The organism is Pandoraea oxalativorans (genome assembly GCF_000972785.3).
Lineage (GTDB): Bacteria > Pseudomonadota > Gammaproteobacteria > Burkholderiales > Burkholderiaceae > Pandoraea > Pandoraea oxalativorans.
The window spans coordinates 230,687-286,697 of sequence record NZ_CP011253.3 but is presented as its reverse complement, the minus strand read 5'-3'; the positions used below and the strand labels follow the sequence as shown (position 1 = coordinate 286,697).

The 56,011-nt window shown below is 64.3% G+C and carries 57 protein-coding genes and 1 riboswitch (2 of these 58 cut by a window edge); of the genes, 14 read left to right on the top strand and 43 right to left on the bottom strand.

Annotated features, from left to right (window positions below):
* The 4 genes from ureC to ureG all read left to right on the top strand — a co-directional run.
* On the top strand, positions 1 to 744 hold the end of the coding sequence (ureC, locus tag MB84_RS01270) for an urease subunit alpha (RefSeq protein WP_046290444.1). It extends 957 nt beyond the left edge of the window; 744 of the gene's 1,701 nt are visible here — the last part of the coding sequence; its start codon lies beyond the left edge, outside the window; its stop codon occupies positions 742 to 744.
* Positions 745 to 813: 69 nt separating this feature from the next.
* The gene (gene ureE, locus MB84_RS01265) at positions 814 to 1,596 is read left to right on the top strand and encodes an urease accessory protein UreE (RefSeq protein WP_046293289.1); all 783 of its coding nucleotides are present in this window, start codon (positions 814 to 816) and stop codon (positions 1,594 to 1,596) included.
* A complete protein-coding gene (locus MB84_RS01260; protein WP_046290443.1) occupies positions 1,565 to 2,290 on the top strand; it encodes an urease accessory protein UreF in 726 nt (241 codons plus the stop codon). Before ureE ends, MB84_RS01260 begins: the two co-directional genes overlap by 32 nt.
* Positions 2,291 to 2,364: 74 nt before the next feature.
* On the top strand, positions 2,365 to 3,003 hold the full coding sequence (gene ureG / locus MB84_RS01255; RefSeq protein WP_046290442.1) for an urease accessory protein UreG: 639 nt from the start codon (positions 2,365 to 2,367) through the stop codon (positions 3,001 to 3,003).
* A gap of 26 nt (positions 3,004 to 3,029) precedes the next feature.
* Here the strand turns inward: ureG and MB84_RS31665 are convergent, their stop codons facing one another.
* The 14 genes from MB84_RS31665 to MB84_RS01185 all read right to left on the bottom strand — a co-directional run bounded on the left by MB84_RS31665 (position 3,030) and on the right by MB84_RS01185 (position 15,826).
* Positions 3,030 to 3,320: a type II toxin-antitoxin system RelE/ParE family toxin gene (locus MB84_RS31665; protein WP_046290441.1), complete on the bottom strand. Its 291-nt coding sequence runs from the start codon at positions 3,318 to 3,320 to the stop codon at positions 3,030 to 3,032.
* A 14-nt stretch (positions 3,321 to 3,334) separates the two neighbouring features.
* Positions 3,335 to 3,526: a hypothetical protein gene (locus MB84_RS01245; RefSeq protein ID WP_046290440.1), complete on the bottom strand. Its 192-nt coding sequence runs from the start codon at positions 3,524 to 3,526 to the stop codon at positions 3,335 to 3,337.
* Positions 3,527 to 3,673: 147 nt separating this feature from the next.
* Positions 3,674 to 4,753 carry a TraB/GumN family protein gene (locus MB84_RS01240; RefSeq protein ID WP_065225827.1) on the bottom strand — a complete coding sequence of 360 codons (1,080 nt, stop codon included), beginning with the start codon at positions 4,751 to 4,753 and terminating at the stop codon, positions 3,674 to 3,676.
* Positions 4,672 to 5,700: a peptide ABC transporter ATP-binding protein gene (locus MB84_RS01235; RefSeq protein WP_211279332.1), complete on the bottom strand. Its 1,029-nt coding sequence runs from the start codon at positions 5,698 to 5,700 to the stop codon at positions 4,672 to 4,674. The genes MB84_RS01240 and MB84_RS01235 overlap by 82 nt, the downstream gene beginning before the upstream one ends.
* Positions 5,697 to 6,710, bottom strand: a complete 1,014-nt coding sequence (locus MB84_RS01230) for an ABC transporter ATP-binding protein (protein WP_046290438.1) — start codon at positions 6,708 to 6,710, stop codon at positions 5,697 to 5,699. The genes MB84_RS01235 and MB84_RS01230 overlap by 4 nt, the downstream gene beginning before the upstream one ends.
* Entirely contained in the window at positions 6,707 to 7,627 is a 921-nt protein-coding gene (locus tag MB84_RS01225) for an ABC transporter permease subunit (protein WP_046290437.1), read from the bottom strand. Before MB84_RS01225 ends, MB84_RS01230 begins: the two co-directional genes overlap by 4 nt.
* 12 nt (positions 7,628 to 7,639) lie before the next feature.
* Positions 7,640 to 8,644, bottom strand: coding sequence for an ABC transporter permease subunit (locus MB84_RS01220; RefSeq protein ID WP_046290436.1), 1,005 nt, complete (start codon positions 8,642 to 8,644; stop codon positions 7,640 to 7,642).
* 178 nt (positions 8,645 to 8,822) lie between these two features.
* Entirely contained in the window at positions 8,823 to 10,463 is a 1,641-nt protein-coding gene (locus MB84_RS01215) for an ABC transporter substrate-binding protein (RefSeq protein ID WP_046290435.1), read from the bottom strand.
* A gap of 242 nt (positions 10,464 to 10,705) precedes the next feature.
* The gene (gene metF / locus MB84_RS01210) at positions 10,706 to 11,536 is read right to left on the bottom strand and encodes a methylenetetrahydrofolate reductase [NAD(P)H] (protein ID WP_046293287.1); all 831 of its coding nucleotides are present in this window, start codon (positions 11,534 to 11,536) and stop codon (positions 10,706 to 10,708) included.
* Between the two features lie 26 nt (positions 11,537 to 11,562).
* A complete protein-coding gene (locus MB84_RS01205; RefSeq protein WP_046290434.1) occupies positions 11,563 to 12,378 on the bottom strand; it encodes a TlyA family RNA methyltransferase in 816 nt (271 codons plus the stop codon).
* A 47-nt stretch (positions 12,379 to 12,425) separates the two neighbouring features.
* The gene (locus tag MB84_RS01200; RefSeq protein ID WP_039394882.1) at positions 12,426 to 12,782 is read right to left on the bottom strand and encodes a phage holin family protein; all 357 of its coding nucleotides are present in this window, start codon (positions 12,780 to 12,782) and stop codon (positions 12,426 to 12,428) included.
* A 202-nt stretch (positions 12,783 to 12,984) separates the two neighbouring features.
* Positions 12,985 to 14,400, bottom strand: coding sequence for an adenosylhomocysteinase (ahcY, locus tag MB84_RS01195; RefSeq protein ID WP_046290433.1), 1,416 nt, complete (start codon positions 14,398 to 14,400; stop codon positions 12,985 to 12,987).
* Between the two features lie 31 nt (positions 14,401 to 14,431).
* Positions 14,432 to 14,557: riboswitch (S-adenosyl-L-homocysteine riboswitch) on the bottom strand.
* A gap of 65 nt (positions 14,558 to 14,622) precedes the next feature.
* A complete protein-coding gene (locus MB84_RS01190) occupies positions 14,623 to 15,306 on the bottom strand; it encodes an LrgB family protein (RefSeq protein ID WP_046290432.1) in 684 nt (227 codons plus the stop codon).
* Between the two features lie 64 nt (positions 15,307 to 15,370).
* Entirely contained in the window at positions 15,371 to 15,826 is a 456-nt protein-coding gene (locus tag MB84_RS01185) for a CidA/LrgA family protein (RefSeq protein WP_046290431.1), read from the bottom strand.
* A 198-nt stretch (positions 15,827 to 16,024) separates the two neighbouring features.
* Between MB84_RS01185 and MB84_RS01180 the strand changes: the two genes are divergently transcribed.
* From MB84_RS01180 to MB84_RS01170, 3 genes are all read left to right on the top strand, one after another.
* A complete protein-coding gene (locus MB84_RS01180; protein WP_046290430.1) occupies positions 16,025 to 16,969 on the top strand; it encodes a LysR family transcriptional regulator in 945 nt (314 codons plus the stop codon).
* A 168-nt stretch (positions 16,970 to 17,137) separates the two neighbouring features.
* On the top strand, positions 17,138 to 17,911 hold the full coding sequence (locus MB84_RS01175; RefSeq protein ID WP_046290429.1) for an exodeoxyribonuclease III: 774 nt from the start codon (positions 17,138 to 17,140) through the stop codon (positions 17,909 to 17,911).
* A 23-nt stretch (positions 17,912 to 17,934) separates the two neighbouring features.
* Positions 17,935 to 18,687 (top strand): hypothetical protein, encoded by a 753-nt coding sequence (locus tag MB84_RS01170; protein WP_046290428.1) that lies wholly within the window; start codon positions 17,935 to 17,937, stop codon positions 18,685 to 18,687.
* Positions 18,688 to 18,768: 81 nt separating this feature from the next.
* On the opposite strand, the gene MB84_RS01165 is transcribed toward MB84_RS01170, so the two are convergent.
* The 20 genes from MB84_RS01165 to MB84_RS01070 all read right to left on the bottom strand — a co-directional run bounded on the left by MB84_RS01165 (position 18,769) and on the right by MB84_RS01070 (position 38,555).
* A complete protein-coding gene (locus MB84_RS01165; RefSeq protein WP_046290427.1) occupies positions 18,769 to 20,061 on the bottom strand; it encodes an AmpG family muropeptide MFS transporter in 1,293 nt (430 codons plus the stop codon).
* A 106-nt stretch (positions 20,062 to 20,167) separates the two neighbouring features.
* Positions 20,168 to 20,842, bottom strand: a complete 675-nt coding sequence (metW, locus tag MB84_RS01160) for a methionine biosynthesis protein MetW (RefSeq protein WP_245725458.1) — start codon at positions 20,840 to 20,842, stop codon at positions 20,168 to 20,170.
* Positions 20,839 to 22,035 (bottom strand): homoserine O-succinyltransferase MetX, encoded by a 1,197-nt coding sequence (gene metX / locus MB84_RS01155; protein WP_046290426.1) that lies wholly within the window; start codon positions 22,033 to 22,035, stop codon positions 20,839 to 20,841. The genes metW and metX overlap by 4 nt, the downstream gene beginning before the upstream one ends.
* Before the next feature lie 320 nt (positions 22,036 to 22,355).
* Entirely contained in the window at positions 22,356 to 23,018 is a 663-nt protein-coding gene (gene slmA, locus MB84_RS01150) for a nucleoid occlusion factor SlmA (RefSeq protein WP_052652843.1), read from the bottom strand.
* Positions 23,019 to 23,103: 85 nt separating this feature from the next.
* A complete protein-coding gene (locus MB84_RS01145) occupies positions 23,104 to 23,883 on the bottom strand; it encodes an HAD-IA family hydrolase (RefSeq protein WP_084009549.1) in 780 nt (259 codons plus the stop codon).
* Positions 23,884 to 24,028: 145 nt separating this feature from the next.
* Positions 24,029 to 25,414, bottom strand: a complete 1,386-nt coding sequence (locus tag MB84_RS01140) for an MFS transporter (protein ID WP_052652841.1) — start codon at positions 25,412 to 25,414, stop codon at positions 24,029 to 24,031.
* Between the two features lie 308 nt (positions 25,415 to 25,722).
* Positions 25,723 to 26,802, bottom strand: coding sequence for a porin (locus MB84_RS01135; RefSeq protein WP_425415881.1), 1,080 nt, complete (start codon positions 26,800 to 26,802; stop codon positions 25,723 to 25,725).
* 225 nt (positions 26,803 to 27,027) lie between these two features.
* The gene (locus MB84_RS01130; RefSeq protein ID WP_046290425.1) at positions 27,028 to 27,522 is read right to left on the bottom strand and encodes a nuclear transport factor 2 family protein; all 495 of its coding nucleotides are present in this window, start codon (positions 27,520 to 27,522) and stop codon (positions 27,028 to 27,030) included.
* Complete coding sequence (locus MB84_RS01125; protein WP_046290424.1) at positions 27,519 to 28,259, bottom strand: alpha/beta fold hydrolase; 741 nt, start codon at positions 28,257 to 28,259, stop codon at positions 27,519 to 27,521. The genes MB84_RS01130 and MB84_RS01125 overlap by 4 nt, the downstream gene beginning before the upstream one ends.
* Positions 28,256 to 29,338 (bottom strand): 4-oxalomesaconate tautomerase, encoded by a 1,083-nt coding sequence (locus MB84_RS01120; RefSeq protein ID WP_046293281.1) that lies wholly within the window; start codon positions 29,336 to 29,338, stop codon positions 28,256 to 28,258. Before MB84_RS01120 ends, MB84_RS01125 begins: the two co-directional genes overlap by 4 nt.
* 55 nt (positions 29,339 to 29,393) lie before the next feature.
* A complete protein-coding gene (locus tag MB84_RS01115; protein ID WP_211279331.1) occupies positions 29,394 to 30,098 on the bottom strand; it encodes a 4-carboxy-4-hydroxy-2-oxoadipate aldolase/oxaloacetate decarboxylase in 705 nt (234 codons plus the stop codon).
* Complete coding sequence (locus MB84_RS01110) at positions 30,095 to 30,850, bottom strand: PIG-L deacetylase family protein (protein WP_046290423.1); 756 nt, start codon at positions 30,848 to 30,850, stop codon at positions 30,095 to 30,097. Before MB84_RS01110 ends, MB84_RS01115 begins: the two co-directional genes overlap by 4 nt.
* A gap of 43 nt (positions 30,851 to 30,893) precedes the next feature.
* Positions 30,894 to 31,631 carry an ABC transporter ATP-binding protein gene (locus MB84_RS01105; protein ID WP_046290422.1) on the bottom strand — a complete coding sequence of 246 codons (738 nt, stop codon included), beginning with the start codon at positions 31,629 to 31,631 and terminating at the stop codon, positions 30,894 to 30,896.
* Entirely contained in the window at positions 31,624 to 32,376 is a 753-nt protein-coding gene (locus tag MB84_RS01100) for an ABC transporter ATP-binding protein (protein WP_046290421.1), read from the bottom strand. The genes MB84_RS01105 and MB84_RS01100 overlap by 8 nt, the downstream gene beginning before the upstream one ends.
* Positions 32,373 to 33,470, bottom strand: coding sequence for a branched-chain amino acid ABC transporter permease (locus tag MB84_RS01095; RefSeq protein ID WP_046290420.1), 1,098 nt, complete (start codon positions 33,468 to 33,470; stop codon positions 32,373 to 32,375). Before MB84_RS01095 ends, MB84_RS01100 begins: the two co-directional genes overlap by 4 nt.
* Positions 33,471 to 33,483: 13 nt before the next feature.
* Positions 33,484 to 34,356: a branched-chain amino acid ABC transporter permease gene (locus tag MB84_RS01090; RefSeq protein ID WP_046290419.1), complete on the bottom strand. Its 873-nt coding sequence runs from the start codon at positions 34,354 to 34,356 to the stop codon at positions 33,484 to 33,486.
* 54 nt (positions 34,357 to 34,410) lie between these two features.
* Positions 34,411 to 35,610 carry an ABC transporter substrate-binding protein gene (locus tag MB84_RS01085; protein WP_046290418.1) on the bottom strand — a complete coding sequence of 400 codons (1,200 nt, stop codon included), beginning with the start codon at positions 35,608 to 35,610 and terminating at the stop codon, positions 34,411 to 34,413.
* 392 nt (positions 35,611 to 36,002) lie between these two features.
* On the bottom strand, positions 36,003 to 37,343 hold the full coding sequence (locus MB84_RS01080; protein WP_052652839.1) for a LysR family transcriptional regulator: 1,341 nt from the start codon (positions 37,341 to 37,343) through the stop codon (positions 36,003 to 36,005).
* 1 nt (position 37,344) lies between these two features.
* Positions 37,345 to 37,704, bottom strand: coding sequence for a protocatechuate 3,4-dioxygenase (locus MB84_RS01075; RefSeq protein WP_046290417.1), 360 nt, complete (start codon positions 37,702 to 37,704; stop codon positions 37,345 to 37,347).
* Positions 37,701 to 38,555: a gallate dioxygenase gene (locus MB84_RS01070; RefSeq protein ID WP_046290416.1), complete on the bottom strand. Its 855-nt coding sequence runs from the start codon at positions 38,553 to 38,555 to the stop codon at positions 37,701 to 37,703. Before MB84_RS01070 ends, MB84_RS01075 begins: the two co-directional genes overlap by 4 nt.
* A gap of 214 nt (positions 38,556 to 38,769) precedes the next feature.
* On the opposite strand from MB84_RS01070, the gene MB84_RS01065 reads away from it, so the two are divergent.
* The 3 genes from MB84_RS01065 (at position 38,770) to MB84_RS01055 (ending at position 41,546) form a co-directional block, all read left to right on the top strand.
* The gene (locus tag MB84_RS01065; RefSeq protein WP_046290415.1) at positions 38,770 to 39,438 is read left to right on the top strand and encodes a GntR family transcriptional regulator; all 669 of its coding nucleotides are present in this window, start codon (positions 38,770 to 38,772) and stop codon (positions 39,436 to 39,438) included.
* Positions 39,439 to 39,537: 99 nt separating this feature from the next.
* A complete protein-coding gene (locus tag MB84_RS01060) occupies positions 39,538 to 40,599 on the top strand; it encodes an aromatic ring-hydroxylating dioxygenase subunit alpha (RefSeq protein WP_046290414.1) in 1,062 nt (353 codons plus the stop codon).
* Entirely contained in the window at positions 40,596 to 41,546 is a 951-nt protein-coding gene (locus tag MB84_RS01055) for a PDR/VanB family oxidoreductase (RefSeq protein ID WP_046290413.1), read from the top strand. Before MB84_RS01060 ends, MB84_RS01055 begins: the two co-directional genes overlap by 4 nt.
* 82 nt (positions 41,547 to 41,628) lie before the next feature.
* On the opposite strand, the gene MB84_RS01050 is transcribed toward MB84_RS01055, so the two are convergent.
* The 3 genes from MB84_RS01050 to mdlC form a co-directional block, all read right to left on the bottom strand.
* Positions 41,629 to 42,996 (bottom strand): MFS transporter, encoded by a 1,368-nt coding sequence (locus MB84_RS01050; RefSeq protein ID WP_046290412.1) that lies wholly within the window; start codon positions 42,994 to 42,996, stop codon positions 41,629 to 41,631.
* A 60-nt stretch (positions 42,997 to 43,056) separates the two neighbouring features.
* Complete coding sequence (locus MB84_RS01045) at positions 43,057 to 44,526, bottom strand: aldehyde dehydrogenase (RefSeq protein WP_046290411.1); 1,470 nt, start codon at positions 44,524 to 44,526, stop codon at positions 43,057 to 43,059.
* 70 nt (positions 44,527 to 44,596) lie between these two features.
* On the bottom strand, positions 44,597 to 46,225 hold the full coding sequence (gene mdlC, locus MB84_RS01040; RefSeq protein WP_046290410.1) for a benzoylformate decarboxylase: 1,629 nt from the start codon (positions 46,223 to 46,225) through the stop codon (positions 44,597 to 44,599).
* A 255-nt stretch (positions 46,226 to 46,480) separates the two neighbouring features.
* Between mdlC and MB84_RS01035 the strand changes: the two genes are divergently transcribed.
* Positions 46,481 to 47,386 carry a LysR family transcriptional regulator gene (locus MB84_RS01035; protein WP_046290409.1) on the top strand — a complete coding sequence of 302 codons (906 nt, stop codon included), beginning with the start codon at positions 46,481 to 46,483 and terminating at the stop codon, positions 47,384 to 47,386.
* A 52-nt stretch (positions 47,387 to 47,438) separates the two neighbouring features.
* Here the strand turns inward: MB84_RS01035 and MB84_RS01030 are convergent, their stop codons facing one another.
* Both MB84_RS01030 and argB read right to left on the bottom strand, forming a co-directional pair.
* A complete protein-coding gene (locus MB84_RS01030; RefSeq protein ID WP_046290408.1) occupies positions 47,439 to 48,137 on the bottom strand; it encodes a Dph6-related ATP pyrophosphatase in 699 nt (232 codons plus the stop codon).
* Positions 48,138 to 48,316: 179 nt separating this feature from the next.
* Positions 48,317 to 49,222 carry an acetylglutamate kinase gene (gene argB, locus MB84_RS01025; RefSeq protein ID WP_046290407.1) on the bottom strand — a complete coding sequence of 302 codons (906 nt, stop codon included), beginning with the start codon at positions 49,220 to 49,222 and terminating at the stop codon, positions 48,317 to 48,319.
* Positions 49,223 to 49,678: 456 nt separating this feature from the next.
* On the opposite strand from argB, the gene MB84_RS01020 reads away from it, so the two are divergent.
* The gene (locus MB84_RS01020) at positions 49,679 to 49,960 is read left to right on the top strand and encodes a cysteine-rich CWC family protein (protein WP_052652837.1); all 282 of its coding nucleotides are present in this window, start codon (positions 49,679 to 49,681) and stop codon (positions 49,958 to 49,960) included.
* Between the two features lie 15 nt (positions 49,961 to 49,975).
* Here MB84_RS01020 and MB84_RS01015 read toward each other — a convergent pair whose 3' ends face one another.
* Complete coding sequence (locus MB84_RS01015) at positions 49,976 to 50,476, bottom strand: copper chaperone PCu(A)C (RefSeq protein ID WP_046290406.1); 501 nt, start codon at positions 50,474 to 50,476, stop codon at positions 49,976 to 49,978.
* Between the two features lie 268 nt (positions 50,477 to 50,744).
* On the opposite strand from MB84_RS01015, the gene MB84_RS01010 reads away from it, so the two are divergent.
* Positions 50,745 to 52,013 carry an ATP-binding protein gene (locus MB84_RS01010; RefSeq protein ID WP_046290405.1) on the top strand — a complete coding sequence of 423 codons (1,269 nt, stop codon included), beginning with the start codon at positions 50,745 to 50,747 and terminating at the stop codon, positions 52,011 to 52,013.
* A complete protein-coding gene (locus MB84_RS01005) occupies positions 52,010 to 52,552 on the top strand; it encodes a response regulator transcription factor (protein WP_046290404.1) in 543 nt (180 codons plus the stop codon). The genes MB84_RS01010 and MB84_RS01005 overlap by 4 nt, the downstream gene beginning before the upstream one ends.
* 67 nt (positions 52,553 to 52,619) lie before the next feature.
* Here MB84_RS01005 and hslU read toward each other — a convergent pair whose 3' ends face one another.
* The 3 genes from hslU to MB84_RS00990 form a co-directional block, all read right to left on the bottom strand.
* Positions 52,620 to 53,978, bottom strand: a complete 1,359-nt coding sequence (gene hslU, locus MB84_RS01000; RefSeq protein WP_046290403.1) for an ATP-dependent protease ATPase subunit HslU — start codon at positions 53,976 to 53,978, stop codon at positions 52,620 to 52,622.
* Positions 53,979 to 54,109: 131 nt separating this feature from the next.
* Complete coding sequence (hslV, locus tag MB84_RS00995; protein ID WP_046290402.1) at positions 54,110 to 54,661, bottom strand: ATP-dependent protease subunit HslV; 552 nt, start codon at positions 54,659 to 54,661, stop codon at positions 54,110 to 54,112.
* Positions 54,662 to 55,000: 339 nt separating this feature from the next.
* Positions 55,001 to 56,011: the end of a TonB-dependent receptor gene (locus MB84_RS00990; RefSeq protein ID WP_084009979.1), read on the bottom strand. Its footprint extends 1,170 nt past the window's final position; only the last 1,011 of its 2,181 coding nucleotides appear in the window; the start codon falls outside the window, past its right edge; its stop codon occupies positions 55,001 to 55,003.

The following is a 56,011-nucleotide window of genomic DNA, read 5'->3' as shown; positions in this document are numbered from 1 at the left end:
CACCTCGATCCGGCGATTGCAGAGGACATTGCGTTTGCCGAGTCGCGCATTCGTCGCGAGACGATTGCGGCCGAAGACATCCTCCACGATCTCGGCGCGCTGTCGATGATCTCGTCGGATTCGCAGGCCATGGGGCGCGTCGGGGAAGTGGTGATGCGCACCTGGCAGACGGCGCACAAGATGAAGGTGCAGCGTGGCGCGCTGGGTACGGACCCGTCGGCGTCGGACAACTTTCGCGTGAAGCGGTACGTGGCGAAGTACACCATCAACCCGGCGATCACGCACGGCATGGCGCACGAAATCGGGTCCATCGAAGTCGGGAAGTGGGCCGATCTGGTGTTGTGGGAACCGGCGTTCTTCGGCGTGAAGCCGTCGCTGATTCTCAAGGGCGGCATGATCACGACGGCGCTGATGGGTGACCCGAACGCGTCGATTCCGACGCCGCAGCCGGTGCATTACCGCGAGATGTTCGGCGCACGGGCGGGGGCACTGGCGCGGACGTCGCTGACGTTCGTCTCGCAAGCAGCGTACGATGGCGACGTGGCCGGTCGCTTCGGGCTGGCCAAACGCATCGTGCCGGTGCGCAATATCCGGCAGGTGACCAAGGCCAACATGATCAATAACGACTGGTTGCCGAACATCAGCGTCGACCCCGAGACCTATCAGGTCATCGCAGACGGGCAAGTGCTGACGTGCGAGCCCGCCACCGTGTTGCCCATGGCCCAACGCTACTTTCTTTTCTGACCTCGCCGAGCCATGTCGCAAGATTCCGAACTCTCCGCATCCGGGAACCCTCCGTCGTCGACCACGACTTTGCGTCGTGTCGAAAAGCGCTTCGAAGCGGGACGCATCGCCGCCCCGCTCGCGCGCCGCGCCCCGGCGCTCGTGCTGCCGTTCGACGCACGCAGCAAGAGCCGTCTTCGCGCGACGCTGGAGACCGGTGAAGAGGTCGCACTGTTTTTGCCGCGCGGCACGGTACTACGCGGAGGCGATGTGCTCGTCGCAGACGACGGGCAGTTCATCCGCGTGGAAGCGGCGGCGCAGACGGTGCTGCTCGTGAGCGCGCCGAGCGCCCTCGCGCTCACGCGCGCGGCGTATCACCTCGGCAATCGTCACACCCCCGTGGAAGTGGGCGACGGATACCTCAAGCTCGAATACGACCCGGTCCTGCGCGACATGCTGCTGCGACTCGATGTCGACGTCGCCGAAGCGTTGATGCCCTTCGAGCCGGAAGCCGGTGCTTACGGTGGCGGTCACAAGCACGGTCACGATGCGACTTACGCCGAAGACTTCGAACTCGCACAGCGCGTGTTTCACGAGCATCACGGTCATGATCATGATCACGGTCATGACCACGGGCATGTTCATGGTCCGGGCTGCGGTCACGATCACTCGCATGCGCATAGCCACGACCACGACCACGACCACGACCACGACCACGGACACGGACACGGACACCATGATCACGGCCATGTGCACGGCCCCGGCTGCGGCCACGATCACTCGCATAGTCACGATCAAGCTGTCCCCACCGGTAACGAACCCGCTTCAATGAGCCCGACCGATGACGGCAAGCCTGCCCAGTCCTCTCACTGAGCCTGTCGCGGCGGCGTCGCTGCAATCGCTCGCGGCGCTGCTTCATCTCGCCTCGCCTGCGCTGCCCATCGGTGCCTTCAGCTATTCCCAGGGCCTCGAAGCAGCCGTCGAGCACGGCATCATCCACGACGCCCCCAGCGCCGAGCGCTGGATCGCCAGTCAGCTCGACGGCGTCTTCACCACCGGCGAAATGGCACTGCTGGCGCGTCAATGGCGTCACTGGCAAGCGCGGGATATCTCGGCGTTACGCCACATCAACGACTGGTTGCTCGCCACGCGTGAGACGGCAGAGCTGCGCGCCGAGACCGAACAGATGGGCTGGTCGCTCACCCAACTCGCGGTATCGCTCGAATGGGGCGATGCCGAGCAACGCGAGCAACTGTCGTCGCTCAAACCGATTGCGCTGCCGACGGCCTTCGCCTTCGCCGCGCTGACGCACGGCGCCCCGCTGCCCGACACGCTCGTCGCTTACGCGTTCAGTTGGCTGGAGAATCAGGTCGCCGGGGCGCTCAAGGCGGTGCCACTCGGGCAGTTGGCGGCACAGCGCGTCATCGTCTCGCTGCGCCCGCGGGTGGTCGACGCCGCCAATCGAGCCGCGTCGCTCCCGGACGATCAGATCAACACGTTTTCCCCGGCGCTCGCCATTCTGGCATCGCGCCACGAAACACAGTATTCACGGCTGTTCCGTTCGTAGGACGCGAGTTTTCGCGTCACCTAATTCGTCATTTCCTGCGTCATTTTTCACTCACCGCCACCATGACATTCGCCATGACGACATCCGCTAACGCCCGTCGCACCAAGAAAAATCCGCCGCTGCGTGTGGGCATCGGAGGCCCGGTCGGCTCCGGCAAGACCACATTGACCGAGATGCTCTGCAAAGCGATGCGCGATCGCTACGATCTCGTCGTCATCACCAACGACATCTACACGAAGGAAGATCAGCGTCTGCTCACCGTCGCTGGCGCGCTGGAACCTGAGCGGATTCTCGGCGTGGAGACCGGTGGCTGTCCGCACACCGCGATTCGCGAGGATGCATCAATCAATCTCGAAGCCGTGGAGCGCATGCTGGATCGTTTTCCGGATGCGGACGTGGTGTTCATCGAGTCCGGCGGCGACAACCTTGCGGCAACGTTCAGCCCCGAGTTATCGGACCTGACGATTTACGTGATCGACGTGGCTGGCGGCGAGAAAATCCCCCGCAAAGGCGGCCCGGGCATCACGAAGTCGGACTTGCTGGTGATCAACAAGACCGACCTTGCACCGTACGTCGGCGCGTCGCTCGACATCATGCGCTCCGACACCCAGAAGATGCGCGGCATGCGTCCGTTCGTGATGGGGAACATGAAAGAAGGCAAAGGCCTTCAGGAAATCATCAGCTTCATCGAAGCGCGAGGGATGCTGGCGTGAGGTGAGGCGCGGGCCGCCGGGTGTTGCTACGACATGGGGATGTCCTGCCGTCTGACATGATGTACGGCGAGGACCTCTACGTACTCCTCCTCAACTTTGTATATAACTCGGTAGTTTTTGTGGACCGTTAGATGGCGGGTTCCCGGAATATCGCCTTGCGGGCCGAATTCCGGGAAAATCTCCAACCGGTCGACAGACTTCCTGAACAACTGATTCAGCCGCCGCACCGCATTTCCGTCCCGCTCGGCGATATCTCTCAATATCCGCTTTCGTTCGCCTGCCGCTTCGACGGTCCACTGGATCCGTCGATAGTTCATTACGCAGACTCACTTCATCCGAATAGGGCTTCACACTCGGCTTCTACAATTTCGGCGGAAAGTACACGGCCAGCTGCGACATCGGCCAGGCCTCGCAACACTTTCTCGTGGATGATCCGCGCTTCGTCGGTGCCGGAAAAGGCCGTTTGGTTGGAAGGAAACGGCTGCACCGTCGGACGGTGTGGGAATTGTTCAACAATCTGCATCGTGATTCCTGACCAGGATTTGGGCGGGGGGCCACTCACGCGAGTGTTGCCAAATTAATCGTCAGGAAGGGGGCGAGTCAATCGGGTCGGGAGATTTCTCGGGCGATTCCCATGCGGATCGCCCATGCTTCTTATGTGCCGACCGAATTACCGCTGGGCGACCGAAAACCCGTGTTCGCGAAGCAGTTGGAGAATCCCGTGCGGGCCGCCCAGATGCAACGTGCCGACCGCAACGAACACCGGCTTGCCCGGGTCCGCCAGGAACAGCATCCGTGCCAGAAAGCGACGGTTGCGCGAGTAGAGAATGCGCTCGTCGATCGCGTCGGCCAACGTCGCATTGCGTCGCACTTGCAGCGCCTTGCTCTGCGACCAGTCGAATACCAGTTCGGCATCGCCCGCGCGCCACAAGCGGTGCAACTCCTCCACCTGCGCCGTCGCCTTCTTAGGTGTGAGCACCAGCTCCTGCGCCAGCAGCTCGTTTTGCTGCGCCGCCGTCAGGCCGGTGAAGGCGTCCGTCTGCTCGGCAAGCGACTCGAGGCCGACGATGCGGCCACGATAGATGTTCTCCAACTGGTTTTCCGTGCCGTACTCGGTCTGGAGGTCGGCGCCCATCGAATCCAGCGTCTCGACGAGCAGCGCCGCCAGCCACGGGCGCATGTGGCGAATCTCGGCGAGCATCGCCGGGTTGCCCTTGAGACGGTCGCGCAACTGACGCCAGAGCGGCGCCGGAATCAGCCTCGGCAGGCACGCGCGCGAACACATGCCGTATTTCTGAACGTCGTCCTGCGACATCGTCAGGTCGTCGGGCGACAGCTCGAACGCCACCACCTTCGACACGCGCAGCGCATCGACCACCACTTTGCGGAACGGATAGTCGTCGGGTTTGCCCACATGCAACGTGCCCATCACGTAGATGGTCATGTCACCCTTGCGCGCTTCGTAGAACGGGAGATTGGCGCCCGGCGGCGGTTCCCCCGGCTCAGGCACCACCAACGGGAACGTTCGCGGCGCCACCGCGCGCGGAACGGCGGTCGTCGCCGCGTCCAGCGTGACGGCCAGCGTCATCAGCAAGCAACCCAGCAGCCAGCCGGTCAATGCAACGCCCCGGCGCACATGCGTCGCGCGTGGTGGTCCACCCAATCTCGTTATCCCTCTATCTCTTCGACCCGATGGCACGCTACCCGGCGTCCTTCGAGCTCTCGCAATTGCGGCACTTTCTGACGGCATCGGTCGACCGCATACGGACAGCGCGGCGCAAACGCACACCCAGGCGGCGGGCGCAGCGGCGACGGCAACTCGCCGATCAGCGGAATTTTCACCCGCCGCTCGGACGCCTTGATCGCCGGGGTCGCCGACATCAACGCCTTCGTGTACGGATGCAGCGGTTTGCCGAACACGGCGGCCTTGGGACCGTGTTCGACCGCGCGGCCGAGGTACATCACCATGACGTCGTCGGCCACATGCTCGACCACCGCGAGATTATGCGACACGAATACGTAACTCGTCGCGTATCGGTCCTGCAAATCCATGAAAAGATTCAGGATCTGTGCCTGAATTGAGACATCCAGGGCCGAAACAGGCTCGTCGGCGACCACAATCGCCGGCGACAGGATCATCGCCCGGGCAATCGCCACCCGCTGACGCTGGCCGCCCGAGAACATGTGCGGATAACGCGCCACATGCTCCGGGCGCAGTCCCACGGTGCGCATCATCGCGGCGATCTTCTCGCCCCGCTCGGCGCGGCTAAGCGACGTGTTGATGGCCAGCGGCTCGTCGAGCGCCTGTCCCACCGTCTTGCGCGGATTGAGCGACGCGTACGGGTTCTGGAACACCATCTGGATGCGCGTGCGCAACGGCGCCAGCTCGCCAGCCGACGCCGCCGTGGTCTCGGTCGCGTCGACGAAGAGCCTGCCGGACGTAGGTGTTTCGATCAACGTCAGCACCCGCGCCAGCGTCGATTTGCCGCACCCCGACTCGCCGACCACGGCGAGCGTACGTCCCGCTTTCAGCTCGAACGACACGCCGTTCAGCGCCTTGACGCTCGCCTGCCCGCGCAGCAACCCGCGGTTGACGGTGTAAAAACGCGTCAGATCCTGCGCGGCCAGCACCACGCGGTTGTCCGGCGCACTCGCCTGCGGACTGGCCGGAGGCGTCGCAAATACCGTTTCGCTCATTGCGCCCCTCCCGTCGACTGTCCAATCGCCACATCGCCCATGCCATGCGGCAACGGCTTGAAACACCGCACCATCGGCGAACCCACCGCGCCCGGCCCGACATAGGGCGTCAGCGCGGGCTGCACTTCGCAGCAATGATCGTCGGCATAGGGACAGCGCGGCGACAGCAGACAGCCCGCCGGCCGGTCGTCGCGCCCCGGCACCACGCCCGGCAGCGTGCGCAAGCGACGCCCCCCCCGGTTATGTTCCGGAATCGCGGATAGCAGCGCCTCCGTGTAAGGGTGATGCGGCGCGTCGAATAGCGCCGGCACCTGCTGGACTTCGATGACCTGCCCCGCATACATGACGGCCACCTTGTGCGCGACTTCCGCCACGACCGCGAGATCGTGGGAAATCAGCACGAGCGACATGCCGTAGTCCTTCTGCAGTTGCAGCAACAAGGCCATGATCTGCGCCTGGATCGTGACGTCCAGCGCAGTCGTCGGCTCGTCGGCAATCAGCAGTTTGGGACGGCACGCAATCGCCATCGCGATCATGACGCGCTGGTTCATCCCGCCCGAAAGCTGGTGCGGATAGGCACCGAGCCGGTTGGCAGCGTCGGGAATCTCGACCTGCTCCAGCAGTTCGACGATCCGCTCACGCAGCGCCCGTCCGCGCAATCCCATGTGGCGGCGCAGCACCTCGCCGATCTGATAGCCGATGGTGAAGCTCGGATTCAGGCTGGTGAGCGCGTCCTGGAAGATCATCGAGACGTCGCGCCCGACGATATTGCGGCGCTCGCGTCTGGACGCATGGAGCAAGTCGCGACCGTCGAAACGCACTTCGTCGGCGGTGACGTGACCGGGGGCGTCGATAAGGCCCATGAGCGCGAGCATCGTCACGCTCTTGCCGGACCCGGATTCGCCGACCACGCCGAGGATTTCGCCCTGGCCGACGTCGAGGTCGATGGCGTCGACAGCGCGTGCGCCGTCGAAGTCGACCGATAGATTTCGAATGGAGAGCAGGCTCATGCGATGCGTTTCAGTTTGGGGTCGAGGGCATCGCGCAGGCCGTCGCCGACCAGATTGATGGCAAGGACCGAGATGACGATCGCAAGTCCCGGCAGCGTCACAATCCACCAGGCACTTTCCATATAGTCGCGTGCGGACGCGAGCATCGAGCCCCACTCCGCGAGCGGGGGTTGCACGCCAAGGCCGAGAAAGCCGAGTGCCGCTGCATCGAGAATGGCCACCGAGAAGCTCAGCGTCGCCTGCACGATGAGCGGTGCCGCGCAGTTCGGCAGCACGGTGGAGAACATCAGCCGCAGCGTGCCCGCCCCCGCCATGCGCGAGGCGACGACGTATTCGCGCTGCAATTCGCCGATGGCCGCCGCGCGCGTCAGGCGCACGTACGCGGGCAACGTCACGATCGCAATCGCGATGGTCGTGTTGGCCAGGCCCGGGCCGATCACGGCCACCACAGCCACCGCCAGCAGCAGCGAGGGCAGCGCCATCATCATGTCCATCAGACGCATGATCGGCGTGTCGAGCCAGCGCGGGAAAAACGCCGCCAGCAGCCCGAGCAGAATGCCCGGAATCAGCGACAGCACCACCGACGACAGACCGATCCAGAACGACAACCGCGCGCCGAAGATCAGCCGCGAAAGAATGTCGCGTCCGGCTTCGTCGGTACCGAGCAGGAAGCGCGCATTGCCGCCCTCGAACCACGCCGGCGGAATCTTCACGAAGTCGCGGTATTGCTCGATGGGACTGTGCGGGGCGATGAGCGGCGCGAGCAGCGCGGCCGCAAACATCAGCAACAGGATGATGGCCGCGACGGTTGCGCCGCGGTTGGCGGTAAAGCTGCGCAGGAACTCCCGGATCAGGCGCGCGCGCGGCGTGGCCGTGACGGCGTCGGGAGGCGGCAGCGTAGCAGGCGTGTCACTCATTGTTGACCTCCTTCAGTGCCGGATGCGCGGGTTGACGACGCCGTAAAGCACGTCGACCAGCAGGTTGACCAGAATCACGCCCGTCGCGATGAGCAGAATGCCGCCTTGCACCACCGGATAGTCGCGTCGGAGAATCGCATCGATCAGCCATTTGCCGATGCCGGGCCACGAGAAGACGTTCTCGGTCAGCACTGCCCCCGCGAGCAGCGTGCCGACTTGCAGACCGATCACCGTGATGACGGGAATCAGCGCATTGCGCAGCGCGTGCACGACGATTACGCGCCACGGCGACAACCCCTTCGCGCGCGCCGTGCGGATGTAGTCCTCACGCAGCACTTCGAGCATCGCAGAGCGCGTCATGCGGGCAATCACCGCGAGCGGCACGGTGCCGAGCACGATGGTGGGCAGAATCAGGTGGCTAACCGCCGACGCAAACGCGCCTTCGTCTCCCGAGAGCAAGGTGTCGATGAGCATGAAGCCGGTCACGCCCGGCACGTCGTATTCCACGCCGATGCGCCCCGACACGGGTGTCCATTGCAGATCGACGGAGAACAGCATGATGAGCAGCAGCCCCCACCAGAAGATCGGCATGGAGTAGCCGGTCAGCGCAGCGCCCATGGTGGTGTGGTCGAGCATCTTCCCCCGCCGCAGCGAAGCGGCGACGCCTGCTGGCAAACCGACGACGAGCGCGAAAATCATTGCGCAGAGGGCGAGTTCCAGCGTGGCAGGGAAGCGGGCGAAGAACTCGTGCAGCACGCCTTCGTTGGTAACGATGGAGCGGCCGAGGTCGCCTTGTGCGGCATGTTTCAGATAGACGAAATACTGCGTGGTGAGCGGCTGGTCGAGTCCGAGCCGCTTCATCGCTTCGGCGTGCATGACGGGGTCGAGATTGCGCTCGCCTACCAGCACTTCGATCGGATCGCCGGGAATGAGGTGAATGAGCGCGAACGCGAGGACGGTGATGCCGATGAACGTCGGGATCACCATGCCTAGTCGTCTCAGGACGAATCTCAGCATAGGAATGTTCCGTGGGGGCGTCGCGCGCCGCCAGTCCCCGGCGCAGGGACAAGTGGCGCCATGCCGCGTTAGTGAATCTGTCAGTCGTGGACGATTTTCCGTCCGGGTGCTGCGAACTGGCCCGGGCGCGGCGGCCGGGCCAGTCGGCTTTCTTCTTATCGCTAAAACGTTATCTGGCTTAGTCGAGCGACACGCCCGCGAAGCTGTTACGGCTGAACGGGCTGAGCTTGAAGCCCTTCACGTTCGTGGCCATCGGCTTGTACTGCGTCGAGTGCGCGATAGGCGAGAACGGCAGTTGCTGCGCGAAGATGTCCTGCGCCTGCGTGTAGAGCCTGGTGCGCTCCTTGACGTCGGTCGTCTGACGCGCCTGCTTGATGAGATCGTCGAACGGCTTGTAGCACCACTTCGAGAAGTTGTTGCCGTTCATGGAGTCGCAGCCGAGCAGCACGCCGAGCCAGTTGTCCGGATCGCCGTTGTCGCCGGTCCAGCCAATCAGCATGGCGTCGTGTTCACCCGCCTTGGCGCGCTTGATGTACTCACCCCATTCGTACGTGACGATGTTCGCCTTCACGCCGATCTTGGCCCAGTCGGCCTGAATCATCTCGGCCATCAGCTTGCCGTTCGGGTTGTACGGACGTTGCACCGGCATAGCCCACAGCGTGATCTCGATACCCTTCACGCCCGCCTTGTCGAGCAGTGCCCTGGCCTTCTCGGGATCGTAGCTGGCCGACTTGATGTTCTTGTCGTAGGACCATTGCGTCGGCGGCATCGGCGCGCCGTTCGACAACTGTCCTGCCGAACCGTACACGGACTGGAGGATCGCCGGCTTGTTGATGGCCATGTCGAGCGCCTGACGCACTTCCACGCGATCGAGCGGCGCCTTCTTGACGTTGTACGCCACGTAGCCGAGGTTGAAGCCCACCTGATCCGGCATCTTGATCTTCGACGCCTTGCCCTGTGCCTGAATGTCGGCCTTGAGCGCATCGACGTCCGCCGGGCGCGGATACGTCACCACCTGGCATTCGTTGCGCTTGAGCTTCTGGATACGCACGTTGGCGTCCGTCGTGATGGCGAACACCAGCTTGCCCACCTTCGGCGGCAGGTTCGTATTCCAATACTCCTTGTTGCCGTCCATACGCAGCGTGGCGTCCTTCGTGTAGCTGCGGAAGATGAACGGGCCGGTGCCGACCGGCTTGAGTGCGATATCGCGCGGGTTATTCGCTGCCAACAGCTTGTCTGCGTATTCCTTCGAGAGGATCGACGCGAACGACATGGCCAGATTCTGGATGAACGGCGCATCGACCTTCTTGAGCACGAAGCGCACGGTGTACGGATCGACGACCTCGATGCGCTCGATGTCGGCCTGCAGGCCCATGTCCACGTAGTACGGGAATTCCGCCGGATAGGCCTTGCGGAACGGCATCTCGCGATCGCCCATGCGCTCGAACGTGAACTTCACGTCTTCGGCGTTGAAGTCGCGCGTGGGCTTGAAGTATTCGGTGGTGTGGAACTTCACACCCTTGCGCAGGTGGAAGGTGTAGATCTTGTTGTCCGGCGAAATGTCCCACTTCTCGGCCAGCGACGGCATCGTGCCCGTCTCGCCCGGCACGAAGGCGACGAGGCGGTTGTAAATGGCGTCGGCGGGATCGAAGTCGGTGCCGGTGGTCAGTTGCCCCGGATCGAAACCGGCAGGGCTGCCCTCGGAGCAGTAGACGAGGGTCTTGTTCGGGAGCTCGACGGCTGCCGCGGGCGGGATCACTGCCGCTCCGGCGAGCACGGTTGCAGCCAACAGCAAACGCAGGGTGTGAGTCTGTTTCATAGGCTCCTCGTATTTTGAGTTGACGCCCGGCGACGATCGGCCGCCGAGCCCACGAGGGATATTACTTAACCTTCACCTACGTAACAACAAGCCAAATCCCTACTAAACCGCCCATTTGCGGCGTTTTTGATTAGGAAATCACCCAATATTGATTAGGATTGACTTCCCGAGCGGTCATCGGGCAGAAAAGATTGCGCGCGCCTTAGTCCATTCCTGCCCGTGCCCCCCCGTGCCGTTCGTCCTTACAGGCCGAGGCGCTGCCACATGGCCTTGGTCGCTGCCGCCGCATTGAGCGTGTAGAAGTGCAGGCCCGGCGCGCCTTCCTTGAGCAAACGCTCACACAGTGCCGACACCACGTCGAGTCCGAAGGAGCGGATGGCTTCGCGGTCGTCGCCGAAGCCTTCCAGACGCTTGGCGATCCAGCGCGGCACTTCGGCGCCGCACATTTCCGAGAACCGCATCATCTGCGAGTAGTTCGTGATCGGCATGATGCCCGGCACGATCGGCACGTCCACGCCGAGGCGGGCGACGTCGTCGACAAAGCGGAAGTAGGCGTCCGCATTGAAGAAGTACTGGGTGATGGCCGCGTTCGCGCCCGCCTTCACCTTGTTGGCGAAGTGTTCGAGATCGTGACGCGGCGATTTCGCCTGCGGATGGTATTCGGGGTAAGCCGCGACTTCGATGTGGAACCAGTCGCCCGTCTCGGCGCGAATGAACTCGACCAGTTCGCACGCGTAGCGAAACTCGCCGATCTCGCCCATGCCCGACGGCAGGTCGCCACGCAGCGCCACGATGTGACGGATGCCGTGATCGCGGTAGGTCGTGAGAATGTCGCGGATATTCTCTCGGGTCGAGCCGACGCACGACAAGTGCGGTGCGGCGTCCACGCCTTCGCGCTGGATTTCGATGACGGTGTCGAGCGTGCCCTGCTGCGTCGATCCGCCCGCGCCGAACGTCACGGAGACGAACTTCGGGCCAAGCGGGAACAGTTGCGCACGCGTCGCGCGCAGCTTCTCCGCGCCGTCGGCAGTCTTGGGCGGGAAGAATTCGAAACTGAAGGAAGGTTGCGTCATGATCGTCTTGTTATCGGGGGAGCTGTTCATGTTGCACATCTGGCGTGCACGAAGAACTCCCGGTTGCCGTCGCCGCCGGCGATGGGACTGTCGAGCCATGCGGCCACCGTCAGTCCGAGCGCTTCACAGGCGGTGCGGATTTTTGTCTCCACTTGCGCATACTGCGCGGTGTCTTTCACGAGGCCACCGCGTGCGATGTGCTCCCGTCCCACTTCGAATTGCGGCTTCACCAACATCAGCAGGTCGCCACCCGGCGCAAGCAACGGCGCCACAGCGGGCAACACCAGCGTGAGCGAGATGAACGACACGTCGCCCACGATCAGATCGAAACCTGCCTCGGGGACAGCATTCGGTCCGCCATCCGTTATGACTACCGTCAAACGCTCATCGAGCATCTCACGCGACAAGTGCCGCGCATTGATCCCTTCGAGCGACGCGAGCCGAGGCTCGCCCATCAAACGCGGATGCAGTTGTCCGCGCCCTACGTCGACGCCGACGATCTGCGCCGCGCCCGCCTGCAACAGGCAGTCCGCAAAGCCACCGGTCGACAGGCCGACGTCGAGCACCACGCGGCCCGTCACGTCGAGTCCTGTCGTGGTCAACGCGCCAGCCAGCTTGAGGCCGCCGCGCGACACGTAGCGGTCCTCGTCCGGCAATCCGTCGGCCGCCGCACGCACTTCCAGTTCCTCGTCGCTCGCCACCGGCTGGCTGGCTTTCTTGAGCGCCGTCTCGGTGCCGGTGTAATACACGCGTCCGGCATCGATCAGACGTTGAGCGACAGTGCGCGACGCCGCCAGCCCTCGGGAGACGAGGGCCTGATCGGCACGAAGAGCTTGCGACATGACTACCTATTTCCTGCAAAGAACCGTCGACGGCGAGCCGTAAACGCTTACACGTTGGACACGCGGTCGCCGAACACCAACGCCGAGAGAATCCACGAAATCAGGCTGTACAGCAGCGAGCCGAAGAGCGCCGCCCAGAAGCCGGAGACTTCGAAGCCCTTGACGACATGCGACGCGAGCCAGAACAACAATGCGTTGATGACGAAGATGAACAGGCCCAGCGTCACCACCGTGACCGGCAGGGTGAGCACGACGAGCAGCGGACGCAGGAACGCGTTGATCAGGCCAAGCACGACCGCGACGATCAGCGCCGTGCCGATGCCCTTGAGCTGAACGCCCGACACGATGTACGGCAAAACCAGAAGCGCGATGGCATTGATGAGCCAAATCAGCAGCAGACGCATGGCAAGCTCCGTAAAACTTGCCGACGCGGGGCAGTCATGCCCGCACCGGCGGTGGGAAATTCGAGTCCAGCAAGCCCCGACGGACACAACGGCAACTGACGCCATCGCACCGCCGTGGCTTCACCACGCGTTACCGCGCCGGGTCGGTACGTCGCATTCCTCCATGCGACGTGCCGACGCGCGGCGCGGCGACGTCAACCGATCAATAACGGTAGTGCGACGGCTTGAACGGACCGTTCTTGTCGACGCTGATGTACTTCGCCTGATCGTCGCTCAGCACGGTCAGTTCGGCACCGATGCGGCCCAGGTGCAGGCGCGCGACCTTCTCGTCCAGATGCTTCGGCAGCACGTACACGCTGTTCTTGTACTTGGCGCCATGCACGAACAATTCGATCTGGGCGAGCGTCTGGTTCGTGAACGAGTTGCTCATCACGAACGACGGGTGGCCCGTGGCGCAACCCAGGTTCACGAGGCGACCTTCGGCCAGCAGGATGATGCGCTTGCCGTCCGGGAAGATGATGTGATCGACTTGCGGCTTGATGTTTTCCCACTCGTACTTGCGGGTCGACGCCACGTTGATTTCCGAGTCGAAGTGACCGATGTTGCAGACGATGGCCTGATGCTTCATCGCAGCCATGTGGTCGTGATCGATCACGTGGAAGTTGCCCGTTGCCGTCACGAAGATGTCGGCCTTGTCGGCGGCGTATTCCATCGTCACGACACGGTAGCCTTCCATCGCCGCTTGCAGTGCGCAGATCGGATCGATTTCCGTCACCCACACCGTCGCGCCAAGACCGCGCAGGCTTTGCGCGCAGCCCTTGCCCACGTCGCCGTAACCGGCCACGAGGGCGATCTTGCCCGCGATCATCACGTCGGCGGCGCGCTTGATACCGTCGACCAGCGACTCACGGCAGCCGTACAGGTTGTCGAACTTCGACTTGGTGACCGAGTCGTTCACGTTGATGGCCGGGAACGGCAGCGTGCCGTCCTTTTCCATCTGGTACAGGCGATGCACGCCGGTGGTCGTCTCTTCGGTCACACCCTTGATCTGCGAGAGGCGCTTGCTGTACCACTGCGGATCGATCTCGATGTGACGCTTGATGGCGGCGTACAGCGCGACTTCTTCTTCGTTGGTCGGGTTGGCTACGACCGACAGATCCTTCTCGGCCTTGCTGCCCAGAATCAGCAGCAGGGTGGCGTCGCCGCCGTCGTCGAGAATCATGTTGGCGAACTCGCCGTTCGGCCATTCGAAGATGCGGTGACTGTATTCCCAGTACTCGTCGAGCGATTCGCCCTTGAACGCGAAGACCGGGATGCCTGCGGCAGCGATGGCGGCGGCGGCGTGGTCCTGCGTCGAGAAGATGTTGCACGAAGCCCAGCGGACTTCGGCGCCCAGCGCGGTCAGCGTCTCGATGAGCACGCCCGTCTGGATGGTCATGTGCAGCGAGCCGGCAATGCGCGCGCCCTTGAGCGGCTGGCTGGCCTTGAATTCGGCACGCGTAGCGACCAGACCGGGCATTTCGCTCTCGGCAATGGTCAGCTCTTTACGGCCCCATGCCGCCAGATTGATATCGGCAACGTGGAAATCGGAGAATTTCGAATCGACTACGGCGTTCATCACGCCTCCTTTCTCTAAAGTCTAGATAGTTGGGACGTGAGCGCCGTTCTTGGGGCCCACGCGCCAACGATCCGGAGGTCGTCCGGCGGCCGGCGGGGCCAATAGGAAGGATCTTGAGCCTGGCAGCACTTCGGCTGTCGCAACGCTCCTCAAGACCCCGGCATTGTAACAAAACTGATGCGCGAAGTTACGTCGGGAGCGACGTCCGAAGGGTTATTTTTATCAGACGGGAAGATGGGCGATGAGCGGGGCGGCAAGTACCATGAGCACACCGTTGATCATCATGACGAGGCTGGCGACGACACCCTCTTCGCCACCGATCTGGCGGGCCTTGGCCGTGCCGAAGCCGTGGGCGCCTGCGCCGAACGGGGCACCGCGCGCCATACGGGTACGCAGCGGCAGCCACGACAGCAACGCCTCGCCGAGCAACATACCGATCAGTCCGGTGATGATGACGAAGAGGCCGACCAGATCGCGCGAACCGCCCACCTGATCCGACACGACGAGCGCGAACGGCGTCGAAATCGAACGCGCAAGCAGGCTGCGCGCCATCTCCGGCGGCAATTCGAACAATCGCGCGAGGACATACGAACTACCGACGGCCACGACCATGGCGACCAGTACGCCGAACGTCAGCGCAAAGGCATGGCGGCGAATGATGTCGCGATGCTCGTAAATCGGCACTGCAAACGCGATGGTGGTCGGCCCCAGCAGCCATACGAGCCAGCGAGAATCGGCGATGTACGTCGAATACGAAATATCGCCGCCGATCATCACGCCGATGACGAGGATCGGCGCGAGGATCGCCGGACCGAGCCACACCTTGCCAAAGCGCGCATAAAGACGCTTCGACACGTAATAGAAGAAGACGGTGAGAACGAGCAGCAGGAGCGCCGTATGATTCATGACAATTCCCTGCGAATGCGATCAGCTTGAATGGCGGTGCGAACGGCGTCCGGTGCGCAATACATCAGCGACCATCGTGCGCATGCGCGCGGCGGGCCGGAATGCGGGCAAATGCCAGCTTCAGACGGCGCTCGGCGCGGCAGGCGAAGTCGACGGCCAACGCGGTCGAGACCATCACGAGCGTCGTGCCGACACCGATCACGGCCAGCAGTTGCAGGCCTTCCTGACGCAGCAGGTCGGTGTATTGCATGACGGCGGCGACCAGCGGCACGAAGAAGAGGATCATCTCGGCCAGAAACCAGTCTGCGCCACGCTTGATCTTCTCCGTCTTCAGCACGCCGCTCATGAGCAGCGCGACGACGACGAGCAAGCCCAACACGCCGCCCGGCAGGGGCAGATGAAAATGACGCGATGCAGCATCGGCTGCCAGATAGATACCCGTCAGGAGCGCGATTTGCCAAAGTACACCGACAACGCCCTTGCTACGGCTGTACAGACGGTTAGCGATCATCTTGGTCATGGCTGACTCCCTAAGGGTTTTCCTGAATATGGAATGGAGTATAGGAAGCAGCGCAACATAAATATAATGAATTAGCCGTATCAAATCGATTCCAAATTGGAATAATTTAAGTATTAACCCTAATCGTGCATACGGTCGCCTTACGGGACGGGGCTTTCCGTCGAATTGCACCATTGCGGTGCAGATGAGAGAACCAAAATGGAACTGCGCGCATTGCGAGGATTTGTGGAGGTTGTGCGACAGCAGAGCTTCACGGCGGCGGCCGAAGCGTTGTTTGTCACCCAGCCGACGGTGAGCAAAATGGTCAAGGCGCTCGAAGACGAACTGGGCACCCCGCTCATGTTGCGCGAGGAGCGCGGCATGGGTCGACGGCTCCAACTGACCGATGCGGGCCGCGTCGTCTTCGAGCGCGGCCAGGACGTGCTCGCCGCCCATGCCCGTTTGCAACAGGAGCTGGCCGATCTGGAGACGGTCTCGCGCGGCGAGTTGTCGATCGGCATCCCGCCGTTGGGCGGCGACCTCTTCATCCCGGTGATCGGTGCGTTCCATCAGCACTATCCGGATATCGAAATGAAGCTGTTCGAGACCGGCTCGCGGGCGATCGAGCAGGCCTTGCTGGCGGGCGAGATCGAGCTGGGGGCGGTGCTGTTGCCCATCGACCCGAGCGTGCTGGATGTGCTGCCCGTCTGTCATTACCAGTTGCGCCTGATCGCGCCCCGGGAGTCGCGCTGGGAGGGGCGCGCCTCCGTCGGCCTCGGCGAACTGCGCGACGAGCCCTTCGTCTTCTATGGCGAAGGGTTTGCGTTGTCGGAGCTGGTAATCGCCGCGTGTCGACGCGCGGGCTTCACACCGAAGATCGCGGGGCGCTCAAGTCAATGGGATTTCATCGCGTCGATGGTGGACAACGGCGTGGGCATTGCGTTGCTGCCGGAGCCGTTCTGCGCGCGCCTGGATCCGAAGCGTTTCGTGATAACCGACATCCGCGACCCGGAAATTCCGTGGGATCTGGCGATGGCGTGGCGACGCGACTCGTATCTGTCGCATGCGGCACGACGCTGGCTCGCGTTGGCGCGCGACATCCTCGGGCCGGGCGGCGACGGCGACGCGAAGGCGGCGATCGCAGGCGGCGCGCGACGCAAGTAACCGGGGGGTTTAGCGCACGATCCGAGGCCTGGCGCGTCCGCCCGTGCACGCGTGAGCGTCGTCCGACGGAAATGGGCGATTGCGGTATCCTTGCCGCTGACAAATTTTCCCCCTTTGCCGTTGCATCGCGTTCCATGGACGCGAGCGCGGCGCGATACATCGAGACTCATGCGCATCATTACCGCGAATCTGAACGGCGTGCGATCCGCCTCCAAGAAGGGCTTTTTCGAGTGGTTCGGCAATCAGGACGCCGACATCCTCTGCGTTCAGGAAATCAAGGCCCAATTGCCTGACATGACGCCGGACTTCCTCAAGCCGCACGACTATCAGGGCTACTTTCACTATGCGCAGAAGAAGGGTTACAGCGGCGCCGGCGTGTACGTGCGACGCGAGCCCGACGACATCGTCATCGGCTGGAACAACTCGGAGTTCGACGCCGAGGGTCGTTATGTCGAGGTACGGTACGGCAATCTGTCGGTGATCTCGGTGTACATCCCGTCGGGGTCGAGCGGCGAGGAGCGTCAGGCGGCCAAGTTCCGCTTCATGGCCGACTTCATGCCGCACTTGCTGGCGCTCAAGGCCGAGGGACGCGAAGTCGTGCTGTGCGGCGACGTGAACATCGCGCATAAGGAAATCGACATCAAGAACTGGAAGGGCAACCTGAAGAACTCGGGCTTCCTGCCGGAAGAGCGCGCGTGGCTCACGCAGTTGTTCGACGACCACGGCTACGTGGACGTTTTCCGCACGCTGGATCAGCGTGCGGAGCAGTACACGTGGTGGAGCAATCGCGGGCAGGCCTATGCGAAGAACGTCGGCTGGCGCATCGACTATCAGATCGCCACACCGGGCATCGCGGGCAAGGCGAAGACGACCTCGGTGTTCCGCGACATCAAGTTCAGCGATCATGCGCCGCTGACGGTCGACTACGATCACGCGCTGTGAGCAATACGCAGTCGAAGCGAACCATGAAAACGCTTCTATTCTGCACGAGCTACATCCGCGATGCCGACGCCTGGCAAACGCGATATCAGCGTTGGCTGGACTTCTATTGCAACGGGCCGATCCACGCCGACAAGACCCTCATGATCGACGACGGGTCGCCCTACCTGCCGCCCGCCGAGATTATTCCGACGGTGCCCGCGAGCCGCGATATCAGAGAACATGACCACGCCGTGGGCATCGTTCGCTTCGAACAGAATCTCGGACGGCAAAGCATGACCCGCTATCCCGGCTGGTGGCGCAGTTTCCTGCACGCGCACACCATCGCCGCGGCTATGGGCGCGGACAAGATCGTTCACATCGAATCCGATGCCTACCTACTGAGTCAGGCGCTCGTGGACTTCGTCAATGAAACCCACACCGGCTGGCATGTCATGTGGGCGCAGCGTTACGAACTTCCCGAAACCGCCGTTCAGATCATTTGCCGCGACCAGTTCGACGCGCTCGAAGCGTTCAAGAACGCGCACCCCGATCTGAATTTCACGGATATCGCCGAACGTCTCTTGCCGTTCACATCGGTGAACCGACATTTCAAAGGCGATCGTTACAGCGAGTTCAAACGCCGTCGGGGCATTTTTCGGTCCAGGAAATTCGACTTCATTCCGATCTTCCAGCACGACTTTTTCTGGGAACCGATTCCGCCCGACGCGGACTTCGCGACTCAGGTCGTCAAACGACAGAAGCTCGCGGTGCGCCACTCGGGCGCAACGTCACGATAAACGGCGGCGAGCAACACGGCAGGCATGGCACACACGAAGGCGGCGAACGCCTTCGGCACCGCTCGCCGAGCGCCCGCTACCTCACATTCTGCTCGCCGCAGGCACGCCATCGCCACCGTCGTCGTCGGCGCCCCACGGCGCGACTTTGGGCAGGAGCAGCATGCCCGGAATCGCGAGCGCCGTGCAGATCAGGAAGAACGTCAGCCAGCCGACGCCGTCCACGATGTAGCCCGTCCCCGCGTTCGCGAACGTGCGCGGCACGGACGCCAGACTCGTGAACAGCGCGAACTGCGTCGCCGTGTAGCGCGGGTCCGTCGTGCGTGCAATGTAAGCCGTGAACGCCGCCGTTCCCAGCCCCGCCGTGAACGCCTCGAACGCGATCACCGCGCCCAGTCCCGCGACCACCGCACCGGCCTCGGCCAGCCACGCGAAGCCCAGCACCGACACCAGTTGCAACACCCCGAACACCCACAACCCACGGTTGATGCCCAGCTTGATCAGCCAGATCCCGCCGATGATGCCGCCCGCCACGCTCGCCCACAAACTCGTCGCCTTCGCCACCACGCCGATCTGCGTCTTCGTGAAGCCCAGATCCAGATAGAACGACGTGGCCAGCGACGTCGCCATCGAATCGCCCAGCTTGTATAGAAAGATGAACGCCAGCACGAGCAACGCCTGCGACCAGCCGCCGCGCATCACGAATTCGTGGAACGGCTCCACGACCGCCTCGCGCAAGGTCTTCGGCGGCGTGCCGCGAATCTCCGGCTCCTTCACCAGCAGCGTCATCACGATGCCCGGCAGCATGAACGCCGCCGTCGCGAAGAACACCTGCGACCACGGCAAGTGATCCGCCATGATCAGCGCCAGCGATCCCGGCACCAGACCCGCCACCTTGTACGCATTCACGTGCATCGCCGTGCCCAGGCCCTGCTCGCGATCGGAGAGCAACTCGCGTCGATAGGCATCCAGACAAATGTCCAGACTCGCGCTGAAAAACGCCAGCGCCGCCGCCAGCGCGGCAATCGTCATCAGATCGCGCTGCGGCGAATACGTCCCCATGATCGCAACCGCACCCGCCACCAGCAGTTGCGTGACGAACATCCACCCACGACGCCGCCCCGGCTTCCATCCCAGAAAATTGGGCGCGAAGCGGTCCATGAGCGGCGCCCACAGAAATTTCCACGTGTAGGGGAACTGGATCAGCGCAAACAGGCCGATCGACTTGAGGTCCACGTGCTCGCTGCGCAACCATGCCTGCACCAGATTGAGCAGGATGAAGAGCGGCAAGCCCGAGGTAAAACCGAGAATCACGCAGATAAGCATCCGCGTGGGGTGGAAGACGCGCCCGTCGTCGGGCCGCAGCGAATCGGTCATGGAAAGGACAATTGGGGCCAGCCGCCTGCGATGCACGGCGCCCGGCCCCCGACGTCTGCTGCCGTGTGGGGTCCGGCGCTACGCTGCCCCGCAAGCTGCCGTCGGTTCAGGAACGCTTGACGCGATAGACCGCAAGACTACCACGCCAGTTCGCGCCCACCGAGACCAATCGCCCATTGTGCAGGACCGCGCGATCCAGAATCTTCACACCGACGTCCGGCGCCAGCGCTTCGAAGTCCCTGATCGTCAGCACACGCACGTTCGGCGTGTTGTGCCACTGGAACGGCAGGCTCTTCGACACCGGCATGCGTCCCTGCAACACCGACAGCCGGTGCGGCCAGTAACCGAAGTTCGGGAACGACACGATGGCTTCGCGCCCGACACGCACCGTCTCACGCAGAATGTCCGCCGTGCGGTGAATGGTCTGCAACGTCTGCGACAGAATGACGGTATCGAAGCTCTGATCTTCGAACAGCTTCAGTCCGTCTTCCATATTCTGCTGAATGACATTGATGCCGCGCTGCGCAGACGCAAGTACGCCCGCGTCGTCGATCTCGACACCATAGCCGCTCACGTCGAGTTCGTCGGTCAGCAGACGCAGCAACGACCCATCGCTACAACCGAGATCGAGCACTTGCGAGGACGGTTCGATCCATCGCGCAATGACACGAAAGTCGGGACGATCCGCGAGCGAGGCTGAAATGCGATGACGCGACGCCGCCAGTTGCGCGGCTTGCGCACTGTTGGTCACGTGATTGGCCGGTGCGGTGGACTGGCTCATACGCCGACCTCCTGAGCGATACGTTCGTAGTAGGCGCGCACCAGATTGTGATAGCGCGCATCGGTAAGCAGGAAGGCGTCGTGACCGTGCGGGGCGTCGATCTCGGCATAGCTCACGGTGCGACGCGTGTCGAGCAACGCCTTGACGATCTCGCGCGAGCGCGCCGGGGCGAAACGCCAGTCGGTCGCGAAGGACACGATCAGATACTTGGCGGACGTGTGCGACAACGCCTTCGCCAGATCGCCACCGACCGTGCGCGCCGGGTCGAAGTAATCGAGCGCGCGCGTGATCAGCAAGTAGGTGTTGGCGTCGAAGTACTCGGCGAACTTGTCGCCCTGATACCGCAGGTACGACTCCACTTCGAACTCCACGTCGAAGCTGAAGCGGTAGCCGTCGTCCTTACCGTTGCCATTGCTGCTGCCGCTGCCGTCTTTCACCTCGTCGACCAGCGCTTCGGCGCGGCGCAGCGCGCGGCCGAACTTGGTCGCCATGTCCTCGTCGGACAGATAGGTGATGTGCCCGATCATGCGCGCCACGCGCAAGCCGCGACGCGGCACCACACCGTGCGCGTAATAGTCGCCGCCGTGGAAATCGGGATCGGAGAGGATGGCCGAGCGTGCGACCTCGTTGAAAGCGATGTTCTGTGCCGAGAGCTTGGGCGTGGAGGCAATCACCAGACAGTGCCCCACGCGATCGGGGTACATGATGCTCCACGCCAGCGCCTGCATGCCGCCCAGACTGCCGCCCATCACGGCGGCGAACTTGCGGATGCCGAAGGCGTCGGCCACGCGGGCCTGTGCATTGACCCAGTCTTCGACCGTCACGACAGGGAAGCGTGCGCCGTACGGCGTGCCGGTGGCTTCGTCGAGGCTCATCGGCCCTGTCGAGCCGAAGCACGAGCCGAGATTGTTCACACCGATGACGAAGAAACGATTGGTATCGAGCGGCTTGCCCGGACCGACCATGTTGTCCCACCAGCCGATGTCCTTGGGGTTGTCGGCGGCAATGCCTGCCACGTGATGCGACGCGTTGAGCGCGTGACACACCAGCACGGCATTGCTGCGATCGGCATTGAGCTCGCCATAGGTCTCGACCATCAGGTCGTAGCCCGCGAGAGTACTGCCGTTTTGCAGTGCCAACGGCTCAGCGAAATGCATCCGCTGCGGCGTGACGATTCCGATTGAAGATTCCATAAATCCCTGTCCGAAACATGCCTGGCTCAGCGTCTTCGTCAATATGGATCGACGGACGATGGCCTGAAGCGTTCTGTGCGGGAAAAGGGGTCGACGGAAAAACGGCGGGGTGCGCGAACGACCTCTTTAGCCGCATTTTTATTGAACGTCTCACGACGGAGATCCTCCGTCAGAGTCATTCGCGCGCCCGCAAGCGAGTCACCAAATCGGCGCGCCAGTCATCGCGACAAAGCCGGACGATGTGTCGTCAGCCCTGTCACGCGTTGCAAAAGTATAACGTAATCTGCGCACTCGGCGCAGACGAGCCACTGCCGCCGGTATCAGCGCAGCAATGCGGCCACTTGCGGCTCGGCGCCTTCGGCCGGCGAGCGCTTGAAGCCGCTCTTGGCGAAACGATGCCAGCGGCCGAGCACGTACGAGACGAGCAGGTTGGCGCGCGAGTTCGCGTCGAACGTCTCGGGCAGCGTGCCTTGCGCCGCCGCCAGACGCAGCACCTGACGCAGCGACGCTTCGATGCGGTCGAGCAACTGGTTCATGCGCTCTTGCAGACGTTCGTGTTCGCCAACCAGTGCTTCACCGGTCAGCACACGCGTCATGCCGGGGTTCTTCTCGGCGAAACCGAGCAGCATCAGCACGATGGCGCGCGCTTGCGTCACGCCGTCCTGATCCTGTGCGGAAATCTGGTTGATCAGGCCGAAGATGGTCTGCTCGATGAATTCGATCAGGCCTTCGAACATCTGGGCCTTGCTCGCGAAGTGGCGATAGAGCGCCGCTTCGGAGACATCGAGGCGCGCCGCGAGGGCGGCCGTGGTGATCTTCTCGCCCTTGGGCGTCTCAAGCATGGCCGCGAGGGTCTGCAACACCTGCACGCGGCGCTCGCCCGGTTTGGGACGGGTGGTCTTCACCGGCGCGGGCGTGGGCATGGCCTCCAGCGCGTCGGCGGTGCCGAAACCGGCGCCGTTCGAAGAGTTTTCCTGCTGCATCGTCTGGTCGTTATCAGTTGGGATTATGTAATCGTCGCGCGGTCAGGGGCTCGCGGGGGAACCTGACTGAGCCCTCACCGGCCCGTCACTTGCCCCTCACATGCCTGGCACCTGCCCCGGTCGCCAGGTACGCCCTTAACTCGCGCAGAGATTGTACTTTGATATCTACGAAGTGTGGGCGGCCACTTCGCGCCATGACCTTGCCAAGACTGTTTCTCACCGGCAGATGCCCCGTGATCCAGACCGTCTTGATGCCGAAATGCCGCAGGTGCTTCAGGTGCGAGCGCGTATCCTCGACAAGCCATGTGTTCGCGGGCGCGAGCCCCTCGCGCACGAGCAGACGGCGCAGCATCGTCGGGTCGGGTTTGGCGCGCCACCCGCGCCGGTCCGCCATGTCTTCGATGCTCACGAACCGCTCGAAATGACGGCCGATTCCCAACGCCTCGACGATCGGCATGGCGTAATGCGTCGGCGCGTTGGTCAGCAATATCTTGCGACCCGGCAGCCCCGCCACCAGACGCGCGATGCCGCGCTCGGCGCTCAGCACCTCGGCCAGCGGCGGCAGGTCGTGGACCTGCGCGAGAAATTCGTGCGGGTCGATGGCGTGATGCCGGATCAGCCCGAGCAGCACGGCGCCATAGCGCTCGGTGTACGTCGAGCGCAAGAGGTTTGCTTCGTCGTGCGGCACGCCCAGCTTCTCGACGATATAGGCGGTCATCGCGCGGTTGATGCGCGGAAAGATCGCGTGAGACGCGCGATGCAGCGTGTTGTCCAGATCGAACAGCCAGACCGGACCGCGCGTGCCGTGCTCGCTACGAGCGCGTTGCGCCCGGCGTCGCCGGCTCAGAACGTGAGAAGAAGACACGAAGATAGCGGATACTTGCGAGGAGATACGTGAACATGACCGTCGTCGCAAACGCGACGGGGTCTCAGCAAGGCAAGATGCTAGCGTGCGACGCCCACTTTGACAAATCGGCTCAGCCTGCCTTATCTCGCCATGCGCCGCACGGTCAGCCCGCGCGCGCCTTCGCCCGCACCCGCAGCAGGCTGACGCCACCGCCCAGTGCCGCGAGTATCGTCGCGCTCACCATCGCCGCGTGCGCACCGCGCTCGCCATAGAGGTCGAACAGCAGCGCCACCACGGCCGCCCCGAGCGTCATCCCGACAGTCCGGGCAATCGTCATCAAACCGCTCGCCGCGCCGCTGCGCTCGCGCGGCGCGCCCATCATGATGATGCGGTTGTTGGGCGTCTGGAAGAAGCCGAAGCCCACCCCGCAGATCACCATGCGCCAGGCGATGCCCCAGTCGCTGGCGTGCGCAGGCAGCCACGCCAGCGACGCCAGCCCCACCGCGAACACCCCCAGTCCCAGCGCACTCAGGCGCGCGCTGTCGAAGCGATCCGACAGCCGACCCGCGAGCGGCGCGATGAACACGATCACCAGCGGCCACGGCGTAATCAACAAGCCGGTCGCCGCCTCACTGCGCGCGAACGTGTGCTGCAACAGAAACGGCATGCCGACGTACGCCAGCGTCTGGGCCATATAACAGGCGACGGATGTCAGCGACGACAACGCCAGCACCGGCACCCGCATGAGATCGAGCGGCAGCAGGGGTGTCCGACGACTGCGCTGATGCCGCACAAGCACCGTCGCCACGCCCAGCCCCAACACGATCTGCAACGCGGCGACACCGTGGTGCCCCGCCTCACCCACATGACCGAGTCCGATGATGATGAGCGCGAGCGTCGCGGCGTTGAGCAACGCGCCGGGCACGTCGATGCGACGCTCGGCCCCCGGCGTGCGGGGCAGGAACCGGTACGACGCGCCCAGCGCGACCAGCCCGATGGGCAGATTGATGGCGAACAGCCAGCGCCAGTCGCCCAGGGTGAGAATGACCGCTGCCACGCTCGGCCCGGCCGCCGTCGACAGTGCGACGGTCAGCGCCAGTAGCGAGATCGCGCGGCCGCCCATGTGCGGCGGAAACACCATACGCAGCAAGGCGGGGACGATGGTCGACATACACGCACCGCAGAGCCCCTGCGCCACACGCGCCGCGACGAGCCACGAAAGCGAGGGCGCGAGCGCACAGCCAAGCGACGCCAGCGTGAAGCCAGCCACGCCGAACAGGAACACACGCCGATAGCCGAGCTTTTCGCCCAGCGCTGCCAGCGGCAGCACGGCCATCGCAAAAATGAGTTGGTAAGCGTTGACGACCCACACCGTCGAGGCGGGATCGGCGACAAGATCGCGCGCGATGGTCGGCAATGCCACATTGGCGATCGACGCATCGAGATTGCCGAGAAAGGTGCCCAGCAGAATGGATGGCACGGCAATACGGCGCGCGCGCACGCCAAGGCCTTCGGCCAGCGTCGCGGAGGGTGCCATCGGTTGGGTCATACGGCGCAATTCATCAGGAAAAAATCTCGGCCCGGGATTGGCTTCTCGCTCGCCAATGCCTGCCTGGCATCATAGCCCGGGCCGGGCAGGAAAATCATGCGCAATGGTGCCGCTCGAGGAATGTTCGGCTGCACACGGTCACGCCGCACGACGTCTGCCGGATCACTCGCTGGATATGCGCGGCACGCCACCACGACGCCGCCGCGCAACAGGGAGTGACGCGGCACCGCGTCACGTGCGATTCGCCCCCCCGGACGCCCCACACGTGCTCGCTACGCGGTGCCGCGCTTACGAAAGCCACTCAGGCGTTAGAACGTGTGCTGAATGCCCAGCATCGTACCGAACTGGTTGCCACCGGTGACCACCGACCCGCCTGCAGCAATCGCCACGGCACCGTTCTGGCTGTTCGCCACCCAGCCCGCCATGCCATACAGCGACGTACGCTTGGAGAGCGAGTACGTGGCGCGGCCGATGAGCATCGTAGCGTTAGCCTTACTCTTCAACTGGTAACGGATGGCCTGTGCGTCGAACGCCCAGGTGATCGTCGGCAGGTAGGTGAAGCCGATGAAGTAGATGTCCGAGCGCAGCGATGCGGCGTCGGCGCTCACGTTGCGGTGAATCCAGCCACCACCCACGCGCCCCGTCGACCACTTGTAGTACGCGTTGATGACCGAGTGCGAATCGGTGTAGTTCGAGCTGGTCAGCGGTGCGGCGGCGCCGGTGTTGCCGCGCATCTGGTCGTAAGACGCCGAAATGCCGAAGTTCTCGTAGTCGTAACCGAGCAGGCCCGTGAATTGCTTACAAGCTTGATAGTTGCCCGCGACGTTACCCGCGCAGTTCGTGGCCGATGGTCCGCCCGCGGACGATGCATCGCGCCCGAAGCTGTACGTCGCGCCGACGGTCACGCCGGAGAACTTGCCCATGTACCCGATGGCGCTGTCGCTGCGTGCGTTGGCGATGTACGGGTCGATACTGGCAAGCGAGAAGATCGACGGTCCCATCACGTCCGCATTGCCCGTCACGTAGAACGTCATGTTGTTCTGACGGCCGATGAGCACGGTGCCCCACGAACTCGACAGACCCACATTGGCCTGACGACCGAACAGACGTCCGCCGTAGTTCAGACCGCCGGTGCCCGGCTGAAAGCCGTTTTCCAACGTGAAGACGGCCTTGAGACCGCCGCCCAGGTCTTCGACACCCTTGAAACCGAAGCGCGACGGCACCTTGCCCGTGAGGGTCGGTTCGCCGACGAAGCTGCCGCCATTGGCAGCATTGTTGTAATAGGCGATGCCGGTATCGATGATCCCGTACAGCGTCACGTTGCTTTGCGCGTGCGCCAGGCCTGCACCCAGCAGCAGGCCAGCGGCCAATGCGTGTTTCACTTTCACTTCTGTCCCCTTGTTTTTGAATACACAGCTACTCCAAACCTCAATCTCCGGCGCATCGACGGCGTCGACGCTCCGGCCTTTGTCGGGACGGCACTGCGGCCGCCTCCGGTACTGCCTCGCTTGCGCTTTCGGGTCACCGCTGCCGCCTCCTGTGCAGCACTCCGGCCTCGGTCCCCGTTGTTTTATGGCGCGGCGTGAGGTGCTGTTTTTGCCTCACGCCATGCTTCACGTCGTGCTTTGTGCCTCGCGTACGAAAGTGAAACGCGCTTCGCGCCGGGCGATGCGCCATCCCTGCGCCGTGCGCACGAACGTGTCCTCGAATTCACCCATCACCTGACGCCCCTGTGCCGGACGTCCGAACGGTCCCGGCACGTCCTGCGCCGACCCGCTCCAGAGCAGCACGGTGCTGCTGCCCATCGCGCCCGTTGCAGACGTCACCTCGATCAGCACATTGCCGACGAGACGCCGCGTCAACCGATCTGCCGGACGCTCGGCGTACGCCGCCGCAATCGCCGCCGGACCGACGAGCGTCTCGCCGTTCGGGCGCACCAGCACGCCCTTCTCCGCGAACAATGCCGCCAGTCCCTGCGGATCGCGACGGTCGTTGCACATGACAAAGCGCATCACGAGGTCGTGACACGCTTGCTTGGCGAGCAACGCGTCGAGCGTTTGCTGGTCGACGGCGTCGGGTGTTGGCGTGGTTTGCGTGTTCTGCGTCATGACGTGACCCCTTCGGTCGACGGCAACGACAACCACGCGCGCATGGCGGCGGCTACGGCTTCAGGACGTTCCATCGGACTCATATGGCCGCTGTGCTCCGCCACGTTCAGCACCGCGCCCGGGATCAGCCCGGCCATGATTTCGTGACGCGCGAGCGGGCTCCACGTGTCTTGTCGTCCACACAACACAAGCGTCGGGCAATGCACGTCGCTCAGTTGCGCGGTGGCCTCCGGACGGCCCAGCAGCGCATGGATCTGCGCTGCGAACTGATCGGGGTTGCTGCGCTCGATCATGTCGAGAATGGCGTCGAACAGCGGCGCGCCGATCTGGTCGGGATGCACCATGCCCGTTGCCCAGACCTGCCCCATCGCGCGCATGCCCGCTTCACGCGCATGGGCGAGCAACGCAGCGCGACCGCTGCGCTCCTTCTCGGCGGCTTCACCGTCGGGCAACGCCTGATAGCCGGTGTCGAGCAATGCGAGATGGCTCACGCGCTGCGGCGCACGGCGCACGACTTCGAGCGCGACGCGCCCGCCCATCGAATGTCCGGCTAGCGCGAAGCGCGGCTCCGGCGTGGTGGCCAGCACGTGCTCGGCCATCGCGCCGATGGTGTCGAGCGCGCCCCATGCGGGCACGCGGCAATCGAATTCCGGCAGCAACGCGGCAGTAGCGGCCCACGCCGCCTGATCGCAGAGCAGGCCGGGGAGCAACAACAACGGAGGACGTGCCTGGCTCATGACGCCTCCCCTTGTGCCCACACGCGCGTGGGGATGCACACGTCGCCGTCGAACAGCCAACGCGCCGTCCGTAGCAGGCCTGCCCCCGTCACGTCGGTCTGCCCTTCGGCATCGAGACCGAGTGTCAGGCGCACAGTGAATTCACCCGTCGGATGCTCGATGGACACGAGCGGCGCATCGCCATCGGGCACCACGGCCATCTCGTGACAGACAGTGCCCGGCAACGCCGCCGCCGTCGCCACGCTCACGGCCGCCAGCACACCGATGGACGAGTGGCAGCGATGTGGAATGAAGCAACGCGTCGCAAGCGCTCCACCCGCCCGGGGAGTCGCGACGAGACACATCTTCGGCACCGTGCGCGAACGCACGTCGCCGAGATTCATGCGCGGGCCAACAGCAAGACGAATCGCTTCGATGCGCTCGCGCATCGGCTGGAACTGCGCATCCGCTTCCAGTTGTTGCCAGGACTCGGCCCCTGTGCACCCCAGATCCGCAGCGCGCATCAGCACGAGCGGCATGCCGTTATCGATACAAGTGACGGCGACGCCTTCGACGACGTCCTGACGCTGGCCCGTCGGAAACAGCGCACCGCACGACGACCCGGCGGTGTCGCGAAACATCAGCGGAACGGGGGCTGCCGTGCCGGGCACGCCGTCGATGGCCACGTCGCCGTCGTACTTCGCCAGTCCGCCCGGGGTCTGCACGGTGGCGACCGCTACCTGTCCCGTGTTGACCATGTGAATGCCCACGTCGGTCATATCGCCCGTTGCCGTCACGAGTCCGCGCTCGATCGCAAACGGTCCGACGCCCGCAAGGAGATTGCCGCAGTTCTGCCCGTAGTCGACCCGCGCTTCGTCGACCACCACTTGCGCAAAGAGATAGTCGACGTTGGCGTCCGCACGCGTAGCGCGCGAAACGATGGCGACCTTGCTCGTGAGCGGGTTCGCGCCCCCCATGCCGTCGATCTGACGTGCATCGGGCGACCCCATCGCGGCGAGCAACACGGCGTCGCGCGTGGCAGCGTCCGTGGGCAGGTCGTCCGCGAGGAAGTACAGCCCCTTCGAGGTGCCTCCCCGCATGACGGCGGCGCGAATGCGCGTCTGAGAATGCTTTAGCTCGCCCAAGTCGCGCCCCTCACCCGCCTTGCAACTCGTCGAGCGAGTCGACGTAGCGCAGGCCCTTCGCGGCCAGACGTTCGCGCATCTTGTAGTAATCGAGGCCGAGCGTGCCACCCGCGAGTACACCGCGCTTGTAAGCTTCGTCTGCACCGCGCGCGGCGGCCGCTTTCGCGACGGCCTGCGCGGTGGCAAACGGCACCACGACGACACCGTCGTCATCGGCGACGATCACGTCGCCCGGATTGACGATCTGGTTCGCGCACACGACCGGCACGTTCACCGAGCCGAGTGTTTCCTTAACGGTGCCTTGCGACGAGATGGCCTTCGACCACACGGGGAACTGCATCTCCGTGAGCGTGCCGATGTCGCGACAACCGGCGTCGATGATCAGCCCGGCCACGCCGCGCGCTTTCATCGACGTGGCGAGCAGATCGCCGAAGTAACCGTCGTCGCACGGCGACGTCACGCCGACCACGACGATGTCGCCCGGCTGCGCCTGCTCGACGGCCACATGCAGCATCCAGTTGTCGGATGGCGGTGCAAGCACGGTGACGGCGCTACCGGCCACCGCAGCCCCGGCGTAGATCGGACGCAGATAGGTGGCCATCAGACCGAGACGGCTTTGTGCCTCATGCACCGTGGCGCTACCTGCGCTACGCAGAATGTCGAGCGTCGCGGCATCGACACGAGGAATCTGACGAACGACGACGCCGCGAATCATGACAGTTGCTCCGTCACGACCGGCGTGAGACGCATCAGTCCTTCCGCGTACTTGATGTCGCGCGACGCGGTGATGCCGATATTGCGTTTGGCCTGCACACCGCGCTGCAGCGCCACGCGTGTGTAGTAATCCCAGAGGTGTTCCTGACCGGCCATGCATTCGATGGCGGCGCGCTTCTTGTCCCACACCGGCGTGATGTCGACGAAGGTGTTCGGAATCCACTCGCACTGCTCGGTCTGGTGCGGCTCGAACGCGAGCACGGCGGGCGCGCCGATGATCTTCTCGCCCGGCTTGTGGCCTTCGGCCTGCGCGATCACGCGCGCTTCCTGCGTGACGTGCATCGCCAGCGGGTGATCGAAGTTGTACGGATCCTTCTCCGAATGGCTCAGCACGAACGCGGGCTGCACGTCGCGATAGATGTCGACGAGCTGGAACAGCGTTTCGTCGGACACGCGCATCGGGTAGTCGCCGATATCGAGGAACTCGATCTCTGCACCGAGAATGTCGGCCGCGCTTTGCGCCTCTTCACGGCGCGCGGTCTTAACCTTCGCTTCCGTCATCTCGGCGCCCTTACGCCAGAGCTTCGCCGACTCGCCGCGCTCGCCGAACGACAGGCAGACGATCTTCATGCGATAGCCTTGCGCGACGTGCGTGGCAATCGTGCCCGCTGCGCGCCAGACGAAGTCCGCCGAGTGGGCGCTGACCACGAGGCCCGCCAATCCCGAGTTGCTGCTGTGCTGTGTTGTGCTCATGTGTTTGACTCTGATTCGTGTTGCGCGGCCCGGCGACACTCGCTCAGGCGCTTTCCAGCCCGACCAGCGTGCCGAGCAATTCCGGCGACGCGGCCAGATCGCTGCTGCGTCCCGCCCAGACCTGACGGCCCCGGTCGAGCACCAGCGCGCGGTCGGTGAGTTCCAGCCCCAGTTCTGCGTGCTGCTCCACGAGCACCACGCCCATGCCGCCGTCGGCCCGCAGCTTCCAGAACGCATCGACCAGTTGGTCGACGATGACGGGCGCGAGCCCTTCGAACGGCTCGTCGAACAGAATCACGCGGGGGTTGCCGATCAGTGCTCGGCCGATGGCAAGCATCTGCTGCTCGCCGCCCGAGAGTTGATTGCCCAGATTGCGATGGCGCTCCTTCAGACGCGGGAACAGGTCGTAGACGCGCTCCAGCGTCCATGTGCCCGTGTCGTGAGCGGCACCGGCCCCATCGCCCATCGCCGAGACCTGCAGGTTCTCTTCGACGCTGAGCGACTTGAAGATCTCGCGCTCCTGCGGCACCAGCGCCAGTCCGGCGCGGGCGCGCTTGTAGGCGGGCCACGAGGTGATGTCGTCGTCGCGATAGCGCAGCACGCCGCCGTGACGCGTGGTGAGGCCGAGCAGGCTCAACAGCAACGTGCTCTTGCCCACGCCGTTGCGGCCGAGAATCGCGACGGCTTCGCCAGCCGCCACACGCAGGCTCAGGTCTTCGAGCACGATGGTTTCGCCATACCCGGCACTGAGCCCACCGGCTTCGAGCAGAATGTCAGTCATGGTGGCGACGCCCCAGATAGATATCGCGCACGCGCGGATCGCTGCGCACTTCGTCCTTCTCGCCTTCCATCAGCACCGCACCTTCGACCAGCACCGTAATGCGGCGCGCGAAGCGGAAGACCAGATCCATGTCGTGTTCGATGACCATCACCGCGACGTCTTCGGGCAAACGCTCCAGCAGTTCGAACAGCTTGCGTCCCTGTCCCGACGGCACGCCCGCGACCGGCTCGTCGAGCAGCAGCACCTTCGGGTCGAGCGCCAGACCCAGCGCGATTTCCACCTGACGACGCTGGCCGTAAGCGAGTTCGTTGATGCGCTTGCCAGCCAGATCGATCATCCCGAGTTCGCGCAGACGCTCCGCCGCTTCCTCGACCACCGCCGGGCGATTCGCCAGCGGGCGGCCGATGCGACCGTCGAGTCCGCGTCGCGACGTGAGCGCGAGGCCCACGTTCTCGGCGACGGTGAGCGTGTCGAACAGTGTGTTGAGCTGGAACGTGCGCGCCAGACCGAGCTTCACGCGCTTGTGCGACGGCATCGACGTGACGTCGGTACCGCCCACGCGCACCACGCCTGCATTCGGCTTGAGCACGCCGGTGAGCAGGTTCATCAACGTGCTCTTGCCCGCGCCGTTCGGTCCGATCAGTGCGTGACGTGCGCCGACCGGCAGCGATAGCGTGACGTTACGGGTGACGTCGAGTTGGCCGAAGCGCTTCGACAGTCCCTGAATTTCGAGTGCAGCGCTCACGGCGTCACCTCCTTGTCCGTGGACGTTGCCTGGGTGTTCTCCGTCGCCGCAGGCGCAGCAGCGGGTGCCGATGCCGACGCCGACGCCGATGCCGAACGACGCAGACGCGCTGCGACCCGGTCCACCAGACCGATGAGGCCGTCCGGTGCGAAGCGCACCACCACGATCAGCAACACGCCGAGGGCGGCGAGCCAGTTCGTCGGGTCGATGGCGGCAATCCGGTCGGACAGCACCATGAAGACGACCGCGCCGAGCACCGCGCCGTAGAGGCGTCCGGTGCCGCCGAGCGCGAGCATCACGAGCACGTTCGCCGAGAGCGTGAACGACAGCGTGTCGAGCGCGACGATGTTGTTGACCTGTGCGGACAACGCACCTGCGACGCCCGCTACGGCGGCGGCAATCGTGTACAGCATCAGGCGACGCAGGCCGACGCGCACGCCCAGCAGCGACATGCGCATGGCGTTCTCGCGAATGCCCTGCACCGTCAGGCCGAACGGCGAGTTCACGAGGAGTTGCGTGAACAGATAGACAACGAGCAGCACCGCGAACGCATACAGATACGCCGTGTGGCCGTAGATGTCGAACTCGAACATGCCGAGTACCGGCGCGATGCTGTAGCCGGTCAGACCGTCGTCGCCCATCGTGATGGACTTGGCGATGTTGCCCGCCTCAAACAGTAGCGTGGCGCAGACCAGCGTGAGCATGATCTGCGTCAGCCCGCTCACACGCAGCACCACGATGCCGGTGATCAGCCCGACGACCGCCGCCACCACGGCACCGGCCGCCAGACCCAGCAACGGATTCGGCGAGACATGCAGCGCGAACAGACCGGCCGCATAGGCGCCGCTGCCGAAGAATGCCGCGTGTCCCAGCGTCTCGATGCCGCAGTAGCCCTGCACGAGATCGAGCGAGAGCGCGAAGATGATCATGATCAGCACGCTCGTGGCGAGCGCCAGATACAGATCGGCGAAGAAGTATGTCGCGACGGCGGCGAGCAGCAGCAGCGCGTCGAGCATGCCAAGGCGCTTGCGACGCAGCGCCGGTGCCACCTGTGCCGCGCCGTTCAGCGCTTGCGAGGGTTTCGTATGAGACATCGTCACCCTCCGCTTACGCACGACCGACCAGCCCTTGCGGGCGGATCAGCAGAATGGCCAGTACGGCCAGATAGATCATGAAAGCGCCGAGCGCAGGCACGTAGTAGCGGCCGAGCGTGTCGATCAGACCGAGCAGCAGACCGGCGTAGAGCGAACCACGCAAGCTGCCCAGACCGCCTGCGGCGACCACGATCAGCACCAGCACCAGATACTTCAGGCCGTAGTACGGCTCCAGCGGCAGGATCTGGCTCGACAGTGCGCCGCCCAACCCCGACAGGCCGCAACCGATAGCGAACGTGATCGAGAACACGAGCGGCACGTCGATGCCGACGCAACGCGCCATGCGCGGGTTGTCGACGGCGGCGCGCAGCTTCGCACCGAACGACGTGCGCTCCAGCCCCAGCCAGATGCCGAAGGCCACGACCGCGCTGCACACCAGCGCGAAGATGCGATACACGGACACCGAGAAGGCCCCGAAGTCCCACGTGCCGCGCAGGCCCTGCGGCACCGGAATCGTCTGCAACTCCGTGCCTGCAAAATGCTTGGCAATCGCGCAGATGATGAAAGCGAGGCCGATCGTCATGAGCAACTGCCCCAGACCGTTGGCCGTGTAGACCCAGCGATACAGCGTGCGCTCGAGGATCGCGCCGAGCACCATCGTGCCGAGCACGCCGACGAGCAGAGCGACGAAGAAATCGAGGCCGGCGCGCTGCATGGCCCACAAGGTGAAATAACCGCCGACCATGGCAAAGGCGGAGTGCGCGAGGTTGACCACGCGCATCACGCCGAGCGTGACCGTGAGGCCCACGGAGATGAGAAACAGCAGCATCCCGTAGGCCACACCGTCAATCGACAACGACAGGAAAGTGGCAAGCGATTGCGTCATGAGGAGTTACCGAAACCTAACGAACAGAGCGGACTTTGGGGGGCGTCGCCTGCGTTACTTCGCGGCCACTTCCGGGTGGCTGATGTGCCACGGCTCGACCACCGACTTGTACGTATCGATCGGCTTGTTGCCGAGCTTGCCGTCGATGGACTCCACGCGACGGATGTACACGTTCTGCACGATTTCACGCGTCTTCGGATCGATGGACACCGGGCCGCGCGCGCTCATCCACGAATACCCCTTCACGGCGGCAATCGCCTTGTCGGCGTCCTTCTTGCCCTTGGTCGCCTTGATCATCTGGGCGATCAGCGTCATCGAGTCGTAGGCCGAGACCGAAGCAATCGACGGCAGTGCGCCCGGGCCGTACTTCGCCTTGTAGGCCTTCACGAACGCGGTGTTCTCCGGCGTCGTGAGGAACGGCGAGTAGTGCAGTGCGGTGATCGTGCCCAGCGCGCTGTCGCCAATCGCGGGCAGGTCCGATTCCATCGTCTCGGTCGTGGCGAAGAGCTGGATGCCTGCCTTGTCGAGTTCGCGCTCCTTGAACGCCTTCACGAAGCCTGCCGACATCGGGCCGACCGGCATGAACATGAAGACGGCGTCCGGCTTGGCGTCACGCACACGTTGCAGGTAGCTGGAGAAATCCGTCGTGCCCAGCGGCACCTTCACCTCGACGGCCACCTTGCCACCAGCCTTCTTAAACGTCTCGCTGTAGGCGTCGATGGCGTCATAGCCGGTCGCAAAGTCGGCCACCACGATGGCCGCGTTCTTCACACCTTTCTTCGCGGCGTATTCGACGAGCGGCACGCTCACCGCCCACTGCGTGAAGCCGGTGCGCGCGAAGTACGGCGACTTGAGCGTGACGCTCGACGTGCCCGAGTTACCGATGACGAGCGGCGTCTTGGTCTGGTTCACGACGTCGGCCATCGCCAGCACGTTCGGCGTGAACGAGCCGCCGAACAGATACTGCACCTGATCGCGCACCACGAGTTCCTGTGCGAGCTGACGCGTGCGTTGCGGGTTCACGCCGCCCTCGTCGCGCTCGAGCAGCACGATTGTGTCGTCGCCGACTTTGCTCTTGTTCTGCTCCATCCACAGGTTGAGGCCGCGACGGTATTCGGTGCCCCACCACGACGCGGAGCCCGAGAACAGACCCAGCACGCCGACCTTGATTTCCTCGGCACGCGCGACTGAAACAGCGGTGAATTGGCAAACGCTCGCAAGTGCCACAGCGAGCCAGAGATGGCGCTTCATCATGGTGTCGTCTCCTCGTCGGCGTCGTAGCACCGATCCGTTTTCATAAAGCTGCGCCGGGGGTTGGCGCGCCTTTTCTAGGTACCGGGACAGCTTAGGCAGACGAAATGAGCGCGTCGAACGACCTTCTCGCGTCGAGCGTTGCGTTTTTCGTATATCCCCGAGATTTCCCCTACGTTGCGAGACGTTTTTTGCGAGGGGAATTTCGCGCTGCGGGACGAGAGACGTTCCGCGGGTGGAACGCCCGCCGCACAAGGCACGACGCGCAGTCGTCAGGAGGCGTCGCGCCGTCGAAAAATCGTGCGCGAGCGAGTGAGGCGAGACATGCAAGTCATGGCGAATCCGGCGATTTTCGCCGCGCTCGCCGGGGCATCGGCGAGCGACCTGCAACGGATTTACGTCGGATGCTGCATCGTCGGCGCAAGCGCACGCAATTCGTCGAGCAACTGCTCTGCGGCCGGTGAAAGCAAACCGTCGCGGCGCGTGGCCACACCGATGGAACGACGCGCGTGTTGCAACGGCACCGGCACCACGGCCAGTTCCCCCGTGCGCAGCTCCGACGTGATCTGCACCGGCGAGAGCAACGCGAGACGCTCGCTCGACGAGAGCAACCCGCGCACCACCGGCGAACTGCTCGCGTGCACCTGCGTGTGCGGCAGCGCGAGGCCTTCGGCATGGAACACACGCTCGAACACGCCGCGCGCCGGTGTGCAGGGCAGCGGGCTGACCCAGCCGTACTCGGCGAGTTCTGCGAGCGTGGGCGTCTTGCCGGACGTCAGGCACGGATGGTCCGCGCGCGCGACGACCGACAGGTGATCTTCGAAAAGCGCTTCCTGACGGATATCCGGCGGCACGTCGTTCGCACGCAGCGCGCCGACGATCATGTCCACGTCCGCCTGGCGCAACTGACGCACCAGCGCTTCGTAGGTGCCGTCGACGACCGTGACCGTGAGATACGGCGACTTGTGCAGCAGGCTGTCGATAGCCTTCGGCAGCAGAAAGCCGCTCGATAGCGGCAAGGCCGCCACGATCACCGTGCCTTGCTGACGTCCGCCGAACGGCGCGAGTTCGTCCTCGGCAATCGCCAGTTCGGCGAGCGCGCGTTTGACGGGACCGAGCAGTGCAATGGCCTCGTCGGTCAGACGCGTGCCGCGCGGCGTGCGTCGGAACAGCTTGATGCCGATGAGGTCTTCAAGCTGATCGAGATTGCGCTGGATGGTCGGCTGCGAGCATTGCAGACGCGTCGCCGCGAGCGGCCCGCTCCCCAGTTCCGCAACGGCGATGAAACTCGTGAGTTGCTGCGGCGCGACCACGGCCGCGAACCGGCTTGCGGCACGCGCGCCGCCGTCCGCTTGCGACGCGGTGGCCGCGAACGCTTCACGATAGCCGTTCGCCAGCTCCGCGAGCGCACGCGTCGCGCGCACGCCGAGCCGTTGCCCGGCGGCGTTCGGAATCAACCCGCGTGCGCTGCGATGAAACAGCGGAAAACCCAATTCCGCCTCGATGTCCGAGATGGAACGGGCAACGGCCGACTGCGAGAGATGCAGCATGCGGGCCGCACGTGCAACGGAATCGCACTCCAGCACCGCGACCATCGCGCGCAGTCCGCGCAGCTTGCGAACCAGCAGCGTGGCCTCGTTGCTCTGCGGCGCACGGCTCCACGTGCCGCGTTCGTGACACGCGAGCCGGGGCGCGGGCCGCCCGGTGGTCAGACTGATGGCGGTATCGATCGCCATGTCAGCGCATGGTCGGCACGCGACGCGTGGCCATAAACGCGTCGAGCGATTCGCCGCGCATAAGCGCATAGACTTCGAGGTTCGTCTTGCGCACCACGCGCGCAAACTTCTCCAGCACGAAGAAGTTCACGCCATGACGCACGAGGCCGAGCCAGTCCTGCGCCTGCACCATCGCCTGCTCGTCGGCCGTGAGCCCCGCAGCGGTCATGGCGGCGACGGGATCGTTCAGGTACGTCTCGCGATGCTCGGCGCGAATCATGTGCCAGAAGAAGCGATTGAGCTTGAGCGTGCGGTTGCTCACACGCAGATCGAATGCGTACGTGCCGGTGATCGCTTCAATGCCTTCGAGTTGCGGATTCATGCGGCGGCATCCTCTGCGTCGTTTTCATACAGCGCGACGGTCATGGCGGTCGTCGTCGCGAGGTAGTAGTTCAGGTGCAGACGCTTGATGCGCGGGCCCATCGCGCCACGCATCGACAGCCACATGATTTGCTCGACGCTCTCCGCGCCGCCACGCTCGACGTAGTCCACGTGCCTGAGTTCGGTCAGCTTCTCCGGCTCACGCTCCAGCAGATCGAGGAATTCGCGATCCCACGATTCGTCGTTGTAGCCCGCGCGCTCGCCGTGGATCTGATGCGAGAGACCGCCCGTCCCCACGACGACCACACGCAGGTCTTCCGGATACGACTCGATGGCGCGACGCACCGCCTGTCCAAGGCGATAGCAGCGACGGCCCGTCGGCAGCGGGTATTGCAGCACGTTGATGGCGATGGGCACGACCGTGCCCGGCCAGTCCGGCTTGTGCGGCCAGAGCAACGGCAGCGGCGACGCGCAGCCGTGATCGATCGGTTTGTCCTGAAACACCGTGATGTCGAACTCGTCGTTCACGAGCGACTCGGCGATATGCGCCTGCAACGCCACGTCGCCCCGGATCGGCGGCAACGGACGTAGACCCGCGCCCTCGTCGGCAATCGGGAACGACTCGCCCACGCCGAGCGCGAACGTCGGGTACATGTCGAAGAAGAACGTCGTGGCGTGATCGTTGTAGAAGAACACGAGCACGTCCGCCTGCTTCTCGGCGAGCCACTTCGCCACCGGCTCGTAGCCCTGGAACAGCGGCGCCCATGCGGGATCCTGCTGCTTGCCCTTGTCGTACGCCACACCGATGGTCGGCACGTGCGACGTCCCGATCCCTCCAATGATCTTTGCCACGCTGAAAGTCTCCGTTGCTTGTCTTGTCATGCCCGGGCCGCAGAATGAAACGGCCCGAATTTATGCAGGGCCGAGTCTATCCGGGATCCCGTATTCGCATAAACAAGGGTATTTACTGATGCGTTTACGAATTACGGGATCCCATAATGAAAAAAAGCCGGTGCTGGCCAGCCCAGTCTGTCCGGCACGCGTGTAAGCGAACGAAAGGAGACGCATGCTGCATCCCACACCGACCACGGTCCAACTGCGCGAAATGATCCTCAAGGGCGAACTCGCGCCGGGCGAGCGTCTGGCCGAAGCCAAGCTGGCCGAGCAACTGGGGGTCTCGCGCATGCCGGTGCGTCAGGCGTTGCCGGTGCTCGCGGAAGAAGGGCTGGTGGTGCGCGCCGGCCAACGCGGCTACGCGGTGCGGGCGCACACCCGTGACGAGAGCGTCGAAGCGTTGCACCTGCGCGGCGCGCTCGAAGGCTATGCCGCGCGCCTGCTCGCCGTGAAAGGCGCGAGTGCGCAATTGCTGACGCAACTGCGCGAGTTGCTGGCCGAGGGCGATGCGCTGCTGGCCGACCATCGGATGACGCCCGAAGTGCAGATCGGCTACGCGTCGCTCAATGCGCGCTTTCACGATCTGCTCGTCACCGGCGCACGCAATCCGCTGCTCGAAGGGTTTATCGCGCGCTGCAATCTGGTGCCGTTCGTGGCCCCGCGCACGGTGGCGTTCGGTCACGAGGACCGACGCCAGTACGCCGACATCATCGCGTACGCGCATCGTCAGCATCACGCGATCGTCGAGGCGATTGCCGCGCGCCAGCCCGACCGCGCCGAATTCATGTGCCGCGAACACATCGTCACACAGGAACACAGCATGGGCGCGCAGTTGCTTTAACACACGCCCCGCACGCCCTCCCCTAATCCGACTCAACCCAATCGAAACGAGAGTGCGCCAAACCCTCCACCCGAAGGCGCACCAAGGAGACAAACGATCATGTTCCTCAAAAACACCTGGTACGTCGCATGCACCGCCGACGAGTTCGCCGAGAAGCCGCTGGGCCGCAAGATCTGCAACGAAGCAATGGTGTTCTTCCGCGACGGCAACGGTAAAGTCGCCGCGCTCGAAGACTTCTGCCCGCATCGCGGCGCAGCGCTGTCGCTGGGCTTCGTGAAGGACGGGCACCTCGTGTGCGGCTATCACGGCCTGACTGTCGATGGCGGTGGCAAGTGCACGAAGATGGTCGGTCAGCGCGTCGGCGGCTTCCCGAAGACGCGCGCGTTCCCGTGCGTCGAGCGTTACGGCTTCGTGTGGGTCTGGCCGGGCGACGAAGCCCTCGCGAACCCCGATGAGATCCCGCATCTCGAATGGGCCGTGAGCGAGCAGTGGGCGTACGGCGGCGGTCTCTATCACATCAAGTGCGACTATCGCCTGATGATCGACAACCTGATGGATCTGACGCACGAGACCTACGTGCACGCCACGAGCATCGGCCAGGAAGAGATCGAAGAAGCGCCGCCGAAGACGACCGTCGAAGGCGACATGGTCATCACGGCGCGCCACATGGAGAACATCAAGGCACCGCCGTTCTGGGCGAGCGCACTGCGCGCGAACGGTCTGGACGATCAGGTGCCGTGCGACCGCTGGCAGGTGTGCCGTTTCACGCCGCCGAGTCACGTGATGATCGAAGTCGGTGTCGCGCATGCGGGTCATGGCGGCTACGACGCGCCTGCCGACAAGAAGGCAGGCAGCATCGTCGTCGACTTCATCACGCCGGAGACCGACGAATCGATCTGGTACTTCTGGGGCATGGCGCGCAACTTCAAGCCTGAAGACGCCGAGCTGACGGCCGCCATCAAGCGCGGACAGGGCGGCATCTTTGCCGAAGACCAGGAAGTGCTCGAAGCGCAGCAGCGCAATCTGTCGGCATATCCCGAGAAGAAGATTCTCAAGCTGAACATCGACGCAGGTGGCGTGCAGTCGCGCAAGGTGCTCGACCGTCTGATCGACGCCGAGCGCGCGGGTGCCGCGACCGGCGGTGTGGAGAACGCAGCATGAAAGTCCGGCTGGCGAACAAGCGCGATGTCGCAACCGACATCTGCGAATTCGAACTGGTGAGTGTCGACGGCAGCGCGCTGCCCACCTTCACCGCCGGGGCGCACATCGACGTGCATGTGCCCAATGGCCTCATCCGCCAGTACTCGCTGTGCAACGCCCCCGGCGAGACGCATCGCTACTGCGTGGGCGTGCTGCGTGATCCGCAATCGCGCGGTGGCTCCGTGGGCATGCATGCGCTGACGGTCGGCGCCGAGATCGAGATCAGCGCGCCGCGCAATCACTTTCCGCTCGCGGACACCGCGAAGCACAGCATTCTGCTCGCGGGCGGCATCGGCGTGACGCCGATCCTCTGCATGGCAGAAGCGCTGGCGGCGAGTGGTGCGTCGTTCGAAGTGCACTATTGCACGCGCGAACCTGCACGTACGGCCTTTCGCGATCGTTTCGCCAGCGTTGGCATCGCCGACAAGACGCGGTTCTACTTCGACAATGAAGGCGCGCGCGCAGATCTCGATGCGATTCTCGCGCAGCCGTCCGGCGGCAAGCATTTGTACGTGTGCGGCCCGGCCGGTTTCATCGACGCCGTGCTGGCGCGCGCAGAAGCCGCGCAATGGCCGGAAGGCAACGTGCGTCGCGAGTACTTCGCCGCACCGGTGTCGGCCAACACCGACGGCGAAGGCGACCAGCCGTTTCAGGTCAAGCTGCATTCGAGCGGCCGCGTGATCGACGTGAAAGTTGGCGAGACCATCGTCGCCGCACTCGCTGCACAAGGCGTCGAAGTGCAGATGTCGTGCGAGCAGGGCGTGTGCGGCACATGCCTCACCCGTGTTGTCGACGGCACGCCCGACCACCGCGACGTCTATCTCACCGATGACGAACGTGCCGCCAACGATCAGATCCTGCCGTGCTGCTCGCGCAGCAAATCGCCCGTGCTGGTACTCGATCTCTGACCGAAGTCGTCCTGTAAAAAACGAACAGCCCCGCGTCTTCATCCGAGCGGGGCTGTTTGTTTTCATCGACGTCCGATGTGCATTACATCACCCGATGCCGCGTCTCGCGCACGAGCACCGTCGAGATCAGCGCCATGGCCGCGAGCACCAGGAAGTAGACGATCACGGGCCAGATCTCGCCGTGACTCCATGCCAGCAGGCTTGCGGCGATCATCGGCGCGAGCCCCCCGCCCATCGCCGTCCCGATCTGCTTGCCGAGCGACACGCCCGAGAAGCGCACGCGCGTATCGAACAGCTCCGAGAAGAAGCTGCCTTCCGGGCCGAACATCATCGGGTGGATGATGCCCGCGCCGATCACGATGGCGCACACGACAAGTGCCGTCTCCTTGCTGCCCATCATCAGGAAGAACGGATAGATGAAGAGCGCCGTGGCCGCGAGCCCCATCAGGAACATCGGACGGCGTCCGAGTTTGTCCGACAGCATGCCGAACGCGGGAATCGTGAGCATGGCGAGGATGTTGGCGTACAGCACGCCGTCGGCCATCACGTTGCGCGGCAGGCCGAGCGTTTTCGTGCCGTACGAGAGCGAGAAGATCGCGACCAGATAGAAGAAGCTCGTCTCGGCCAGACAGATGAAGAACGTGACGAGCGTCGGGCGCCAGTAATGCGTGAGCACCTCGGCCACCGGCACCTTCGCGATATCGCGATGCTGCTCCGCCGCCTTGAACGTGGGCGACTCCTCGACCTTCAGACGCACGTAGGTGCCAAGCGCCACCAGCAGCAGACTCACGAGGAACGGCAGACGCCAGCCCCATGACAGCAAGTCCTCTTCCGGCAGACGGGTGATGAGCACGATGGCGAGCGACGCGCCGACAATCGACGTCGGCCCTGCCGCCTGAATCAGCCCGCCGAAGAGACCTCGCAAGTGCGCAGGCGCGCCCTCGACCGTCATCAGCAGCCCGCCCACGGACTCGCCGCCGAGCGCGAAGCCCTGAATAAAGCGCAGCGTGACGAGCATGATGGGCGCCCACATGCCGACCATCGCGTAGGTGGGCAGCAGGCCGATGAGCGTAGTCGCCACGCCCATCAGAATCAGCGTGAACAACAGGATCGACTTGCGTCCGATGCGATCGCCGAAGTGACCGAAGACGATGCCGCCGATGGGCCGCGCGAGGAAGCCGACGGCGAAGGTGGCGAACACGGCGATCATGCCCGTCATCGCGTCGAGCTGCGGGAAGAACAGCCGGTCGAACACGATGGGGGCGAGAAAGCCGTAGACGAAAAAGTCGTACCACTCGATCGCGGTGCCGAAGCAACTCGCCGCGACCACGCGACCGAAGTTCGGGGCGGCAGCAGCCGGTGCGGCCGAAGCATCGGTCGCATGCGGCTGACCGGATGCGGCGGATGCAGCGCTCGCCCCCGCAGGGGCGGTTTCAAACGGTTGTGACACGGTTGTCTCCTCCGGCCGTCTATTCCGGTCTCCCGGCTGCGGCGGTATGGTGATGTGACGTCAGAACGGGTAATGACGCGGGGTGGTCTGCACCGTCATCCAGCGCAGTTCGGTGAATTCGTGAACGCCTGCTTTGCCGCCGAAGCGTCCCCAGCCGCTCGACTTCACGCCGCCGAACGGCATCTGCGCTTCGTCGTGCACGGTGGGGCCATTGATATGGCAGATGCCCGACTCGATGCGTTTGGCCACGCCCATCGCGCGCGCAATGTCGCGGCTAAACACGGCAGACGACAGGCCATACGCGTTGTCGTTGGCGCAGGCGATGGCGGCTTCGTCGTCCTTCACGCGAACGATGCCTTTGACCGGGCCGAACGACTCTTGCGCGTAGATCGCCATGTCCGGCGTGACGTGGTCGAGCAACGTCGCGGGCATGAGCGTGGTCTCGGCGCGGCCACCGCACAGCAGTTTCGCCCCCTTGGCGAGGGCGTCGTCGATCAGCGCGTTGCACCGCTCGACCGTGGCCATATCGATGACCGAACCGAGTACGACCGGGCCTTTGCGCGGATCGCCGAGCGGCAGCGAGCGTGCCTTGGCGGCGAGCTTGTCGACGAACGCGTCGGCAATCGATTCGGCCACGACGATGCGCTCCGTCGACATGCAGATCTGGCCCGAGTTGGCGAACGCACCAAACGCCACGCCGTTCACTGCGTCATCGAGATCGGCATCGTCCAGCACGAGGCACGGCGCTTTGCCGCCCAGCTCAAGCACGGCCGGTTTGAGGTGTTCGGCGCAAAGCCCCGCGATGATGCGTCCCACGCGCGTGGAGCCGGTGAAGTTCACGCGGCGCACGGCCGGTTCTGCAATCAGCGCTTCGACGATAGCGCCCGCGTCCTTCGGTGCGTTGGTGATGAAGTTCACGACGCCCGGCGGCAAACCGGCTTCATCCAGCGCGTCGGCAATCAGGCCGTGCGTAGCCGGGCACAATTCCGAGCCCTTGAACACGACGGTGTTGCCGCAAGCGAGCGGCAGCGCCAGCGCGCGTTCGCCGAGAATGACCGGCGCGTTCCACGGTGCGATGCCCAGCACCACGCCTGCGGCCTGACGCACGCCCATTGCGAGACTGCCCGGTACATCCGACGGAATGATCTCGCCCGCGATCTGGGTCGTCATCGCAGCGGCTTCACGCAGGCCTTGTGCGGCGAGATGGACGTTGAAGCCCGCCCACAGACCGGACGCCCCCGTCTCCGCCGCCATCGCAGCCTGGAATTGTTCGACCTTCGCCTCGAGCTGGTCGGCGGCCTTCATCAACAGCGCGCGACGCTCGCCCGGACCGGTGTTCGACCACGCGGGGAACACGTCCCACGCGGCACGCACCGCAGCACGGGCGTCTTCGACAGTGGCTGCGGGGGCACGCGATGCAACCCGGCCGTCGAGCGGATTGCGACGCTCGAACGTTGCGCCGTTGCTGGCGCTCACGCGCTGGCCAGCGATCAGCATCGTGGGGGCTTGCGGATCTTGTTGGATGGACATGGTGTGACGTCTCCTTAGTTCGTTGTGGGTCGCGCGACGACGTCGCGGGCAGGCACGCTATCGCCGTGCATCATGCCACCACGAGTTCGACGAGACGCGTCTCGCCGCTGGCAATGGCATGCGACAGGACGTCGCGCAACTCGCTGCCCTGCTCCACGCGTTGCGCGCGCAAGCCCATGCCTTCGGCCATGCGTACGAAGTCGAGATCGGGCAAGTCGGTGCCCTGCACCGGGTCTTTCGGACCGAAACCGAACGACGGCGCGAAATCCTGCAATGCGGCATAGCGTCGATTGTTCAGGATAACGAAGGTTATCGGCAGGCGCGCCTGCGCCGCGCTCCACAGCGCCTGAATCGAGTACATCGCCGAGCCGTCGCCGATCAGGCCGATGATGCGGCGTCCCGGATGGGCCATCGCCACGCCGACGGCCGCTGGCATCGAGTAGCCGAGGCCGCCGCTGTTCATCGTGTAGAACGTGCCCGGCTGCGTGAACGGCAGGTAGTGCTGCATCAAGGAGCGCGCGCTCGGGGCTTCCTCCACGACGATGTCCTGTGCGTTGCGCACTTGCGCGAGCGTTTGCAGCGCGAAGGCTGTCGTCATCGGCTCACCAGGTGCGTTCGACGTGGCCACGGGCGGCACCGCGCGCACTGGCGGCGCAGTGCGCTCGTTCGGCACGTCACGCGCGAGCAGCGCTTCGACGCCCAGACGCACGTTGCCCACAACCGATGCACCGACCGGCGTCCACGCGGCAACGCCCGGATCTTCGATCAGCTGGAACAGCGATGCGCCGTCCGGCACATGCGGGCCAGCGCCTTCGACGTGATAGGTAAACGCGGGTGCGCCGATCACAAGAATCAGGTCATGCCCCCCGAGCAGCCCGACGATCTTCTCGCGCATCGGCGGCAGGAAACCCGCGAACAGACGATGGTCTTCCGGGAACGCGCAGCGGGCGCACATCGGCGCGGTGAAGACCCGCGCATTGTGACGCTCGGCGAGTGCCACCACGGCGTCGAAAGCTCCCACGCGATCGATCGACGAGCCGACGACGAACGCCGGGCGCTCGCAGGCATCGAGCGCCGCCCCGAGTTGCGCGAGCGCGACCGGGTCGGCCTGCACCCGCGTGCTCACCTGACGCGGCGGCAACGCCTCGCCCGGGCGATCCCAGTCGTCCACCGGAATCGATACGAACACCGGCCCCTTCGGCTCCTGCATGGCGATGTGATAGGCGCGGGCGAGCGCCAGCGGCACATCTTCGGCGCGTGCCGGTTCCAGACTGAATTTGACATACGGCTGCGGCAGTTCGGTCGCCCGCACGGACGCGAGGAACGGATCGAACGGCAAGATCGAGCGCGCTTGCTGCCCCGCCGTCACGATGAGCGGTGTCTGATTCTTGTACGCGGTGAAGATGTTGCCCATCGCGTTGCCGACACCGGCGGCCGAATGCAGATTGATGAACGCCGCGTTGCCGGTGGCCTGTGCGTAACCGTCTGCCATGCCGACGACGACCGCCTCCTGCAAACCCAGCACGTACTCGAAGTCCTCGGGGAAATCACGGAACAGCGGCAGTTCCGTCGACCCCGGATTGGCGAAGACCTTGGTCATGCCGTGGCGGCGCATCAGGTCGATGACGACCTCGCGCACGGTGAGTGTGTCGGAAACGCCAGCGGGCTGACCGGCGCGAAGTTCTCGGCTGTCTTTCATGGGTTCGGTTGTCTCGTGCTGCCGTCGCCGCGCGAGCGTGAAGGCATGGCTTTTGTGGTGGCTCGCAGCGCGCCCACATGAGTGACTGGGCGCGCAATCTGACGAGCGATTTCCCGAGTATAGGCAGACGATATATGCACCGGAATTGCTTTTACGTGCCGAAGTCATTACGCTTTTGCATGACTTTGCGTTACCGGTCTATCGCGCCAGCTTTCGGTCGGTTTCATCTCAACTCCGGGGGTTCCGTCGTCCGCCATGAGCCTCAATCTTCAGCAACTGCGCGCCTTCACGACCATCGTCGCGACCGGCAGTCTGGGGCGCGCCGCTGTGGTACTGCATCTCACGCAGCCCGCGCTCAGCCGCACCATCAAGCGACTCGAAACCGATCTGGGCGCACCGTTGTTCGAGCGTCACAGCAAGGGGATGGAACTGACGGCGTTCGGGCAGGCGTTGCTGCCGCACGCGATGCTCCTGGCGCGCGAAGCCGAACATGCACGCGAGGAGATCGACGCGTTGCGCGGCCTCGCCAAAGGCACGATCAAGGTCGGTGCGGTCGGCGCCATCGCGAGTCACGTGCTGCCGCTCGCCGTCGACCGGGTGCTCACGCGCTGGCCGAATCTGCGCGTGGAAATCATCGAGGGCGTCTGGGATCGGCTGGCGCAGGGACTCATGCGCCACGAGATCGATCTGGCGCTCTCAACTGTCGCGCCGGATACCGACGACATCGTCGCTGTGCCCGATTGTCACTGGCAAGACGACAGTTATGTGGTCGCGCGGTGCGACCATCCGCTGCGCGAGCGAAAGACGATCACGCTGGCCGACACGCTGGAAGAGCGCTGGGCGATTCCGCCGCGCGGCACCGCGCCCTACGCGCATATGCAAAGCGTGTTCGCCGCGCACGGCCTGGGGTTGCCCAACATCGTCGTGGAGACGCGCTCCGTGCCGGTCCTCAAGAGCATGGTCGCGCGATGCGGCTTTCTGACGTGGATGCCCGAGCCGATGTACGACGTCGAAGCGCAGGCGCGCGTGATGGACACACTGCCCATTGCCACGGTGCGCGCCACGCGCACGCTCACCGCTTTCCGACGACGTCAGGGCATTCTGCCGAGCCCCGCCGCCAAACTGCTCGACGAATTGCGGAAGCTGACTGCACCGGATTGAGGGGACGTCTGTGCTCGGCGTGATCGCCGCACCGGGTGACGTGCAAACGCCCTCAAGCGCCAGCGCCGACGATGTGAGCGCGGTGATACGGCGTGCCGCCGTACTCCTTGGGACCATGAATCGTCTCGACGCGCTCGATGCGCCACGAAACCGGCTGCGCAAAGCGCGGGCCGTCATAGGCGAAGGTGTGAAACTCGCCGTTCTCGCCGCAGGCGTCGACACCTTCAGGCAGATCGGCCAATAGCGACGCGTCGTACTCGCGGCCGACGAATTCCGGCCCGAGGTACCGCCCGTCCACACACACGATCACCGCGCGATATCCCAGCGAGATGAACTCGTGCGCGAGCGTGAGACGTTCGCGCTGCCAGAGCGGCAACACCGCCGTCATGCCCGCCGCCGCGCACACCTTTTCCTCCCAGTCGCGATGCGGCTGAAGGTCGATGTCGCCGAACAGTCCATGCGTGACGCCGTCCGCGCGCATCGCCTGCAACCGCGCGACGAACGTCGCTTCGTAGTCGCGCCAGCCCGCCAGCCCGACGTCGAGCGCGATGCCGAGCGCGTCGGCCTGCGCCTGCATCAACTCCCGCGGCAGACCGTGCGAGCGCGAGCTATCGCCCGTCTCGTCGAACATCGCCAGCAGGCGCCGCACGTCGTAATGCGGTTCGCCGCCGGTGTCGCACGACATCGCGTGATGCAGGGCAAGGCAGGAATCCTTGCCACCGCTCCAGGAAAAGAAAGCAGGTGTCGACATGGTGTCTCGTGAGGACGGATGTGATTGAGCGTGAGATCGAGCGTTCGCAACGCGCCGCACAAATGCAAAGCGGACCCCGCAGGGTCCGCCGCTTGATTCAGTCTGACGCTGTCGTCGCACCTCGCGGGCCAGCACACGATACCCGTGCCGCCTGCGAGGTTGTCGTCATGACGTCCGGCTCAGTGCGAGCGGATCATCGTGCCGAACGGCTGCTCCGTCAGAATCTCCAGCAGCACCGAGTGTTCGATGCGACCGTCGACGATGTGCACCGACTTCACGCCGCTCTTCGCCGCGTCGAGCGCCGACGAGATCTTCGGCAGCATGCCGCCCGAGATCGTGCCGTCTGCGAACAGGTCGTCGATCTCGCGAGCCGACAGGTCGGTCAACAGATTGCCGTCCTTGTCCATCACGCCCGGGATGTTGGTCATCATCACCAGCTTCTCGGCGCCGAGCACCGTGGCGAGCTTGCCCGCGACGAGGTCGGCGTTGATGTTGTACGCCTGACCGTCTTCGCCCACGCCGATCGGCGAGATCACCGGGATGAAGGCGTCGTCCTGAAGGGCGCGCACGACGGCCGGGTTGATCGAGTCCACTTCACCGACGTAGCCGATGTCCAGGAACTGACCGGCGTTCTCGCGATCCGGCAGCAGCATCTTGCGCGCGTTGATCAGGCCGCCGTCCTTGCCGGTGAGACCCACCGCCTGGCCGCCGTACTCGTTGATCAGCATGACGATGTCCTGCTGGACTTCGCCGCCGAGCACCCATTCGACGACTTCCATCGTCTCTTCGTCGGTCACGCGCATGCCCTGGATGAACGTGCCCTGCTTACCGATCTTCTTGAGCGCCTGATCGATCTGCGGGCCACCACCGTGCACCACCACCGGATTGATGCCGACGAGCTTGAGCAAAATGACGTCGCGCGCGAAACCGCGCTTCAATCGCTCTTCGGTCATGGCGTTGCCGCCGTATTTGATGACCACGGTCTTCCCGTGATACTTGCGGATATACGGCATCGCCTCAGCCAGAATTTCGGCCTTGAGAGCGGGTGCGATGTCGTCGATGGAATTCAGTTGCGGATCGGACATGGCAGGAAGGTTCTTCTCACAAATGGAGCAGGTGGACCGGGAAACAGGGCGAATTGTACAGCCAAGGCGCCTTGGCGTGCGGGGGTTTGACGGGTTTCGGAAGGGGCTGCCCCTTGCATCGGCCAAAGCCCGTGGCTACCCTTGCCCACAGGTCGGTCCGCAAACGCAAAAGCGGCAATTTTCGCCCCGTCAGCGGCACAGCGCCGTTCGTGCGTATCACCCCTTTCACTTATTAAAGGACGCCCGTCAGTGGCCGATTTTTACCGTGCCCCCTCTCTGCCCCATCAGGCCCCCGGTTTGCGCGCCGCGCCCGGGCGCGGGTGGCCGGTCGATGACAGCGTCGGTGCTGTTGCAGTTGTACAACTGGCGGACAGCCATGCGCAGTGACGCGTCTCTCACAGGACGGAAATCGCCGGGCGACGCAGGGGATCGGGATCGCGCCAACCGGAGGTGCCGATGACCGTCGACATATCTGTTGAGCCGGTCGATCCGTCGCGCTGCCCGCTGTGCGGCGCGGTCGTGGCGTGCGGGGTGGTGGCGTTGGGAAGCGGCAAGACGGGCAGTGGCGGCGGCATAGGTAGCGAGGTGCAATGCTGGTGTCTCGACTGGCCGCGCCTGCCCGCGTCGGCTCGGCTGGGCGTGGGGGCCTGCCTCTGCCCGGCCTGCCTGCGCGCGGCGCTCGTCGCCGCTGGCGTGCCGGTCGACGGCACCGCCGCCGTTCCGGACACGCCTGGCTAAAGGGCCGCTCGACGCTTACTGGCTGTGCGCGCCGTGCGCCATGCCCGCCATACCGCCGCCGGCCGGCGCCGCCGCCGTGAGGTCACGCACGGTGGCCTTCACCAGTTGCTCGGACGTCTTGTGATCGGCCGTCTCGAACTTCAATGTCACCGGCACGGTGTCGCCCTTCTTGAGTGGCCCCTTCAGATCCGTGAGCATGATGTGATAGCTGCCCGGCTTGAGTTCCACCGGCTTATTCGCCTCCAGCGGCAGTCCCTTGGGCAACGCACGCATCTTCATTACCGTGCCTTCGAGCTTCATTTCATGCACCTCGGCGTTCGCGGCGGCGGGGGTGCTCACGCTGAGCAGCGTGGTCGCCTGATGCGCCTGGAGCGTCATGTAGACGGCTGACGACGTCTGACCCGGGACGGTGCCGCGCGCCCATGCGTTGGACACGTCCACCTGCGACTGCGCGAAGACCGACGCCGACGCCATGCCAAGACTGAATGCGGCCGCCACTAAAAGCTTGTGCTTCATGCAAACTCCTTTTCGTTGTCGACGGGCTGACGAATGATGAGCGTCGAAGAACCCTGCCCAACGCCGATCCATCCCAATCCATGTCTGTCTTTCGGATGAAGACATTGCGCGGCGAGATGTCGCGCAAATCGTGAACGACCATTGTAGTCGTGCGTCGGCAAGAGCGTGTGCCGCCCGTGTAATACCCAGCCTCAGACCGATGCGGCAGAGTGTCGCAGCGCCTCGCAACGCCCGATGGCGCGTGACCCGGACTTGGTACACTTGTCGTATGACTCATTTTCCCATCGAGCGGACGAACGTCGTCCAGCTTTTCTGGCTGCGCTGTCTGGCTATCGTCGGCCAGTTGGCGACCATCGGCGTCGCGCAACTCTGGTTAGGCGTGCGACTTCCGCTGGAGCCGATGCTCACCATCGTCGCGCTCGAAGTGCTGTTCAATGTGCTCACGTGGATACGTGCCCGGCGCGGCGTCGAGCGCGCCAAGCGTCGCACCGATCTCGATCTGATGAGCCAGTTGCTGGTCGATCTGGCCGCGCTCACCGCGCTGCTGTTCTTCTCCGGCGGCGCGACCAATCCCTTCGTCTCGCTGTTCCTGCCCGGCCTGGCCATTGCCGCTGCCGTGCTGCCGTGGCGCAATGCCTCGCAACTGGCGCTGCTCTCGCTCGTCGCCTACGGCGCGCTGAACTTCCAGTACGTGCCGCTCGATCTTGCCGATCCGGGCAATCTGCTGCGTCTGCATCTCGCGGGAATGTGGGTGAATTTCGTGGTCAGTGTGCTGGTGATCGCATGGTTCGTCTCGCGCATGTCACGCGCGCTTCGCGCCCGCGACGCGCAACTCGCCCGCGCCGAACAGCGGCTGTTGCGCGACGAACGGATGGCCGCGCTCGGCGCGCAGGCCGCAAGCGTGGCACACGAACTCGGCACGCCGCTCTCGACGATGGCCGTGGTCGTCGGCGAGCTTCGCAGCGAGAGTCTGGGCAACGATGCACTGAAGTCGTTCGAACCCGATCTGCAAACGCTTGAGCAACAGATTGCGCTGTGCAAGAGCGCGATCGGGCATGTGCAGATGCGCGCGGCAGCCCCCGTGCGCCAGGCGATGGCGGAATGGTTGCCTGCGTTCACCACGCAATGGCGCCTGCGCCATCCGCAGGTGCAATTCCAGTTGCACGTGCCGCCGGACTTGACCACGCGCATCGAAGATACCGTGCAGGTCGGACAGATCCTGACGATCCTGCTCGATAACGCGGCGTACTTCAGTCCGTCGTCGGTCACGCTCGATGTGGCCGCCACGCCCGACGACGTACGCTTCACCGTGTGCGACGAAGGCCCCGGCATGACCGCCGAGCTGCGCACCCGGCTGGGCAACTCGCCTGTCATGAGCACGCACGGCGGACACGGCATGGGGCTGTATCTCGCCTTTGCCAGCGCACAACGTCTCGGCGGCGACATCACCCTCACCCCCAACACGCCGCAAGGCACGCGCGCCGAATTGCGCCTGCCGATGGCCACTTTCTTCTTCGGTTCGCGGAGTCAGACATGAACGCCTCCCACTTCCTTCTTATCGACGACGACGTCGTCTTCGCCGAAACGCTCGCCCGCGCGCTGACACGCCGCGGCTACGACGTGCAGATCGCCAGCGACAGCGCCGCCGCCTTGCTCGCGGCGCGCACGCGTCAGTTCGATCTCATCTCGGTCGACCTGCATCTCGGTCACGACTCCGGTCTGCCGCTCATCGCGCCACTGCGCGCGCTGCAACCGAAAGCCCGCATGCTGGTGCTGACCGGTTACGCGAGCATCGCCACCGCCGTGCAGGCAGTGAAGGACGGCGCAGACAACTATCTGGCCAAGCCAGCCAATGCCGACACGATCCTGGCGTCGCTGCGCAGCGATGCAAGCGAAACGCAGGCAGACGAAGCCTTCGAAAACCCGTCGCCGCTTTCGGTCGCGCGACTGGAGTGGGAACACATTCAGCGCGTACTCGCCGAGCACAACGGCAACATCTCGGCGACCGCCCGCGCACTGAACATGCACCGACGCACGCTGCAGCGCAAACTGCTCAAGCGACCGGTCAAGCAGTAGGCCCGGACGCAGCAACGAAAAAAAGGCCCCGCGGGGCCTTTTTTTCATGGTGCAGCGATGACGACGCTTACAGCACGTAGCGCGACAGATCTTCGTTCTGCACCACTTCCTCCAGGAAGCGGTTCACATACTCGGTGTTGATCGTGACCACTTCGTTGGACTGCTTGCCTGCGCTGTACGAAATGTCTTCGAGCAACTTTTCGATGACGGTGTACAGACGACGGGCGCCGATGTTCTCCGTCTTCTCGTTGACCGAGAACGCAATCTCCGCGAGGCGCTTGATACCGTCCGGTGCGAATTCGAGCGTCACGTCTTCGGTCGCCAGCAACGCCTGATACTGCTTCACGAGGCTCGCGTCCGTTTGCGTAAGAATCGCCTCGAAGTCTTCGACCGACAGCGATTCGAGTTCGACGCGGATCGGGAAGCGGCCTTGCAGTTCCGGAATCAGATCGCTCGGCTTGGCCAGATGGAACGCACCGCTCGCAATGAACAGAATGTGGTCCGTCTTGATCATGCCGAACTTCGTGCTCACGGTCGTGCCTTCGACCAGCGGCAGCAGATCGCGCTGCACGCCCTGACGCGAGACGTCGCCACCGCCCACTTCGCTGCGCGTGGCGATCTTGTCGATCTCGTCGAGGAACACAATGCCGTTCTGCTCGACGTTACGCAGCGCCAGTTGCTTGACCTCTTCGTCGTTGAGCATCTTCGACGCTTCTTCGTCGGTCAGGATCTTGAGCGCATCCTTGATCTTGAGCTTCTGACGCTTCTTCTTCTGGTTGCCCAGATTCGCGAACATGCCCTTGATCTGCTCGGTCATTTCTTCCATGCCCGGCGGGCCCATGATTTCCATGCCCTGCACCGGGATCTCGACTTCGAGTTCGATTTCCTTGTCGTCGAGCGCGCCTTCGCGCAGACGTTTGCGGAAGGTCTGACGCGTAGCGTTATCTTCGCCGCCCGGCTCGGCTTCCACCGACGCCGAACCGAAACGGATATCGCGCGACGATTCGCGGCCCGTCGGCAACAGCAGATCGAGAATGCGGTCCTCGGCGCGATCTTCGGCCTTGGTGCGCACCTTCTTCATTTCGGCTTCGCGCGTTTGCTTGATCGCGATTTCCGCGAGGTCGCGCACGATGCTGTCCACGTCGCGGCCCACATAGCCGACTTCGGTGAACTTGGTGGCCTCGACCTTGATGAACGGCGCGTCGGCGAGTTTGGCCAGACGACGGGCAATTTCGGTCTTGCCGACGCCCGTCGGTCCGATCATCAGAATGTTCTTCGGCGTGATTTCCTGACGCAGGGGATCGGCCACCTGCTGACGACGCCAGCGGTTGCGCAACGCCACCGCAACAGCCTTCTTGGCCTTGTGCTGGCCGATGATGTGTTTGTCGAGTTCCGAAACGATCTCGGAGGGGGTCATATGGGTCATGACGTTCGCCAGATTAGGGGTTCGCAAGGAGGGCGACGCCCGGCCGGACGGCTGTCGATACCACGATCAGCCACCGGCCGGCAGAACGTGCCGCAGGAGTCCACCTGCTGCGCCACGCGCGTCGTCCGTCGTTACTTCGCTGCCTTGGGCGGCAGCGATTCGATGATGTGATTGCCGTTGGTGTAGATGCACATTTCGCCCGCGATCGTCAGCGCCTTCTTGACGATCTCGGCCGGCGTCAGATCGGTATTCTCGACCAGCGCGCGTGCTGCCGCCTGTGCGTACGAACCGCCCGAACCGATGGCCGCCACACCGCCTTCCGGATCGAGCACGTCGCCGTTACCGGTGATGACCAGCGTGGTTTCCGCGTCGGCGACGATCATCATCGCTTCGAGGCGGCGCAGCATACGATCGGTACGCCAGTCCTTCGCGAGTTCGACCGCCGAGCGCGTGAGGTGCCCCTGATGCTTCTGGAGCTTCGCCTCGAAACGGTCGAGCAGCGAGAAGGCGTCTGCGGTGGCGCCCGCAAAACCGACCATGACCTTGCCGTCATAGATCGTGCGGACCTTGCGCGCCGTGCCCTTCATCACGATGTTGCCGAGCGTGACCTGTCCGTCACCGCCAAGCGCGACCTGATCGCCGCGCCGAACCGAGACGATGGTGGTGCCGTGATATTGCTCCATGCCTGTTCCTTTTCGGGGGGCGACATGCGCCCCGTAACGATTGGCCCGGACGTCGCGTCCATCACCGCCGGATCACGGCTGCACAAGCGCTGAGCACCCGTTGGATCGGTGACGACGCGCCCTGCCGGGCGAGACGTGACTGTAGTTTAGGGCAATCGAAAGAATATCAAGAGGCGTCGACGGCATCGCGCAAGACGTGCCGTCGACGACAGGCCGATGCCGCGCGAAGCGGCATGGATCGCGATTTTCGCGCGGCATTGCACCGCGCGAATCGGAAGCCACGAAGCAATTTCTCGGAAATTGCCTCGATTTTGCGGGACGCTGAGCGCGTCACGCCGCTTAGAACGTTGTGCGCAACCCCACGCGAACGGCACGGCCGCCCTGCGGCGCAATGTCGCGCAGCACCGAACTCGCAAGACGCACTTCCTGATTGGTCAGGTTCTCGCCCTTCAGATAGGCCAGCCACTGCGCACCGCCCGCCTTGAACTGATACGTGAGCGCAGCGCCCAGCGTGGTGTAGCCGTTCGTCGTCAGATCGTTGGACGGGACACGTCCCTGATTGCTCGCGTGCACCAGTTCCAGACGTGCGCCCCAGTGGCCCAGTCCGTAGATCACCGCCGCCGTCAGGCGCAACGGCGCGATGCGCGGCAGCGCTTCGCCGGTGTCGCGATTGCGGCTAATGGTGTAATCGCCGCGCAGTTCGACGTCGACGTCACCGTAGCCCTGCCACACGCGCGCACGACCCTGTGCTTCGAAGCCGTAAAGCTCGGCGGGCACCCCGGCGTACTGATACACCGGCAGCGGCTTGTCTTCGCCCTCCACTGTCTGGCCCGTATTGTTGAGCGCGATGAAGTTCGAGAAGCGGCTGTAGAACACGCCCACGCTGCCCTTGTTGGGACCGTTCTCGTAGCGCAACGCCAGGTCGGTGGAGAAGGCCTTTTCCATCTTCGCCTGCGCATCGCCGATCTCGTACACGCCGGTCGCGAGGTGCGGGCCGTTCGCGTACAACTCGTAGAACGTCGGCGCGCGCTCGGTGTACGACGTGTTCACCGCCACCGACCATGCCGGTGCCAGCGCGAACACTGCGCCAGCCGAGACGCTGCCCGGCGTGAAGTTGCGCGACGGCAGATTCTCGAAGCGCTCGTTGCCGCCGGAACTCGGCTTCACGCTGGAATGCTCGATGCGTGCGCCGAACGAGAGCTTCACGGCCTGATTGACGGCCCACTCTTCGAGCGCGAACAGCGCCACGTTGGTGGTGTCGCTCTTCGGCACGAACGCTTCTTCGCCGAGCGCGGAGAAGGTGTTCTGCGAGAACTGCACACCGAGCGCGCCTTCGAGCGGCCCGATCTT

Excerpts from the sequence above, each read along its gene's own strand:
- MB84_RS01260 (WP_046290443.1), top strand. The coding sequence starts at position 1,565 with ATGACGGCAAGCCTGCCCAGTCCTCTCACTGAGCCTGTCGCGGCGGCG.
- ureG (WP_046290442.1), top strand. The coding sequence starts at position 2,365 with ATGACGACATCCGCTAACGCCCGTCGCACCAAGAAAAATCCGCCGCTG.
- MB84_RS31665 (WP_046290441.1), bottom strand. The coding sequence starts at position 3,320 with ATGAACTATCGACGGATCCAGTGGACCGTCGAAGCGGCAGGCGAACGA.
- MB84_RS01245 (WP_046290440.1), bottom strand. The coding sequence starts at position 3,526 with ATGCAGATTGTTGAACAATTCCCACACCGTCCGACGGTGCAGCCGTTT.
- MB84_RS01240 (WP_065225827.1), bottom strand. The coding sequence starts at position 4,753 with ATGCCGTCAGAAAGTGCCGCAATTGCGAGAGCTCGAAGGACGCCGGGT.
- MB84_RS01235 (WP_211279332.1), bottom strand. The coding sequence starts at position 5,700 with ATGAGCGAAACGGTATTTGCGACGCCTCCGGCCAGTCCGCAGGCGAGT.
- MB84_RS01230 (WP_046290438.1), bottom strand. The coding sequence starts at position 6,710 with ATGAGCCTGCTCTCCATTCGAAATCTATCGGTCGACTTCGACGGCGCA.
- MB84_RS01225 (WP_046290437.1), bottom strand. The coding sequence starts at position 7,627 with ATGAGTGACACGCCTGCTACGCTGCCGCCTCCCGACGCCGTCACGGCC.
- MB84_RS01220 (WP_046290436.1), bottom strand. The coding sequence starts at position 8,644 with ATGCTGAGATTCGTCCTGAGACGACTAGGCATGGTGATCCCGACGTTC.
- MB84_RS01215 (WP_046290435.1), bottom strand. The coding sequence starts at position 10,463 with ATGAAACAGACTCACACCCTGCGTTTGCTGTTGGCTGCAACCGTGCTC.
- metF (WP_046293287.1), bottom strand. The coding sequence starts at position 11,536 with ATGACGCAACCTTCCTTCAGTTTCGAATTCTTCCCGCCCAAGACTGCC.
- MB84_RS01205 (WP_046290434.1), bottom strand. The coding sequence starts at position 12,378 with ATGTCGCAAGCTCTTCGTGCCGATCAGGCCCTCGTCTCCCGAGGGCTG.
- MB84_RS01200 (WP_039394882.1), bottom strand. The coding sequence starts at position 12,782 with ATGCGTCTGCTGCTGATTTGGCTCATCAATGCCATCGCGCTTCTGGTT.
- ahcY (WP_046290433.1), bottom strand. The coding sequence starts at position 14,400 with ATGAACGCCGTAGTCGATTCGAAATTCTCCGATTTCCACGTTGCCGAT.
- MB84_RS01190 (WP_046290432.1), bottom strand. The coding sequence starts at position 15,306 with ATGAATCATACGGCGCTCCTGCTGCTCGTTCTCACCGTCTTCTTCTAT.
- MB84_RS01185 (WP_046290431.1), bottom strand. The coding sequence starts at position 15,826 with ATGACCAAGATGATCGCTAACCGTCTGTACAGCCGTAGCAAGGGCGTT.
- MB84_RS01180 (WP_046290430.1), top strand. The coding sequence starts at position 16,025 with ATGGAACTGCGCGCATTGCGAGGATTTGTGGAGGTTGTGCGACAGCAG.
- MB84_RS01175 (WP_046290429.1), top strand. The coding sequence starts at position 17,138 with ATGCGCATCATTACCGCGAATCTGAACGGCGTGCGATCCGCCTCCAAG.
- MB84_RS01170 (WP_046290428.1), top strand. The coding sequence starts at position 17,935 with ATGAAAACGCTTCTATTCTGCACGAGCTACATCCGCGATGCCGACGCC.
- MB84_RS01165 (WP_046290427.1), bottom strand. The coding sequence starts at position 20,061 with ATGACCGATTCGCTGCGGCCCGACGACGGGCGCGTCTTCCACCCCACG.
- metW (WP_245725458.1), bottom strand. The coding sequence starts at position 20,842 with ATGAGCCAGTCCACCGCACCGGCCAATCACGTGACCAACAGTGCGCAA.
- metX (WP_046290426.1), bottom strand. The coding sequence starts at position 22,035 with ATGGAATCTTCAATCGGAATCGTCACGCCGCAGCGGATGCATTTCGCT.
- slmA (WP_052652843.1), bottom strand. The coding sequence starts at position 23,018 with ATGCAGCAGGAAAACTCTTCGAACGGCGCCGGTTTCGGCACCGCCGAC.
- MB84_RS01140 (WP_052652841.1), bottom strand. The coding sequence starts at position 25,414 with ATGACCCAACCGATGGCACCCTCCGCGACGCTGGCCGAAGGCCTTGGC.
- MB84_RS01130 (WP_046290425.1), bottom strand. The coding sequence starts at position 27,522 with ATGACGCAGAACACGCAAACCACGCCAACACCCGACGCCGTCGACCAG.
- MB84_RS01125 (WP_046290424.1), bottom strand. The coding sequence starts at position 28,259 with ATGAGCCAGGCACGTCCTCCGTTGTTGTTGCTCCCCGGCCTGCTCTGC.
- MB84_RS01120 (WP_046293281.1), bottom strand. The coding sequence starts at position 29,338 with ATGCGGGGAGGCACCTCGAAGGGGCTGTACTTCCTCGCGGACGACCTG.
- MB84_RS01115 (WP_211279331.1), bottom strand. The coding sequence starts at position 30,098 with ATGATTCGCGGCGTCGTCGTTCGTCAGATTCCTCGTGTCGATGCCGCG.
- MB84_RS01110 (WP_046290423.1), bottom strand. The coding sequence starts at position 30,850 with ATGAGCACAACACAGCACAGCAGCAACTCGGGATTGGCGGGCCTCGTG.
- MB84_RS01105 (WP_046290422.1), bottom strand. The coding sequence starts at position 31,631 with ATGACTGACATTCTGCTCGAAGCCGGTGGGCTCAGTGCCGGGTATGGC.
- MB84_RS01095 (WP_046290420.1), bottom strand. The coding sequence starts at position 33,470 with ATGTCTCATACGAAACCCTCGCAAGCGCTGAACGGCGCGGCACAGGTG.
- MB84_RS01090 (WP_046290419.1), bottom strand. The coding sequence starts at position 34,356 with ATGACGCAATCGCTTGCCACTTTCCTGTCGTTGTCGATTGACGGTGTG.
- MB84_RS01085 (WP_046290418.1), bottom strand. The coding sequence starts at position 35,610 with ATGATGAAGCGCCATCTCTGGCTCGCTGTGGCACTTGCGAGCGTTTGC.
- MB84_RS01080 (WP_052652839.1), bottom strand. The coding sequence starts at position 37,343 with ATGGCGATCGATACCGCCATCAGTCTGACCACCGGGCGGCCCGCGCCC.
- MB84_RS01075 (WP_046290417.1), bottom strand. The coding sequence starts at position 37,704 with ATGAATCCGCAACTCGAAGGCATTGAAGCGATCACCGGCACGTACGCA.
- MB84_RS01065 (WP_046290415.1), top strand. The coding sequence starts at position 38,770 with ATGCTGCATCCCACACCGACCACGGTCCAACTGCGCGAAATGATCCTC.
- MB84_RS01060 (WP_046290414.1), top strand. The coding sequence starts at position 39,538 with ATGTTCCTCAAAAACACCTGGTACGTCGCATGCACCGCCGACGAGTTC.
- MB84_RS01055 (WP_046290413.1), top strand. The coding sequence starts at position 40,596 with ATGAAAGTCCGGCTGGCGAACAAGCGCGATGTCGCAACCGACATCTGC.
- MB84_RS01045 (WP_046290411.1), bottom strand. The coding sequence starts at position 44,526 with ATGTCCATCCAACAAGATCCGCAAGCCCCCACGATGCTGATCGCTGGC.
- mdlC (WP_046290410.1), bottom strand. The coding sequence starts at position 46,225 with ATGAAAGACAGCCGAGAACTTCGCGCCGGTCAGCCCGCTGGCGTTTCC.
- MB84_RS01035 (WP_046290409.1), top strand. The coding sequence starts at position 46,481 with ATGAGCCTCAATCTTCAGCAACTGCGCGCCTTCACGACCATCGTCGCG.
- MB84_RS01030 (WP_046290408.1), bottom strand. The coding sequence starts at position 48,137 with ATGTCGACACCTGCTTTCTTTTCCTGGAGCGGTGGCAAGGATTCCTGC.
- argB (WP_046290407.1), bottom strand. The coding sequence starts at position 49,222 with ATGTCCGATCCGCAACTGAATTCCATCGACGACATCGCACCCGCTCTC.
- MB84_RS01020 (WP_052652837.1), top strand. The coding sequence starts at position 49,679 with ATGACCGTCGACATATCTGTTGAGCCGGTCGATCCGTCGCGCTGCCCG.
- MB84_RS01015 (WP_046290406.1), bottom strand. The coding sequence starts at position 50,476 with ATGAAGCACAAGCTTTTAGTGGCGGCCGCATTCAGTCTTGGCATGGCG.
- MB84_RS01010 (WP_046290405.1), top strand. The coding sequence starts at position 50,745 with ATGACTCATTTTCCCATCGAGCGGACGAACGTCGTCCAGCTTTTCTGG.
- MB84_RS01005 (WP_046290404.1), top strand. The coding sequence starts at position 52,010 with ATGAACGCCTCCCACTTCCTTCTTATCGACGACGACGTCGTCTTCGCC.
- hslU (WP_046290403.1), bottom strand. The coding sequence starts at position 53,978 with ATGACCCATATGACCCCCTCCGAGATCGTTTCGGAACTCGACAAACAC.
- hslV (WP_046290402.1), bottom strand. The coding sequence starts at position 54,661 with ATGGAGCAATATCACGGCACCACCATCGTCTCGGTTCGGCGCGGCGAT.